The 57,515-nt window shown below is 57.6% G+C and carries 53 protein-coding genes and 1 tRNA gene (1 of these 54 running past the window's edge); 28 read left to right on the forward strand and 26 right to left on the reverse strand.

Annotation, left to right across the window (positions count from 1 at the left end; translation table 11 throughout):
• Nucleotides 1–52: 52 nt before the first annotated feature.
• From ACR0L1_RS20920 to miaA, 4 genes are all read right to left on the reverse strand, one after another.
• On the reverse strand, nt 53–1,516 hold the full coding sequence (locus tag ACR0L1_RS20920) for an ABC transporter permease (RefSeq protein ID WP_170788568.1): 1,464 nt from the start codon (nt 1,514–1,516) through the stop codon (nt 53–55).
• Nucleotides 1,517–1,530: 14 nt separating this feature from the next.
• The gene (locus tag ACR0L1_RS20925; protein WP_170788569.1) at nt 1,531–2,577 is read right to left on the reverse strand and encodes an ABC transporter permease; all 1,047 of its coding nucleotides are present in this window, start codon (nt 2,575–2,577) and stop codon (nt 1,531–1,533) included.
• A 119-nt stretch (nt 2,578–2,696) separates the two neighbouring features.
• Entirely contained in the window at nt 2,697–4,367 is a 1,671-nt protein-coding gene (locus ACR0L1_RS20930; protein ID WP_480860643.1) for an ABC transporter substrate-binding protein, read from the reverse strand.
• 325 nt (nt 4,368–4,692) lie between these two features.
• The gene (gene miaA / locus ACR0L1_RS20935) at nt 4,693–5,586 is read right to left on the reverse strand and encodes a tRNA (adenosine(37)-N6)-dimethylallyltransferase MiaA (RefSeq protein WP_480860645.1); all 894 of its coding nucleotides are present in this window, start codon (nt 5,584–5,586) and stop codon (nt 4,693–4,695) included.
• Between the two features lie 95 nt (nt 5,587–5,681).
• On the opposite strand from miaA, the gene pyrH reads away from it, so the two are divergent.
• From pyrH to ACR0L1_RS20980, 9 genes are all read left to right on the forward strand, one after another.
• Nucleotides 5,682–6,425 (forward strand): UMP kinase, encoded by a 744-nt coding sequence (gene pyrH / locus ACR0L1_RS20940; RefSeq protein WP_170769543.1) that lies wholly within the window; start codon nt 5,682–5,684, stop codon nt 6,423–6,425.
• A 228-nt stretch (nt 6,426–6,653) separates the two neighbouring features.
• On the forward strand, nt 6,654–7,880 hold the full coding sequence (locus ACR0L1_RS20945; protein ID WP_480860647.1) for an aminotransferase class V-fold PLP-dependent enzyme: 1,227 nt from the start codon (nt 6,654–6,656) through the stop codon (nt 7,878–7,880).
• Between the two features lie 48 nt (nt 7,881–7,928).
• The gene (locus ACR0L1_RS20950) at nt 7,929–9,350 is read left to right on the forward strand and encodes a cryptochrome/photolyase family protein (protein WP_480860649.1); all 1,422 of its coding nucleotides are present in this window, start codon (nt 7,929–7,931) and stop codon (nt 9,348–9,350) included.
• A 69-nt stretch (nt 9,351–9,419) separates the two neighbouring features.
• Nucleotides 9,420–10,628, forward strand: coding sequence for a class I SAM-dependent methyltransferase (locus ACR0L1_RS20955; protein ID WP_480860650.1), 1,209 nt, complete (start codon nt 9,420–9,422; stop codon nt 10,626–10,628).
• 16 nt (nt 10,629–10,644) lie between these two features.
• Nucleotides 10,645–11,085, forward strand: coding sequence for a TrgA family protein (locus ACR0L1_RS20960; RefSeq protein WP_170788573.1), 441 nt, complete (start codon nt 10,645–10,647; stop codon nt 11,083–11,085).
• 27 nt (nt 11,086–11,112) lie between these two features.
• The gene (locus ACR0L1_RS20965; RefSeq protein ID WP_480502932.1) at nt 11,113–12,228 is read left to right on the forward strand and encodes an NUDIX domain-containing protein; all 1,116 of its coding nucleotides are present in this window, start codon (nt 11,113–11,115) and stop codon (nt 12,226–12,228) included.
• Between the two features lie 69 nt (nt 12,229–12,297).
• Nucleotides 12,298–13,332, forward strand: a complete 1,035-nt coding sequence (locus ACR0L1_RS20970) for a cysteine synthase A (protein WP_480860652.1) — start codon at nt 12,298–12,300, stop codon at nt 13,330–13,332.
• Nucleotides 13,333–13,334: 2 nt separating this feature from the next.
• Nucleotides 13,335–15,749, forward strand: coding sequence for a DUF3772 domain-containing protein (locus ACR0L1_RS20975; RefSeq protein ID WP_480860653.1), 2,415 nt, complete (start codon nt 13,335–13,337; stop codon nt 15,747–15,749).
• Nucleotides 15,750–15,838: 89 nt separating this feature from the next.
• A tRNA-Ser gene (locus tag ACR0L1_RS20980) sits at nt 15,839–15,928 on the forward strand.
• A gap of 357 nt (nt 15,929–16,285) precedes the next feature.
• Here the strand turns inward: ACR0L1_RS20980 and ACR0L1_RS20985 are convergent.
• From ACR0L1_RS20985 to ACR0L1_RS20995, 3 genes are all read right to left on the reverse strand, one after another.
• On the reverse strand, nt 16,286–16,831 hold the full coding sequence (locus ACR0L1_RS20985) for a c-type cytochrome (protein WP_170411849.1): 546 nt from the start codon (nt 16,829–16,831) through the stop codon (nt 16,286–16,288).
• A gap of 38 nt (nt 16,832–16,869) precedes the next feature.
• A complete protein-coding gene (locus ACR0L1_RS20990) occupies nt 16,870–17,337 on the reverse strand; it encodes a DUF411 domain-containing protein (protein WP_170411846.1) in 468 nt (155 codons plus the stop codon).
• A 74-nt stretch (nt 17,338–17,411) separates the two neighbouring features.
• Nucleotides 17,412–18,041, reverse strand: coding sequence for a cation efflux transmembrane domain-containing protein (locus tag ACR0L1_RS20995; RefSeq protein ID WP_170566628.1), 630 nt, complete (start codon nt 18,039–18,041; stop codon nt 17,412–17,414).
• A gap of 73 nt (nt 18,042–18,114) precedes the next feature.
• Between ACR0L1_RS20995 and ACR0L1_RS21000 the strand changes: the two genes are divergently transcribed.
• On the forward strand, nt 18,115–18,531 hold the full coding sequence (locus ACR0L1_RS21000) for a MerR family transcriptional regulator (protein WP_170566630.1): 417 nt from the start codon (nt 18,115–18,117) through the stop codon (nt 18,529–18,531).
• A 115-nt stretch (nt 18,532–18,646) separates the two neighbouring features.
• Here the strand turns inward: ACR0L1_RS21000 and ACR0L1_RS21005 are convergent, their stop codons facing one another.
• From ACR0L1_RS21005 to ACR0L1_RS21025, 5 genes are all read right to left on the reverse strand, one after another.
• Nucleotides 18,647–19,453, reverse strand: a complete 807-nt coding sequence (locus tag ACR0L1_RS21005; RefSeq protein WP_170620333.1) for a GNAT family N-acetyltransferase — start codon at nt 19,451–19,453, stop codon at nt 18,647–18,649.
• A gap of 226 nt (nt 19,454–19,679) precedes the next feature.
• The gene (locus ACR0L1_RS21010) at nt 19,680–21,179 is read right to left on the reverse strand and encodes a DUF3987 domain-containing protein (RefSeq protein WP_170620334.1); all 1,500 of its coding nucleotides are present in this window, start codon (nt 21,177–21,179) and stop codon (nt 19,680–19,682) included.
• Entirely contained in the window at nt 21,176–22,054 is an 879-nt protein-coding gene (locus ACR0L1_RS21015; protein WP_170620335.1) for a toprim domain-containing protein, read from the reverse strand. The genes ACR0L1_RS21010 and ACR0L1_RS21015 overlap by 4 nt, the downstream gene beginning before the upstream one ends.
• Nucleotides 22,055–22,323: 269 nt before the next feature.
• Nucleotides 22,324–22,509 (reverse strand): helix-turn-helix transcriptional regulator, encoded by a 186-nt coding sequence (locus tag ACR0L1_RS21020; RefSeq protein ID WP_082025026.1) that lies wholly within the window; start codon nt 22,507–22,509, stop codon nt 22,324–22,326.
• 323 nt (nt 22,510–22,832) lie between these two features.
• On the reverse strand, nt 22,833–24,047 hold the full coding sequence (locus ACR0L1_RS21025) for a site-specific integrase (RefSeq protein WP_170566637.1): 1,215 nt from the start codon (nt 24,045–24,047) through the stop codon (nt 22,833–22,835).
• Between the two features lie 561 nt (nt 24,048–24,608).
• Here ACR0L1_RS21025 and ACR0L1_RS21030 point away from each other — a divergent pair.
• The 6 genes from ACR0L1_RS21030 (at nt 24,609) to ACR0L1_RS21055 (ending at nt 29,932) form a co-directional block, all read left to right on the forward strand.
• On the forward strand, nt 24,609–25,568 hold the full coding sequence (locus ACR0L1_RS21030) for a glycosyltransferase family 2 protein (RefSeq protein ID WP_480860657.1): 960 nt from the start codon (nt 24,609–24,611) through the stop codon (nt 25,566–25,568).
• Complete coding sequence (locus tag ACR0L1_RS21035; protein ID WP_480860659.1) at nt 25,565–25,951, forward strand: GtrA family protein; 387 nt, start codon at nt 25,565–25,567, stop codon at nt 25,949–25,951. Before ACR0L1_RS21030 ends, ACR0L1_RS21035 begins: the two co-directional genes overlap by 4 nt.
• 10 nt (nt 25,952–25,961) lie before the next feature.
• Nucleotides 25,962–26,708, forward strand: coding sequence for a methyltransferase domain-containing protein (locus ACR0L1_RS21040; protein ID WP_480502930.1), 747 nt, complete (start codon nt 25,962–25,964; stop codon nt 26,706–26,708).
• Entirely contained in the window at nt 26,708–28,117 is a 1,410-nt protein-coding gene (locus ACR0L1_RS21045) for a hypothetical protein (RefSeq protein WP_480860662.1), read from the forward strand. The genes ACR0L1_RS21040 and ACR0L1_RS21045 overlap by 1 nt, the downstream gene beginning before the upstream one ends.
• Nucleotides 28,118–28,292: 175 nt before the next feature.
• Nucleotides 28,293–28,901: a YrbL family protein gene (locus tag ACR0L1_RS21050; RefSeq protein ID WP_170788580.1), complete on the forward strand. Its 609-nt coding sequence runs from the start codon at nt 28,293–28,295 to the stop codon at nt 28,899–28,901.
• A gap of 26 nt (nt 28,902–28,927) precedes the next feature.
• On the forward strand, nt 28,928–29,932 hold the full coding sequence (locus tag ACR0L1_RS21055) for a GlxA family transcriptional regulator (RefSeq protein ID WP_170769556.1): 1,005 nt from the start codon (nt 28,928–28,930) through the stop codon (nt 29,930–29,932).
• Between the two features lie 5 nt (nt 29,933–29,937).
• Here ACR0L1_RS21055 and ACR0L1_RS21060 read toward each other — a convergent pair whose 3' ends face one another.
• From ACR0L1_RS21060 to ACR0L1_RS21075, 4 genes are read right to left on the reverse strand one after another with little or no spacing between them, the layout of a single operon-like run.
• Entirely contained in the window at nt 29,938–30,498 is a 561-nt protein-coding gene (locus tag ACR0L1_RS21060) for a sarcosine oxidase subunit gamma (protein WP_480860663.1), read from the reverse strand.
• Nucleotides 30,491–33,433 carry a sarcosine oxidase subunit alpha family protein gene (locus ACR0L1_RS21065; RefSeq protein ID WP_480860665.1) on the reverse strand — a complete coding sequence of 981 codons (2,943 nt, stop codon included), beginning with the start codon at nt 33,431–33,433 and terminating at the stop codon, nt 30,491–30,493. Before ACR0L1_RS21065 ends, ACR0L1_RS21060 begins: the two co-directional genes overlap by 8 nt.
• Nucleotides 33,430–33,717: a sarcosine oxidase subunit delta gene (locus ACR0L1_RS21070; protein ID WP_170788584.1), complete on the reverse strand. Its 288-nt coding sequence runs from the start codon at nt 33,715–33,717 to the stop codon at nt 33,430–33,432. Before ACR0L1_RS21070 ends, ACR0L1_RS21065 begins: the two co-directional genes overlap by 4 nt.
• A gap of 15 nt (nt 33,718–33,732) precedes the next feature.
• On the reverse strand, nt 33,733–34,983 hold the full coding sequence (locus ACR0L1_RS21075) for a sarcosine oxidase subunit beta family protein (RefSeq protein WP_170788585.1): 1,251 nt from the start codon (nt 34,981–34,983) through the stop codon (nt 33,733–33,735).
• Between the two features lie 253 nt (nt 34,984–35,236).
• On the opposite strand from ACR0L1_RS21075, the gene ACR0L1_RS21080 reads away from it, so the two are divergent.
• A complete protein-coding gene (locus ACR0L1_RS21080) occupies nt 35,237–36,103 on the forward strand; it encodes an urea carboxylase-associated family protein (protein WP_170788586.1) in 867 nt (288 codons plus the stop codon).
• Here the strand turns inward: ACR0L1_RS21080 and argE are convergent.
• On the reverse strand, nt 36,100–37,296 hold the full coding sequence (argE, locus tag ACR0L1_RS21085) for an acetylornithine deacetylase (protein WP_480860667.1): 1,197 nt from the start codon (nt 37,294–37,296) through the stop codon (nt 36,100–36,102). The two genes, ACR0L1_RS21080 and argE, sit on opposite strands and share 4 nt — an antisense overlap.
• Nucleotides 37,254–38,438 (reverse strand): M24 family metallopeptidase, encoded by a 1,185-nt coding sequence (locus tag ACR0L1_RS21090; protein WP_480860669.1) that lies wholly within the window; start codon nt 38,436–38,438, stop codon nt 37,254–37,256. The genes argE and ACR0L1_RS21090 overlap by 43 nt, the downstream gene beginning before the upstream one ends.
• 86 nt (nt 38,439–38,524) lie before the next feature.
• Between ACR0L1_RS21090 and ACR0L1_RS21095 the strand changes: the two genes are divergently transcribed.
• From ACR0L1_RS21095 to ACR0L1_RS21130, 8 genes are all read left to right on the forward strand, one after another.
• Nucleotides 38,525–39,568 carry a pyridoxal-phosphate dependent enzyme gene (locus ACR0L1_RS21095; RefSeq protein WP_480502923.1) on the forward strand — a complete coding sequence of 348 codons (1,044 nt, stop codon included), beginning with the start codon at nt 38,525–38,527 and terminating at the stop codon, nt 39,566–39,568.
• The gene (locus ACR0L1_RS21100; protein WP_170788589.1) at nt 39,565–40,710 is read left to right on the forward strand and encodes a M24 family metallopeptidase; all 1,146 of its coding nucleotides are present in this window, start codon (nt 39,565–39,567) and stop codon (nt 40,708–40,710) included. Before ACR0L1_RS21095 ends, ACR0L1_RS21100 begins: the two co-directional genes overlap by 4 nt.
• A complete protein-coding gene (locus ACR0L1_RS21105; protein WP_480860672.1) occupies nt 40,707–41,414 on the forward strand; it encodes a maleate cis-trans isomerase family protein in 708 nt (235 codons plus the stop codon). The genes ACR0L1_RS21100 and ACR0L1_RS21105 overlap by 4 nt, the downstream gene beginning before the upstream one ends.
• 148 nt (nt 41,415–41,562) lie before the next feature.
• Nucleotides 41,563–42,654: an ABC transporter ATP-binding protein gene (locus ACR0L1_RS21110; RefSeq protein WP_170784616.1), complete on the forward strand. Its 1,092-nt coding sequence runs from the start codon at nt 41,563–41,565 to the stop codon at nt 42,652–42,654.
• Between the two features lie 98 nt (nt 42,655–42,752).
• Nucleotides 42,753–43,841: an extracellular solute-binding protein gene (locus ACR0L1_RS21115; RefSeq protein ID WP_480860674.1), complete on the forward strand. Its 1,089-nt coding sequence runs from the start codon at nt 42,753–42,755 to the stop codon at nt 43,839–43,841.
• 68 nt (nt 43,842–43,909) lie between these two features.
• Entirely contained in the window at nt 43,910–45,181 is a 1,272-nt protein-coding gene (locus tag ACR0L1_RS21120; RefSeq protein WP_170769568.1) for an ABC transporter permease, read from the forward strand.
• Nucleotides 45,182–45,186: 5 nt separating this feature from the next.
• A complete protein-coding gene (locus ACR0L1_RS21125; RefSeq protein ID WP_480549918.1) occupies nt 45,187–46,398 on the forward strand; it encodes an ABC transporter permease in 1,212 nt (403 codons plus the stop codon).
• A 162-nt stretch (nt 46,399–46,560) separates the two neighbouring features.
• Nucleotides 46,561–47,778 carry an aminopeptidase P family protein gene (locus ACR0L1_RS21130; RefSeq protein ID WP_480502920.1) on the forward strand — a complete coding sequence of 406 codons (1,218 nt, stop codon included), beginning with the start codon at nt 46,561–46,563 and terminating at the stop codon, nt 47,776–47,778.
• Between the two features lie 21 nt (nt 47,779–47,799).
• Here ACR0L1_RS21130 and speB read toward each other — a convergent pair whose 3' ends face one another.
• The gene (gene speB, locus ACR0L1_RS21135; protein ID WP_480860676.1) at nt 47,800–48,774 is read right to left on the reverse strand and encodes an agmatinase; all 975 of its coding nucleotides are present in this window, start codon (nt 48,772–48,774) and stop codon (nt 47,800–47,802) included.
• Between the two features lie 140 nt (nt 48,775–48,914).
• On the opposite strand from speB, the gene ACR0L1_RS21140 reads away from it, so the two are divergent.
• The 3 genes from ACR0L1_RS21140 to ACR0L1_RS21150 all read left to right on the forward strand — a co-directional run bounded on the left by ACR0L1_RS21140 (nt 48,915) and on the right by ACR0L1_RS21150 (nt 51,304).
• Nucleotides 48,915–49,757 carry a glycosyltransferase family 25 protein gene (locus ACR0L1_RS21140; RefSeq protein ID WP_480860678.1) on the forward strand — a complete coding sequence of 281 codons (843 nt, stop codon included), beginning with the start codon at nt 48,915–48,917 and terminating at the stop codon, nt 49,755–49,757.
• 123 nt (nt 49,758–49,880) lie between these two features.
• On the forward strand, nt 49,881–50,249 hold the full coding sequence (locus ACR0L1_RS21145) for a group I truncated hemoglobin (protein WP_170788595.1): 369 nt from the start codon (nt 49,881–49,883) through the stop codon (nt 50,247–50,249).
• The gene (locus ACR0L1_RS21150) at nt 50,246–51,304 is read left to right on the forward strand and encodes an adenylate/guanylate cyclase domain-containing protein (protein ID WP_480860680.1); all 1,059 of its coding nucleotides are present in this window, start codon (nt 50,246–50,248) and stop codon (nt 51,302–51,304) included. Before ACR0L1_RS21145 ends, ACR0L1_RS21150 begins: the two co-directional genes overlap by 4 nt.
• On the opposite strand, the gene ACR0L1_RS21155 is transcribed toward ACR0L1_RS21150, so the two are convergent.
• The 7 genes from ACR0L1_RS21155 to ACR0L1_RS21185 all read right to left on the reverse strand — a co-directional run.
• Complete coding sequence (locus ACR0L1_RS21155) at nt 51,305–51,919, reverse strand: TetR/AcrR family transcriptional regulator (RefSeq protein WP_170769575.1); 615 nt, start codon at nt 51,917–51,919, stop codon at nt 51,305–51,307.
• Nucleotides 51,920–52,014: 95 nt separating this feature from the next.
• Nucleotides 52,015–52,884, reverse strand: a complete 870-nt coding sequence (ppk2, locus tag ACR0L1_RS21160) for a polyphosphate kinase 2 (protein ID WP_170769576.1) — start codon at nt 52,882–52,884, stop codon at nt 52,015–52,017.
• A 49-nt stretch (nt 52,885–52,933) separates the two neighbouring features.
• Nucleotides 52,934–53,887: an alpha/beta fold hydrolase gene (locus ACR0L1_RS21165; RefSeq protein ID WP_237217149.1), complete on the reverse strand. Its 954-nt coding sequence runs from the start codon at nt 53,885–53,887 to the stop codon at nt 52,934–52,936.
• Nucleotides 53,877–54,794 (reverse strand): homoserine O-acetyltransferase MetA, encoded by a 918-nt coding sequence (gene metA, locus ACR0L1_RS21170; protein WP_170788598.1) that lies wholly within the window; start codon nt 54,792–54,794, stop codon nt 53,877–53,879. The genes ACR0L1_RS21165 and metA overlap by 11 nt, the downstream gene beginning before the upstream one ends.
• Nucleotides 54,795–54,833: 39 nt before the next feature.
• The gene (locus tag ACR0L1_RS21175) at nt 54,834–55,706 is read right to left on the reverse strand and encodes an ATPase (protein ID WP_170769579.1); all 873 of its coding nucleotides are present in this window, start codon (nt 55,704–55,706) and stop codon (nt 54,834–54,836) included.
• Nucleotides 55,707–55,755: 49 nt separating this feature from the next.
• Nucleotides 55,756–56,652 (reverse strand): DMT family transporter, encoded by an 897-nt coding sequence (locus ACR0L1_RS21180; protein WP_480860682.1) that lies wholly within the window; start codon nt 56,650–56,652, stop codon nt 55,756–55,758.
• Nucleotides 56,653–56,750: 98 nt separating this feature from the next.
• Nucleotides 56,751–57,515, reverse strand: the 3' portion of a protein-coding gene (locus tag ACR0L1_RS21185) for an OmpP1/FadL family transporter (RefSeq protein ID WP_170788600.1). The gene runs 384 nt beyond the window's last position; 765 of the gene's 1,149 nt are visible here — the last part of the coding sequence; its start codon lies beyond the right edge, outside the window; the stop codon is at nt 56,751–56,753.

Raw genomic sequence — 57,515 nt, forward strand, 5'->3', positions numbered from 1 at the left:
CTAAAAATCTCCCGGGCGGTCCGGGGGGCTGGCCCCCCGGCCTCGATCACCATCAGTCCTTCAGACTTTCTTCGCGCAAACCGTCGGCCAGCAGGTTCAATCCCAGAACCAGTGACAAGAGAGCCAAGGCAGGCGGAAGAGCAGGGTGCAGATAGATCGACAGCAGCTTACGCCCCTCGTTAATCGTTGAACCCCAGTCCGGGCTTTCCGGTGGCAGACCCAATCCAAAGAAACCCAAGGTCCCCAACAGAATGGTCGTGTAGCCAATCCGCAAACAGAAATCGACGATCAGCGGACCACGCGCATTGGGCAGAATCTCCCATAGCATGATGTACCAGGGGCCTTCGCCTCGCGTTTGCGCCGCCGCCACATAGTCGCGGGTTTTGATATCCAGCGCCAGCCCGCGAACGATACGGAACACAGTCGGCGAGTTCACAAAGACCACCGAGACAAACACCACCAAAATACCGCCGGGGATGTCGAACAGGTCCAGATAGGTTGGCAGACCCCAGATGCTATAGCTGTCGGTGCTGACAATGTACCCACCGGTCGAGATCAGCGACAGATACAGCCACAACGCCACCCCAAGCACACCAATCAGCAGCGGCGTACGGAAATTCGGGCGTGTGTAGTAACGAGAGTTCAACAATACGCCCAAAAAGATGATCGGAAAGACAAACAGGACAGCGGCCATATAGTTCGGCACCCCTGTCGCCACGATCTCGGGCGTGACCAGCAGATAGAACAACAGGATCACCGGGAAAGCCAGGATCAGGTTGGCCAGGAAGGACAGCAGTGTGTCCAAACGACCGCCATAGTACCCGGCAGGCAAGCCTAGCGTGATCCCGACCATGAAGGCGAACATCGTTGCCAGCGGGGCGATCTGCACCACGATCCAGGCCCCTTTGACCATGCGGCTGAACACGTCGCGGGCCAAGTTGTCTCCGCCCAGCAGATACCAGGCGTATTGACCCTCTTCCAAACTGGACAAAGGCGTTCCTGGTACTTTGTTCTTCATGCCCGAAATCTGGTCCAGCGGGTCATGGGTGACGATCAGATCCATCGCCCCAAAAATTCCGGTAAACACCCAGAACATCACAAGGCCGAACCCGATCATGCCGATGGGGCTGTCGAACAGCTTGCCATACAGACCCAGCTTGCGCTTGAACGCGATCGACATGGCGTAAAGCAGGATCAGCGACATCCAAACCGGCAGAAACTGCTGGGACATGGCGCCGATGATCCCGGCGTTTGTGCCCATCAGGATGCCAAGGACGATATAGGCAACCGCAAGGCCGACACTGGCCAGAAAACTGTATCGCATCGCGGCTTGGATCATATTTCGCAGCCCCGAACTGGACGTGAGCGTGCCGTCCGGGTTCACGGTCATCTGATCCTCGGGCAGGATGATGCTCGCCAGCATCCAGGCGACAACGGACAGCGCCATCAGTGCCAGCGCCAAGGCGATCAGCGGGTTGAGGAAGGCGATAGAGCCGGTCCAGGTAAGTGGTTCCATGATCTGACCCTCCCTTAAGAAATGCGAATACGCGGGTTGAGGTAGACATAGCCGATATCCGAGATCAGCTGCGTCACCAGCACCACAAAGACCGACACGACCGAAATCGCCAGCAAGAGCTGGATGTCGTTATTCCCCGCCGCCTGCACCAGCGCCCAACCAAAGCCCTTGTAGTTGAACAGGGTCTCGACGATCACCACACCATTCAGCAGCCATGGGAACTGCAACATGATGACGGTAAAGGGGGCGATCAGCGCATTGCGCAGCGCGTGTTTCATGACGATGTTCGAGAAGGACACGCCTTTCAGCCGCGCGGTACGGATATATTGTGCCGTCATTACCTCGGTCATCGAGGCGCGGGTCATCCGAGCGATATAACCCATCCCGTAAAGCGCAATCGTCAGCACGGGCAGGAAGAAATTCTCGAATGTCGGGTTCTCCATAGCCTGCGTGGCCGTGCCCTTGAACCACTTCAATCCGACGGCGGATGAAGTGAAAATTGCGATGAAGATCACACCTGACACATATTCCGGTGTCGCTGTCGTGGTGATGGCAAAGGTGGACAGCGTGCGGTCGGTGGCCGAACCCTCTTTCATGCCCGCCAGAACGCCAAGGATCAGTGCCGAAGGGACCATCAGCAGCATCACCCAGAACATCAGCCGACCGGTTAGGGCGAGACGTGTGCCGACAACTGTTCCGACCTCTTCTTTGAAGACTGTGGAATAGCCCCAATACCCCTGCAAGATACCGCAGAAATTGGGCGATTCCTCGGCGGTTTTACCCGGAAGAATGCATCGGCCCTGAATGGTTCCGTCTTCGTTGGTGTGCCGGTACGACGGCAGAACACCCAGCCATTCGCCATATTTTATGGGCGTTGACTGAAGATAGCCGCCTTTTTCCAGAAAACTCTCGACCTGTTCATCCGACATCCGAAAGTTGCCCTGCGTTTTGGCAAGCTTTTCGAGGTTCGGATACAGGTTGGTGAGGAAAAAGACCAGGAATGTCAGGCACAATGCTGTCAACAGCATGATCCCGACCCGCCTTAGAATGAATAGTCCCATGATAGCCCCTGTTGGTCGGCTGGCGCTGGTTTCAGGCCGTGCGCGTCGCTAGTATTTTTCGCCGGGTCAGCGCCGACGAAAAGGCCGCGCCCTTACGGCGCGGCCCTGTAGGTGTCGGCTTAAGAGACGATGCCGAACTTATACAGCTGCGGCAGGTCCGCGATGTGCTTTTCAACACCAACCATGTTGTCACGGTGGTGACGCATTGCTGTCCGCCAATAAGGCTGGATGGTCACACCCTCTTCGATCATGATCGTTTGCAGCTTGGCCATCACCTCGCGGCGCTTGTCCACATCGGCGATCGAGTTCGCTTCGGCCAGAAGCGCATCGAACTCGGCATTGGCAAAGCCGGACTCGTTCCACGCCACGCCTGACTTATACGCCAAGGCCAGAACCTGCGTGCCCAGCGGGCGGTGGTTCCAGTTGGTCGAGGAAAAGGCGTATTTCGTCCAGTCGTTCCAGAAGGTCGAGCCGGGCAGAACCGTGTGTTTGGCCTTGATGCCCGCATCGTTCAACTGCGCAACCACAGCAGCGGTGGTATTGCGACGCCAGTCATCGTCGATCGACTGAACTTCGTGCTCGAAGTCCGCCATGCCCGCTTCTTCCATCAGGGCCTTGGCACCTGCCGGATCATAGGGAATACGGGTCACCGCCGAGTCATATTCGGGGTGCATCGGACCTACATGGCAGTTCTCGGCAGGGATGCCGTAGCCGGACATACCAAGCTCGAGGCAGACATTGTTGTCCACGGCCATGGCCAGCGCCTGACGCACACGTTTGTCGCCATAGATCTTATTGCCATTGGCGTCTTCGGCCAACTGGTTCGGACGAATGACGATGGTAAAGCCCGAGGGGATTTCCGAGCGGGTCAGGCCGATGCCGTCGAAGATGTCAACAAATTCGCCGACCGATTCCCAGTTCATGTCGATCTCTTCGGCCTCATAGGCGGCCAGGAAGGCTGCCGGGTCGGTGCCGTAGTCGATAAACTCGATCCGGTCGATATAGCCGCCTTTGCCGGCCTCATAGCCCCACCAGTCAAAGCCTTCGTTGCGCACGAGCACACCTTTGACGCCGACCTCGTGGCTTTCGGGGATCATAAAGCCGGTGCCGACAGGGTTGGCCAGCATGTTATTGGCATCAAAGCTACTGTGTACGATGGCGGCCGGATAGTCCGCCATGCCGGGAATGATGGTGATGTCGGGCGCGTTACACGTCAGTTTGACGGTATGGGAATCCACAACTGTAATTGCACCGTCCGCGGCCTTCTGCGTGGCTTCGTCAATCAGCGATGCCATGCGGGATGCCATCGAGTTGCCCTCTAGCCCCGTATCACACCAGCCGGTGATGTTGCGTGCCACGTCTTCGGCGGTGAAGTCGTCGCCATTGTTCCACTTGACGCCTTTGCGGACGTTCAGAGTGTATTCTGTCGCGTCGTCATTGGCCTCCCAGCTTTCCAGCAGCATGGGTTTGAACGAGCCGTCATTGTTGTATTCGACCAAATATTCCAGCCAGCCAGCGGTGTAAGTGGCGATTTGGGTCCAGTCATAGGTGCGCGGATCCTTCAGCGCGCGCACTTCCATCTGATAACGGATGGTGCCGCCACGCTGCGGTTCTTGCGCGGCTGCGGGTGAATTCAGTCCGATCATGCCATAAGCGGCGGGCACGGCAACGCCCAACGCGGTGGCGCGAGCCATGAACTCGCGCCGGCTGAGCTTGCCGTCACGATATTCCTGTGCGTGCATCTCCGCCGCCCAGTGCATCGGTGCTCCGGTCAAGGTTTGCTTTGTCATTTATGTCTCTCCCTGTGACATCAATTTTTGTGATTTGTGAGTGGAACCGCTCAACGCCGAAAGAAGCGTGCAGCGCGTCCGCGGGTACTCGTTGCTGTGATACTGAACATCCCCATGCCTTCATTCGGCACCAGAAATTCTGTTAGGTCAACGTTCGAAATCGTCATTCAGGAGACAAAAGCGACATTGTGGAGGGTCGCAGCCTGGAAATACGGGATCGTGTCCTGGCTCAAGATGCCTGGCGGGTTCCCATTAACACAAGGGATTCGGATCATCGATGGCGCGTAATTCTTGCCGTCTATCGCGGTGGCAAGTTGCGCTAGTATCACTTTGAGAAATCAACGTGAATCCAGTTTTTCATCCGTGCTCGAAACCAGGTGCGTTGTCGTTTGGCGAACTGGCGGGTCGAGATCGTGGCGCGATCTCGGGCGGCATCCAGGGAAAGCTGGCCGTCAAGATATGACATAAGCTCGGGGACACCGATGGCCTTGAAGGCGGGAAGAGAGGGGTCGTAGAGGGATCGCATCGCCTCGACTTCATTCAAAGCGCCTGTATCTAGCATCAGATCGAAACGGCGATTGATCCTATCCAGAAGCCATTGTTTGTCCACGTCAAATACGATCGGCACCGTGTCGTCCGGGCTCAGAATAGGCGGCGGAGTATCAGCTTGCCAGTCCCGCAGGCTGCGTCCGGTGGCGCGCTGCACTTCCCAAGCGCGCTGGACGCGGGCGCGGTTTTGCCGGTCCAACCGGGCCAGAGTTTCGGCATCCACACCCTTGCTCAGCGTTTGCAGGTCAAGCTGGTCGCCCTCGGCACGTATTTCTGGCGGAGTAGCGGGTATTTCAGCCATGCCCTCGGTCAAGGCCGAGAAATACAGCCCCGTGCCCCCAACAATAATCGGGCGTTGTGGGCCGGTCAGCAAGGGTGTGACCTCGCGCAGCCAATGGCCGGTCGAATAATCCTGATCATACGCGACATGACCATAGAGCAGATGCGGTGCGCGGGCCTCATCCTCAGTCGAGGGGCGGGCCGAGATCACCTGCCAGCAGTCATACACCTGACTGGCATCTGCATTGATGATGATGCCGCCAAATTCTTCGGCGATCCGAAGTGCAAGTTCGGATTTACCTGACGCTGTCGGCCCCGCAATCAGTACGGGTTTATCGTCTGGGATAGGGGGCAGGCGGTCCCAAACTGGCGATGTATCTGTTTTGGCCATCGGGGCTGCCTTGTTCCTCATGATCCGCATTGAACCTGTCGCGGTTTTGCTTCATTTTGCGCCGGAATTAAACCCGTGCCAGCCCGGAGCGCAACATGACCCTTTCCCCAGACATCGATACCCCGAAAACCAAATACAGTCGCGTGATGCTGAAGATCTCTGGCGAGGCGCTGATGGGCGACCAGGGGTTTGGCCTGCATCCGCCGACCGTCCAGCGTATCGCGCAAGAGGTCAAATCGGTGCATGATCTGGGTGTTGAGATCTGCATGGTGATCGGCGGCGGCAATATTTTCCGGGGTCTCAGCGGCTCGGCGCAGGGGATGGAGCGGACGACGGCGGACTATATGGGGATGCTGGCCACGGTGATGAACGCGCTGGGGATGCAATCCGCGTTGGAAGAGATCGGGGTGTTCACCCGTGTGATCTCAGCCATTCGCATGGACGAGGTGTGCGAGCCTTATATCCGTCGCCGTGCTGTACGGCACCTTGAGAAAAAGCGAGTCTGCATCTTTGCCGCCGGGACCGGGAACCCTTATTTCACCACCGACACTGCGGCTACTTTGCGAGCAAATGAAATGGCTTGCGAGGCAATCTTCATGGGGAAGAACGGCGTGGACGGTGTCTATGACAAAGACCCCAAAGAACATGCGGACGCGGTGCGCTACGACACAGTCACCTACGATGACGTGCTGGCAAAACGGTTGCGGGTCATGGACGCCTCGGCCATTGCGTTGGCGCGAGACAACAACCTGCCGCTCATCGTGTTTGGTCTGGACGAACCAGGCGGCTTCCGGGGAATCCTTGCCGGTGAAGGGACTTATACCAAGGTTCAGGGCTAAGCCTTCACCCATATGTGACAAAAGCCGGGCCATCGCGCCCGGCTTTTTTTGTTCGGGCGCTTGACGGGATTGGTCGGTCTGGGCAGTTTGGCCGCGTCCTTGCCTGTGCTGGGGCTGTCGTCGCGGCTGCGGCGGCTCGGCTGGAAGACCTGCCATGATGTCCGAAGAGGCCGGAATCATGCCCGGTCCCTTAAAAGATTGACCTGCATGATCAAGGAGTTCCGTGCCATGAGCACTTTGGATATAGACTTTGTCCGCGCGCAGTTTCCCGCCTTTTCCGAACCATCTCTGCAAGGCCAGGCCTTTTTCGAAAACGCCGGTGGGTCTTACACATGCAAGCCCGTGCTGGACCGGCTGTTTCGCTACTATACCGAACGCAAAGTACAACCCTATGCGCCCTATGAGGCCAGTCGTCTAGCGGGCGCCGAGATGGACGAGGCGCGTCGGCGCTTGGCGGCTATTCTGGGCGTCGACACCGATGAGTTAAGCTTTGGCCCTTCGACCACGCAGAACACTTATGTCATGGCGCAGGCATTTCGGCAGTGGATGCAGCCGGGTGAAGCGATCATCGTCACCAATCAGGACCATGAGGCCAATTCCGGCCCGTGGCGGCGCTTGGCCGAGGATGGGATTGAGGTCAGGGAGTGGCAAATCGACCCCGAGACCGGCTCGCTTGACCCGCAGGATCTGGCAAACCTGCTGGACGACAAGGTGCGTCTGGTCTGTTTCCCCCATTGCTCGAACGTAGTTGGTGAGATCAATCCGGTGGCCGAGATCACCGCTATTGCGCATGCAGCGGGTGCGTTTGTCTGTGTTGATGGGGTGTCCTACGCGCCGCACGGCCTTCCGAATGTGGATGAGCTGGGGGCGGATATCTATCTGTTTTCAGCCTATAAAACTTATGGTCCGCATCAAGGATGTATGGTGGTCCGGCGAAAATTGGGGCAGACGCTGCCCAACCAGGCGCATTTTTTCAACGGCGATGTGCTGTATAAGCGGTTCACGCCTGCCGGACCCGATCATGCGCAGATCGCGGCCAGTGCTGGCATGGCGGATTATATCGCCGCACTCAGCGTTCATCACGGTGGTCCCGACGGGTCCGACACTCAGCGTGGAGCGTTCGTGCATGATCTGATGCGTGGGCACGAGGTGTCATTGCTGCAGCCGGTGCTGGATGCGGTGTCAAACCGCAATGCTGTGCGCTTGATTGGCACCGCTGATGCAGAAAAGCGCGCACCCACGGTTGCTTTGGCGTTGAACCGAAATGCGGAAGAGGTGGCGGGTGAATTGGCCACACACGGGATTATGGCGGGTGGCGGCGATTTCTACGCCGGGCGTCCGTTGCAGGCGATGGGGGTCGATCCGGCGCAGGGCGTGTTGCGAGTCAGCTTTACGCACTACACATCGCAACAGGAAATTGATCAATTATTGAATGCACTTGACGCCGTTTTGTGATCCAGTTCCCGTCCACTCCCGTAAAATGGGAAAAACATTTGGGCGGTTATGGAACAGCAATCTGCGATCATCATGTGGTTCCGGCGGGACTTGCGCCTGTCAGATCACCCAGCGCTAAGCGCGGCCGCCGCCACCGGTCGGCCCGTCATCCCGCTGTTCATCTGTGATGATCTGACGGACAAACTGGGCGCTGCGCCGAAATGGCGGCTGGGTCTGGGGATTGAGGCTTTTCAGAGCGCCCTCGGCAAGGCCGGAAGCCGTCTGATCCTGCGCAAGGGCATCGCGTTGCAAGTTTTGCAAGACGTTGTCGCCGAAACTGGGGCCTCGGCCGTCTATTGGTCGCGCGCGTATGACCCAGATGCTATTTCGCGCGATACTCAGGTGAAATCCGTCCTTAAGGACCAAGGGGTTGAAGCCAAATCCTTCCCTGGCCATTTGTTGTTCGAGCCTTGGAACGTGGCCACCAAAACGGGTCAGCCGTTTCGCGTGTTTACTCCAATGTGGCGGGCTGTTCAGGGTCGGGCGGTTCCACAACCGTTGGCCGCGCCGACTCGATTGACGCCTCCGGTGCACTGGCCCGAGTCCGAAGATCTGTCCTCATGGCGTTTGGGTGCAGCGATGAACCGGGGCGCGCAGGTCGTGACTCGCTTCGTGCAGCCGGGCGAAACTGCGGCACTGGCCGTATTGCAAGGGTTCTTGAATCGTCTGCCCGACTATTCCCGAAACCGAGACCTGCTAGCGTCCGAGGGGACCTCAACCCTGTCCGAATACCTGTCGCGGGGAGAGATCAGCCCTCGGCGTATTTGGCACGCGGTACAGAATGCTGCCCTGAACGGGGTGTCGGGCTCGGATGCCTATCTGCGTCAGCTTGTCTGGCGCGAGTTCGCCTATCACCTGATGTTTCACTGGCCGCATATCACATATCAGAACTGGAAGCCCGAATGGGATCAGTTTCCATGGCAAACGCGCACTGACCAACCCGAGGTTCTGGCATGGACGCGGGCCCGAACAGGTATACCAGTGGTGGATGCCGGTCTGCGTGAGATGTATGTGACGGGACGGATGCACAACCGCGCGCGTATGATCGTGGCAAGCTATCTGACCAAGCATCTGATGACACATTGGAAAATCGGGATGCGGTGGTTCGAGGATTGCCTGATTGACTGGGACATCGCCGCCAATGCGATGGGCTGGCAGTGGGTGGCCGGATCGGGGCCGGATGCGTCTCCGTTCTTTAGAGTGTTCAACCCGGTCACGCAGCAAGAAAAGTTTGACCCAGACGGCGAATATGTCCGGCGGTGGATCGCTGAAGGACAAGCCAATCCGCCCGACACCGCGCTTGCCTATTTTGAAGCCATCCCGCGCGCTTGGGGGCTGGCCCCAGATGACGGCTACCCTCAACCCGTTGTCGAATTGGCCGACGGGCGCAGGCGCGCGCTGGCGGCCTATGAACACTACAAGAACCAGTAAGGAACTGAAAACTTGCCAGAAACACAAACTCGGCCTAGCCTACGCCAACAACCGCATAGGGGAGAGCGGATGATCCTGACAACGACAGATGGGCAAGAAAACCTGCCACGATACTTCACACAAGTGACGAAGATGTTGCGAAAGATGGAGTCCGGTCGCCTGGACATTGTGCTGCCTGATGGCCGCGTGTTTCGCACCGAAGGGGCCAAGCCCGGACCAATCGCGCAGGTAGATATCCATAACCCCGACGTTTTTGCCCGACTAGTGCGTGAAGGTGAGCTTGGGTTCTCGGACGCCTATCTGGAAGGTGACTGGAGCACGCCAGACCTGCGCTCTTTTATGGACCTGGTGCATCTGGGCACCGAAACGGTTTACGACGATTTCACCGGCAAGTTTCTGGTGCAGGCTTATGAGCGTTTGCGGTTCTGGCTAAACGGAAACAGCCGCAAGCAGGCCAAGAAGAACATCTCGTATCACTATGATTTGGGTAATGATTTTTACTCCGCATGGCTGGACGATACGATGACTTATTCCAGCGCTTTGTTCGAAACCGGACAGGAAAGCCTGGAGAAGGCGCAGACGGCAAAATATGCCAGCCTTGTCGACGAGATGGGCGCAAAATCCGGCGATCATATCCTTGAAATCGGATGTGGCTGGGGTGGCTTCGCTGAATATGCCGCGAAAGAGCGTGGCTTGCGGGTCACAGGGCTGACCATCAGCCAAGAGCAGTTGAAGTTTGCGCAAGAACGTATTGAGAAAGCTGGTCTTTCTGATCTTGTTGAGTTCAAGTTGCAGGACTACCGGGACGAGCGTGGGCAGTATGATGGCATCGCCTCGATCGAGATGTTCGAAGCGGTGGGTGAGAAATACTGGCCGATTTATTTTGAAACCGTCCGCGAAAGGCTCAAACCAGGCGCGCAGGCCACGTTGCAGATCATCACTGTCGCCGACCATCGCTGGGACGTCTACCGCAATGGTGTTGATTTCATTCAAAAATATATCTTCCCGGGTGGGATGCTGCCCGCGCCGTCCGTGCTAAAGGATCAGGTGACTCAAGCGGGTTTGACCGTGGTCAAATCAAGGGAATTTGGCAAAAGTTACGATCTGACACTGCGACGTTGGTATGACACGTTCAACGATAAATGGGACGATATCGCTCAGATGGGTTTTGATGAGCGTTTTCGCCGCATGTGGAATTATTATTTGACCGCATGTGGCGCGGCCTTTGACACGGGTAATTGCGATGTGACACAGATCACAATAGCAAAACCGAGTTAAACAACGGACCCTTACAATGCCCACCGCGTCTCGTCTTGTCGCTGCAACCTGCTTATTGGTTGTGGCTTTTCTCGTCTCCAGCATGGTGATCGAGAACGGCGAAGAGGGGAAGGATTACGGCTGGTTCACCTATGTCAACATGTTGCTTGGGGTCATCTGTGGCTGGAAAGTCATGGGCAAACGTGCGGGCCGCGGGTGGACAGCCGGTGTGAACAACGGCCTGACCGGGATGGCGGCTCTGGTGTTCTGGGGCCTGTTTGTTCAGGGCTGCAATGAAATGATCCGGCTGGCCATGCGTCACCGCTATGATGGCCCGTTCGAGGCTTTGCTGGCCATTTTTCAGATCAGTGTCGAATTTGGGCAGCAGTTGCTGACCCCAGAAATACTGTGGACGTTGGCGATCGGTGCGTTGGTCGCGGGTCTTGCCACAGAAGAAGCCAGCCGTCGCTGGCGGTAATTCTCGACCGAATACGAGACTTGATCCGTGACTGACCTGTTTTTCTACGGCACGCTGCAACACCTGCCTTTGCTCGAGCTTGTGCTGGATCGCCCCGCATCTGAAATGAAACTGTCCGAGGCCAGACTGCGCGACCACGCGGTTTATGGGGTCAAAGATCAGGCGTTTCCGATGATCCTGTCAGAAAATGGCTCGTATGCGGAAGGATTGCTGGTTCAGAATCTGTCTCAGAACGACCTTGAGCGGCTCAATTTTTATGAGGGTGGATTTGACTACGAACTGCGCCCACTTCGGATTGAGACAGTGGAAGGTGACAGCGTGCAGGCAGACGTGTACTTCCCCGATCCGGGTCTCTGGACCCCGACGGAACTTTGGGAATTGCGAGATTGGGTAGATCGTTGGGGCGATATTTCCGTAACCGCCGCGCATGAGGTGATGGGCTATTTCGGCAAGATCGACGCGGCCACGCTGGCCAGAAACTTTTCGGCACTTCGAACACGGGCATGGGCAAAAATCGCCGCGCGTCAGCGCGGGACAGGGGACCTGCGTGATGTTACCAAGGATGTGGTCTTGCATAACCACCGGTATGCTCATGTGAACTACTTCGGAATGGAAGAGGTCGCGTTGCAACACAGGCAACATGACGGCACGATGGGGCCGGTTCTACAACGTAGCAGCCTGATGCAAGGCAGCGCTGTTGTGGTTCTGCCCTATGACCCGGCGCGCGATGTGGTCTTGCTGGTTGAACAATTTCGCCCGCCGGTTTTCATTATCGACGATCCCGAGCCCTGGATGTGGGAACCCGTCGCAGGGATGATCGACCCGGGTGAAACGCCCGAACACGCCGCCCGCCGCGAAGCGCAAGAGGAAGCGGGCGTGGTCCTGCAGTCGCTGGAGTATGCGGGCGGGGCCTATTCCTCGAGCGGGTCATCGACCGAATACATTCACCTTTACGTGGGTCTGGCGGATCTGGAACTGACAGTTCAAGGCGGTGGGCTGGCCTCGGAAGGAGAAGATATCCGAAGCCAAATCCTGCCATTTGTCGATTTCATGGATCGTGTCGATGCGCATGGGTTCAAAGATTTGCCTTTGCTGGCGCTGGCCCATTGGCTTGCGCGGCACCGAAACCGTTTGCGCGCCTGAGGATCGCCGCTTGTGGTTGGCGCGCGGCAACTGTAAATCTGCCTTGATCCGTAATGAAATGAGGGCGCCATGCGCATTGCGAAAGACCTTGCCGACGCAGTCGGAAAAACACCACTTATCCGATTGAAGCGCATCAGCGAGGAAACCGGGTGCGAAATTCTGGGGAAGGCCGAGTTCATGAACCCCGGCCAGTCGGTCAAAGACCGCGCCGCGCTCTATATCATTCGGGACGCCATCGCGCGGGGTGAATTGAAACCTGGTGGCACGATCGTCGAAGGCACCGCCGGGAACACCGGGATCGGTCTGGCGCTGGTCGGGGCCTCGATGGGGTTCAAGACTGTAATCGTGATCCCGGAAACCCAGTCCGAAGAGAAAAAGGACATGCTGCGTCTGGCCGGTGCGCAACTGGTGCAGGTGCCTGCCGCGCCATATCGCAACCCCAACAACTTCGTGCATTACTCGCGCCGTCTGGCCGAGGAACTGGCGCAGACCGAACCCAATGGCGCCATCTGGGCCAATCAGTTTGACAACGTGGCCAACCGTCAGGCGCATGTGGAAACCACCGGGCCTGAGATCTGGGAACAGACCGGCGGCAAAGTCGATGGCTTTGTCTGCGCCGTGGGTTCCGGCGGGACGCTGGCTGGCGTCGCTGATGCATTGCAGCCAAAGGGCGTTAAAATTGGCCTCGTCGATCCGATGGGTGCGGGGCTTTATTCCTACTACACCACCGGTGAGATCGCGATGGAGGGCAGCTCGATCGCCGAAGGCATCGGTCAGGTGCGCATCACCAAGAACCTCGAGGGGTTCAAGCCCGATTACGCCTATCAGATGACCGATAATAAGGCGCTGCCACTCATCTTCGATCTGCTGCGCGAAGAAGGACTGGTTATGGGCGGTTCGACCGCGATCAACATGGCAGGTGCAGTGCGTCTGGCCAAGGACCTTGGGCCGGGCCATACGATCGTGACGATCTTGTGCGACTACGGCACACGCTATCAGTCCAAACTGTTCAACCCGGAATTCCTGCGCGAAAAAGAACTGCCGGTACCCGATTGGATGACCGAAGCCCCACGCAGCATTCCCGGCGTGTTCGAGGACGTGTGAAGATGCGACAGGTCCGCCTGTTCCTGGCGCTTGTCTCGGTTTGTATAGCGGTTCTGTGTGGCCCAGCGGTCGCGCAGCTTTCGGACAGACAGAGCGAGTATTATCAGGGCTGGGTCAAAACAGCGGACCGAGCCGAGACCGTGATCGAAGCGGATCGCGCCTCGAACGCAGCGCTCGAGAATCTACGTGCGGAAATTCATACGTACCGCGATGACTTCAACCGAGCACGCGGCGCGAATACCGAGCGTATCCAGACGCTTGATGCGCAAATCAAGGCGCTGGGTCCCAAACCCGAAGGTGACGCGACCGAGCCCGAAGACATTGCCGCTCTGCGGGCCCATTTGGAAGAACAGCTGAATACGCTTCAAGTCCCGCAGATCATTTCGGAAGAGGCGTTCAGCCGCGCCAATGGCCTGATTACCGAAATCGACCAGCTCTTGCGGACCCGGCAGACCAAAGAGCTGTTGGAGCGGGGACCGTCGCCGGTCAATCCCGTGTATTGGGGGCCGGCATGGACCGATCTTCGCGAAGCAGGTCAAAACCTCTTTAACGAGGCGCGTCGAAACTTTGGCACGGATGTCGTGCATGAAAATCTGCGCGATCAGGGGCTGGGTATCGCCCTTCTGGTGGCAGTTGCCGGGGTTTTGCTGTTCTTCGGTAAGCACTGGTCCGAGGTGGCCGGAAACTACATGCGGCAGTTCGGCGGGCAGGGCAGTGGGGTGTGGACCTTTCTGACATCGCTGCTGCGCATTCTTTTACCCTGGCTGGGGGTCTGGCTGGTCGTCAAGGCCATTGTCATGTCCGGACTTCCCGGCTTTCGCGGCACATTGCTGCTGCAAAACGTGCCATATTGGGCTGCGATCATTTTCTATTTCGACTGGATCGGGCGGCAGGTCTATGTGCTGCAAGAAGCACAGGGGTTTAAACGTCTGACCGCCAAGCGCGTGGCTGAGTTGCGGGTCTATCTGGCCGTTCTGGCCGTGCTTTTGATCCTGCATGAGCTGGTCGACCTATTCGAGCAGATCGAGAATATCTCGGATGCGACGCGCGCTGTTGTCGGGTTCCCCGTCACCATTGTGACCGCACTGGTCCTGTTACGCGTGCGACAGATCCGAAGCAACGAAGCCCCGCTGGATGCTGATGATGGGTCGCTGGCTCGGGGGACGGGTTTGACCCAGTTGATCGAGTTTCTCCGCCGGGCATTGTTCCTGTTGGGTATAGCCAGCCCAATTCTGGCTGTCATCGGCTATACGAATGCCGCCGAAGCGATTGTCTATCCTGCGGTCAAATCACTGGTCCTGATTGGGGCACTGGTCATCTTCCAACGTTTCCTGACGGCCGTTTATGGCTGGATTTCGGGGCAGGGCGAGGCGGCGAAAGATTCGCTTTTTGCGGTCTTGATCGGGTTCGCGATGGCGATCTTTGCGTTGCCAGTTCTGGCGATCTACTGGGGCGCGCGCGAAACCGACTTACTCGAGGTCTGGTCCCGCATCCTGCTGGGTTTTGACATCGGTGGCGTGACGATTTCACCGAAGAATTTCTTAACCTTCCTGATCGTCTTCCTGATGGGCTTTGGCCTGACCCGAATGCTGCAAGGGGGGCTACGCAGTTCCCTGCTGCCCAAGACCAAGATTGACCCCGGTGGCCAGAACGCGATTGTCGCCGGGACAGGCTATGTCGGAATTTTCCTGGCGGCGCTCTGCGCCATTATGGTGGCTGGGTTCGACTTGTCCTCGCTGGCGATTGTTGCTGGTGCGCTGTCGGTCGGTATCGGCTTTGGCTTGCAGACCATCGTGTCTAACTTTGTCTCGGGTATCATCCTGCTTGTCGAGCGTCCGATCTCGAAAGGCGACTGGATCGATGTTAACGGGATGATGGGCTATGTGCGCGATATCTCGGTCCGTTCGACACGGATCGAGACGTTCGACCGATCCGATGTGATTGTGCCGAACTCGGACCTGATCAGCGGTGTGGTGACGAACTATACGCGCGGCAACACGGTCGGGCGAGTGATCGTGCCGGTCGGGGTCGCTTATGGCACCGATACCCGCCGGGTCGAGTCGATCCTGGGCGAGATTGCCAATGCGCATCCCATGGTTTTGGCTAATCCGGCCCCCAATGTGGTGTTTCAGGGGTTTGGCGCAGACTCGCTGGATTTTGAAATCCGGGCTATCCTTCGAGACGTCAACTGGATGCTGTCCGTGAAGTCGGACATGAACCATGAAATCAACCGCCGGTTTGTCGAAGAAGGTATCGAAATCCCGTTTGCCCAACGCGACGTCTGGCTGCGCAATCCCGAAACCTTGCGTGTGGCGGATCCCGCCCAGGACAGCGCGGCACAAGCGTCTGCGCCCGCATCCACGCCGATCGAGATGACCGAGGTTGACCTGTCAGGCGGGGACGGGGACGAGCCTTGACGGGTTTCGCGACCCTTTCCGCAAAGCGAAAAAAACGCTCTAATCGGGCCTTGCAAATCCCCAAGCGATAGTCCAAATATCGCCCGCACGGAGAGGTGGCCGAGTGGTCGAAGGCGCACGCCTGGAAAGTGTGTAGGCGGGAAACCGTCTCCAGGGTTCGAATCCCTGTCTCTCCGCCACTAATTTGGGACAAGATATTGATTTTAAATATTATACCTGTGTAGGGGTTTTTATATCCCCCATTTAATCCCCCTATATATGGTAAGCCTCACTTTTGAATTTTGGGCAAGTTACAGTTACCGCCCACTCTTTAACTGGGGTGGCCGAATTTTGAGCCTAGCCCCACACCGGACCTTCGTGCAATGCGCGGCTAACGTCGGGTCAGAGCCCTAACCTGCTCGTTCTGCGATTTACATAAATGTCTGCTTCCGTGATGCTTTCTGGAATGGCGCAATGTCAGATTTGTTTCAGCTGAGAATTGGCGTCACAGTATCTTCAGCAAAAATCTCTACAAAAGGCAGCAGGTTAACAACAGATCAAGGGAACCCGGCGCGCATATAAGCAATGATCTTCCAGATTTCTTCTTCACTCAGCGTTTGTTCAAAGGCTGGCATGTCTGTTCCGAAGCGTTCGCCGCCCTCGGAAACCGCCCATAGAAGGTACTCGTCCCCCGACATCGGCATCTGAACGAACCATCTGAGTAGGGCTGGAGAGGGAACGAGCGAACGTCCGGCGTCACCGTCTCCTAAGCCTTCCGCTCCATGGCAACTCGCGCAGTTTTCCCTGTAAAGAGCCTGACCCTCAGCAACATTTTCGGGCGTAGCGCGAATGGTGCTTCTTGCCCCCCGATATTCTACGGGAACTCCCTCGTTCATATACGTCCAGTGTCGTTGCATGCGCTGTTGCTGACCAGGCCCCATATTGCCGTGCCCCCAACCACGCATATGATCGGACCTCATGTGGTTAGATCCCATTGGCCCGTGACCCCACCAACCTCCTCGTTGTTGTTGAGCGCAACCCACTGTAGCAATGGTGATTGACAGGATGCTCAAGGCAAAAACGCGTAATCCAAGCTGTGTCATTTTCTCCTCCTTACTGTTTCCGCTCGATGAATGTCGCCTCAGGCCGCTTCGTAACTCGTAAACACCTCGGTACTACGGTCCCTAAGGATCAAAAACACGTCGTAGGCCTCACGACGATCTTCCGGCCCCATCCCCGGCGAACCGTAGGGCATGCCGGGAACGGCAAGTCCGATAGCATTAGGTCGCTCCTCCAACAGGCGACGAATATCGGCGACCGGCACGTGCCCCTCGATCATATAGCCGTCGATCTCGCCTGTGTGGCAGGAGATCATTTCTTCGGGGATGCCGTTGTCCAGTTTATGCCGGATGAGCTGTGTTCCAAGGCTGCGCTCCTCGGTAACGCGAAAGCCTTCCTGCCGCAGGATATCGATCCAAACCCGGCAACAGCCGCAATTTGGATCCTTCAGAACATGGATGGAAGGTGCGTTTTGCCCAAACGCGGCAAACGGTACTGTGCCGGCAAAGCCTGCAGCGTAAGTCAGAATTTGGCGGCGTTTCAGGTGCATAGCGAGAGTCCTTTGTAAATATTCCTCATTTGAGCCAATTTCGCATCATTCGAGATCGAAAGTCGTGATCTACGTCAAACATGCTGATGTTCGCCAACTTCCCGGCGCTCGGCGACTGCTTGGCGCACAATATGGAAGGCCGAGGAGAGGAACAAAGAGGCCATGACCGCAGCAACAAGCAGGTCAGGCCATCCACTTGCCGTGCCCCAGACGCCTAGAGCGGCAAACATCACCGCCACGTTGCCGATGGCGTCGTTCCTTGAACAGAGCCAAACAGAGCGGACGTTTGCATCACCGTCTTTATAGCTGACAAGCAGCAACACACTGGCAAGGTTCGTCGCCAGAGCCAAAGCTCCGATGATGCCCATGATTTCCGCTTCTGGGACGCCGACATAGAAGACGCGGTACACCGTCGATCCGAATACCCAAAGACCCATCAAGAACAAGCTGATCCCCTTGGCCAAAGCCGCATTCGTGCGCGCGCGAATTGAGGCACCGATCACGGCGAGCGAGATACCATAGGTCAACGCGTCTCCGAGAAAGTCGAGTGCATCAGCCTGAAGCGCTTGAGACTTTGCGTAGTGGCCGGCGGTCATCTCAACGACGAACATCGTCGCGTTCAACGCGATGACGATCCATAGCCGTCGTTTGTAATCATCCGATACGCCGTCGAACTTGGCGTCATGCCCGCAACATCCTGACATTGGAAAGCCCTTTTGAGTCCGCATCAGACATAGTGTAGTGTCTCTAGTGACTAGAGGTTCAAGAGGTATTTTCATGTTTTCTATCGGGGAACTTTCAAAGCGCACGAAGGTCAAAGTTCCGACTATCCGCTACTATGAGGAGATGGGCCTGCTTGCCGCACCAGAACGCACAGAAGGCAACCAACGGCGCTACGACATGGCAGGGCTAGAGCGTCTCAGTTTCATCAAACATTCGCGCGATCTTGGTTTCTCGATTGAAGCAATTTCCGATTTGATCGAGCTTCAAGGCCACCCGGATCGTTCATGCCAAGAAGCGACGGACATCGCCGTCTCACAACTTTCCGACGTTAGGGCAAAAATTAAACGGCTACGCGCTCTCGAAAAAGAGCTGGTTCGGATTTCGAAAGGCTGTGGTGACGAGCGGGTGTCAGAGAACTGCTATGTACTCGCGTCTCTTGCCGATCATAAGCTCTGTCACCAAGATCACTAAACTATGAGCGGACATTGCTTCAGCCGCAGCAAATGACTGTTTTGTCCGCAGTGCGGTTACTCACCACAATTCGACGAACGACCGCACCGAGCCCACAACGGACTACAGGAACTAATTACTTTGTGTGCTGGCTTGAACCCAGAACGCTGGCATCAATGCATTGCGCCATCATCCATTCCGTGTCCACCACACCCAGCTTTTGGCACAGCTTTTGGGATGGAACGTTGTCGCTTCGAACTCCTGTGATGAAACCGCGAGCGCCATTGTTCTCCCACATGTGTACAATCGCCATTGCCCCCAGATAGAGCGCAATCCCTTGGCCACGCCTGTCGGGTCGTGTTGCCAATGCACCCCAGAAAACGTCAGTGCCACGGTCAAAACTTGCCTCGAGCATCTGATGGCTTGATGCGCTGGCTACAGGTAGACCACTTCCGTCAACGGCAGTGAACACAATTCCGGGTATTGAGACGCCTCTCATGATTGAGCCCGGCACTGGCGCGACCCCCTCGTTCTCACACAAAGCAACGACCGATTTAAGCAACTCCTGTGGGGATTTTTCATCAATTCGCATAACTCGAAGGTCTTCTGGCAGCGAGCGATCTTCGAGCAATTGCTTCGCATGTTCGTAAGAAGCCGGACCTCCGCGATAGTGTTCATGCCTGTCAGTTTGAAGGCCTCGCGCTGAGAGGTTCGCGAATAGTTCGCGGTCAAGTTCTTTCGGACAATAGTAACAAATGCCTACGCCTTGAATGCGAGCGAGGGCCGCCATCAATTCGGCGGTATTCTCTACCGGACCATTCAGGCCGATGGCTCGCCCATAATACCGATAATGACCGCTAGATCCGAGTAATTTCCAAAGTTCGGCCGCTTGTCGCAGGGCAGCTATCCTGTCCGGGTTTCCGAAAAAATCATCCTCAGCCATTGATCTTTTCCAGTTGTATTGGCTGCGAATAATTATTGGCAGAAGTCCGTTGTCCCAGCAACCATCAACGGCAGCAAAGTCCGCATCTGTGTCCTTGGAAACGGATGCAGCGAAGGTTCGCAACCCGTCTGACCTGCAAGAACAAGGCCTGACAAAACCGACACAACCGACAAAACCCCTTTGCTTGGCGGTTCTGTCAGTTTTGTCGGTTTTGTCATTGCGCTGTTCACGGTGGTTCCTGATGGATCATCGGATTGACGATGTACAGTCGAGAACGTCGCCCGCCTGCTGCGCCTGACGGTTGTTCCACCAATCGGATAATGTCTCCTTCTTCCAGTGTCTTGAGGGCCGGATTTAACTCACTGGCGGTGGCCAACCCCGACCGGTCCAGGCGCAAGACCTCGCGGGATGTGAAGCGCTCCCAGTCTTGTTCCCGGATTAAAGCCACCAACCGCCGTGCGGCCCGTTCAGTCTTGGACAGCGATGCACTTGCGTAAGCGCGCTGCGCCATCGGCAAAGCGTGGGATGTGACAAACAATGCTGCCCGCTCAAAGTCCGCCTCAGTTACCTGGTGCGCCTCGTCTTCGATCCCCGTTGCCCAGTCCAGATACGACAACACCAGGGCAAGTCGAATAGTCATGCCGGGGAGCTTCCCTATATACGAGAGCAACAAGCCATCTGCTTTTGCCTCCAAGTCCCTTACGTAGCTACGTAACGTATCCAGGCGGTCGCGGGCGCCTTCCGTAAACGAAATGAGCCAAGGCCGCGTGACGTCGAATTCGTCCGTTACCATACGTAGGGATAGGAGCCTGGTGAGCGCCCGATCAATAAACGCATCATCAGGAATGGATTGCGGGCGCTGTATCGGAACGGGATCAGGCCAGATCGGTATGAACCGCGCCAACAAGCCATCATCGTCAGAGTTGATCAGCAACCCGTTCAGCTTGTCCGGCTGGATGCCTCCCACCACGCCAATAGACAGCCGGTCTATGTATACGGGATCACGTCCCATACGTTCGACCGTATACGCACGACCGCCATAAGCTTCGAGCCAGAAGGGTCGATCCGATCCGCCGCCGGAGTAGCGTGTCATGCCTTGCAGCCACCCCGCCAACTCATCCCGTGCCGCCAAAGTCCCGCGCGCCTGCTTTTCCAGGATCACGGCTAGGCGTTCTACGGTGCCGTCAGCTACGCAGAGACGCGGTAGGAACGGTTCTTGACCAGGATTGGCTGCGTCTGGTCGTTCGGGGGGCGTGGACCCGTCCCTAATCGCGGCTTTGGTCGCTTCCTTCCAGGTGTTTTCGGCAATCTTGGCAATCTCTGCCGCCTCGCGCCATTGAGCGAGTTCGTTCTCGGATATTTTCCGGAGTTCCCGCTCAGCTTTGCGAAGTGGTGTCAACACAGCATCCAAACCAGGAGATTTACCGCTGGACGGTAGGCCAATTGCCATCGTCCACAGGATTGGGGGTTCCGACCAACCCGCCCAGGGAGACACCCACCGGGTATTGCCGATCAACGACCCGGCGACTGCCAACAATGCTGCCACGATGTAGTCCGGTGGCGATGACTTTGCCTCAGCTGTAACAGTGATCCATTGCGCCCATTTTGGTCCAAAGACCTCTTCCAAGGGCAGCCTAGGCGCAGCGGAGCGTTCATCCCGCAAGAACCGCGAAGCCGGTTCTGGCCAATCCGGCGTAAAACTCTCTTCTTTTGGATGGACTGTCATTGCGCTTTTGCCTTTCCCGTCAGTACGTCGTTCCAGTCGTAGCCATCAGGGGCAGGCAGCAATGAGATACGCCAACCCAAGGCATAGGCACGATGTGCCAGCACTTGCGCGGCTTCCCGGCCAACGGCGTCGCCATCGGGCGCAATCACCAATTCGCCGGAATGTTCTGGCAAGTGTAAGGATTTTATTCCGCTTGCGCTCAGCGCCGCCCAAACCTCTATGGGTCCGTCCATCAAACCGGAGAGCAGCGACAGCCCGGTTTCGATGCCTTCCGTGACCACCAGCCTACCCGGGGTATGAGTAAGCCGCACCGCACCGCCTTTTGTTGCCCCGAGCATGGCCTTACCCGGGGTATACTCGGATTTGCCCGTGCCTTCTTGATTTAGGTAGGTGCGGTGCACAGCATCCGATCCGCTACCCTCCACATTGCCTACAAGCGCGGGGAGCCTCTTGGCCGCTGGATGCCAGCAATCGCCGTGAAAGCGAAGGCTTGCAGGCAGCGCGCAAGTAATGCCCCGTTTGCGTAGATAGGTTTCCGCCAGGGTGCCTCGTATCGGCTTAGTTTTCCGCCAGAGATTGCGTGCAATTTCTGCACGGCGTTGGTTGTATCGGCGCTCGTTTTCACGATGCTTGTTCAAAACATCGCTGCCGATTGGCGAATTACCGACGATACCGCCTGCCAAACCCATCCCTTTGAGTGCATCCAGAACACTCACAAAGCTGCACCCGGCATGACAAGTCAGCAAAAGCTGACCTGAATGCCCGTTTGCGATGCTCAAGCTCGGCGAGTGGTCTTCATGGGCAGGACAACAAGCCGTCCCAGAACGCCCGGTCCAGCGTCCACCTAGGGCGCGCGTGATGGTTTCAGCATCCATTAATTCCAGCCTCCCGCCTTAAAGCACTCCGGGAGCGCGGCAAGTTCGGGCGATGAGACGCCCAGAAACCTGTGCTGGAACCGCAAAAGGGCGTTTCGGGTGGTGCAGTAGCCCAAGTTGCGCCACCGCGCTCCAGCACAGGTTTTAACCGTCACGCGTTGTTGAAACAGCCATTGGAGGTCATCTTTGCAAACCGCGACGCGATAGCGACCGAGGGTAAACAACACGCGTTTGTAGTTCGTCGATGTTTCGTGATGCTCTGTCATGGATCACGCCGCCTCGTTTGAGCGGCTTTCCAGCCAGGTCAAAACATCAGACTGTCGCCAGCCCACAGCGCGCTTCCCAAGCTTGATCGGCTTTGGGAACGTTCCGTCCGCAATCATGGCGTAGATGGTAGACCGGGAAAGACCCACCAGGGATTCCACGTCCGGCCTGCGATAGATTTTGTCTTGCATTTCAGTGTGCCTCTTCGAGCGCTGCGCCATTTCTTTTGACGCGAACCGTTGTCGGCAGTATCGAGAAAGGCAGGGATTGCTCTAATTCCTAACTTTCCGTCGGTTCCGGTGTTGGCGCATCGGAGCCGACACGAAGCGCTAACTGCCAGTAAGCGCCGCGTAAGTCCGAATAAGCACAGCAAGATTCACCTGCCAACACACCCCCGGAGAGGTTGCAAAACCTATTTATTACAGTGCCTTGCGTAACGACCTGGGGGACTGCGTAGGAAATTCATAGAAAATGCAGGTTTTTTGGACGGAAATCCTAAGTATCTGATTTTACGCTATTCTTTTTTCAAGAATTTTTCCCAGGCAACCATCATCTTACGGCGGCGCTCCAAGGCATCCGTTCTGCGGTAGGCGCGCACAACCATACTGTCTACATTATGCGCAAGTGCCAGTTCCGCCATGTGGTGATCGTAACCTTCCTCAGCCGCCCAATCGCGGAAGGTGGAGCGTAGCCCATGCGGAACGGCAGGTGATCCGCTTTTGGCGTCAAAATAGCCAGGGCCGTCTTTTGCGAGGTCAGCCTTGTGCATCTTCCGCATGACGGAAGACAACGCCATATCTGAAAGCATGCCGCCCTTGGCTCCAAAGAACACGTAGGGCGAGCCTTCGAGCCGAGGAAGCTCTTTCAGCATAGCAATCATGGAAGGGGTTAGCGGAACGCGATGCTGCCGCCGCGCTTTCATACGCGCCGCCGGTATGGTCCAGTGACCCGCCTCAAAGTCGACTTCATCCCAGACCATGCCTCTTACTTCGCCGGATCGCGAGACCGTAAGAGCCGCAAATTGTAGCGCCTTGATCGACATACCGTCCCGGCTTGAAAGGTCAGCCCACCAGCGCCCGATGTCATTCTGCGCTAGCGCAGGGTGGTGCTTCACGGTCGTGACCTTACTTGGCTTAGGCAGGACTTCAGACAAGTTGCCTTTCCACCGCGCCGGATTGTCGCCAAAGCGCAATTCGTTCACGGTTGCCCAGGACAAGACCTTTTCGATGCGCCCGCGTAGGCGGCTGGCGGTTTCAGTCTTCTCTTCCCAGATCGGTTTAAGAACCGAGACAATGTCAGTGACCTCGATAGCTGCCACTGACCTATGGCCGATCACCGGTATCGCGTAGGTGTCCAATGTCGCGCGCCATTGTTTCTTGTGCTTTTCGCTGCGGAATTCCGCGAGTTTGGCTTCCAAGTACTTTTCAACAACGCTGGTAAAGTCCGTGTCCATTTTGGCTTTGCGCTTTTCAGCCAGGGGATCACCACCCAGATAGGCCTTTCGCTTGTTCTCAACCGCTTGTTCTCGCGCCATCGACAATGTGACTAGAGGGTAGTTCCCAAGGCCGATTTCACGGCGCTTACCAGAGATCATCATCCGCTGGACCCAGTACTTGCGACCCTGTTTGTCTATTCTTAGAAACAAGCCATAGCGGCTGTTATCGAAGTATTTCCCTGGCTTGGTGATGTTCTTTACAAAGGCTGCTGTCAGAGGTTTGCCTGCTGCCATGAATCTGCTCGTTCCGTATTTTTGTCCGTCACTTTATCCCCCATTTGATGCTGGATTTCACCGGAACTCACAAGACCTCATTGGATGCTAAAGCGGAAATTAACTGTTTAAAATATTGATCTTATGGGCATCCCGTGGATCACATCGGATCACTGCATGGCTGCCTGTCTCTCCGCCACAATCCCCCAATTCTCGAACCTCAGATATACCCCCAGACTGTTTTGGCCCGAGGCGAATTTCTCCTTGGACCTTAGGTCGCGTGCTTGCTGGTTTGTTGTCTGAACGTCGCATAGTTTGACCGCTTCAGATAAATAACCGCTTTTGTCGCAAGTTGGGCGCAATGCTGCCATATCAGTCGGGCATCGGGACATCGTTGTGTAGTCCGAAACGGCAATGTGACAGATCGGTAACTACAGGCTGAAATCTGGCGTGTTTGCATTAGCGGTCGTTTCGGCTTGAGATATCAAGGGTAAGGACCCGAAAACTAGGAGTTGACCGGCCTCGCATGGCGGGGTTGGGATGTGCATAAAACGAGTAGGGCAATTTGCCTGCGGAGGTTAGATGTTATTGTCTGTTGTTGTCCCTTGCATGAACGAAGAGGACTCTCTTCCCATGTTGGTGGACCGTCTGATCGCTGCGACCAGGGCCTGGGCCTCGGAGGTTGAGATCGTGCTGGTTGATGACGGCTCAACGGACAAGACCTGGGACGGCATTTGCGCACAGGCGGATCGACATTCATGTGTGCGCGGCTTGAAGTTGTCGACCAATCGCGGACATCAGGTAGCACTGACCGCAGGTCTGATGGCAGCCAAAGGCGAGCGGATTTTCATGCTGGACGCGGACTTGCAGGATCCGCCGGAATTGCTGTCGGATATGATGGCGTTGATGGATCGTGGGTATGATGTGGTCTATGGTCGGCGTAGTGAGCGCAAGGGCGAAAGCTGGTTCAAGAAGATGACCGCGCACGGGTTTTACCGCTTACTGAATCGCCTGTCCGATGTTCCGATCCCGAATGATACGGGCGATTTCCGGCTGGTCAGTCGCCGCGCGCTGGATGCGGTTTTGAACATGCCCGAGCGATCTCGGTTCATTCGCGGCATGTTTGCCTGGGTCGGGTTTCGCCAGATTGGCATTGAATACATCCGCGACCCCCGCGTGGCCGGTGAGACTAAATATCCGATGTCCAAAATGATTAGGCTGGCCTTTGACGCTCTGTCCAGCTTTTCGATTAAGCCCCTGCAAATCGCCACGCGCCTTGCGTTTCTGACCCTGATCATTGCGGCCTTGATGGCCGTTTATGTGTTCTGGTCCCTAATCCTGTATAGCACTGTGGCTGGTTGGGCCTCGACCGTTCTGGTGATCAGCTTCTTCTCGGGCATTCAACTGCTGACGCTCGGCATCATCGGTGAGTATCTTGGTCGCCTTTATGTCGAGGCCAAGGGCCGCCCGTTGTATTTTGTCGATGAACATGTCGGGCAATCCACGGATGTCTCGGTTAAGGACGTATCAAAGCAGGCATGACCGATACACGTCGCATATTCCGCTTTGCGGTCGTTGGTACAGGCGTGGCTGTCTACTATTTCCTGACCTATCTGGGGCTGTTGCGGCTTGTCGGCTCACCTTGGATTGCCAATGCGCTGGCTTTTGGAACCGCGATCTTGATCCAGTATATAGGTCAGTCTGTCTGGACCTTCGGCAAGCCCGTCATGGCGCCGGCTCAGTTTGGTCGGTTCTTGTGCATGATCGGCATCGGACTTGTCGTTTCATCAACCATTACATGTGTTTTGGGGCCTCGGTTTGGACTGTCTCAGCCGGTCACCGCCGGACTAGTAGTCATCGTCCTGCCTGTCATAAATTTTGTGATCCTGCGGCTTTGGGTCTACCGCGAAGAAAAGTCACTTTGAAAGAGCAGCTATGTCTCACATCTATTCAAACGAGTTCTTTGATTATATCGACCGCGGAGCCCGCGAATCCGCTGTCCGGCTGATCCGTTGCCTTCAGACATGGGTCAAGCCAGACAGTGTTGTCGATTTCGGCTGTGGCCGAGGTGTCTGGCTGTCGGAATGGTCCGCGGCGGGATGCCCGGATATCGCCGGTGTAGACGGAGACTATGTTGATCGTGAGCGTCTGGCCATTTCACCGGATGCTTTTTTTGGAAAGGACCTAACTCAGCCCGTCGATCTTGGGCGGCGTTTTGGTCTGGCCCAATCTTTAGAAGTCGGTGAGCATCTGCCGCATGAGGCCTCGTCCAGTCTTGTGCAAAGCCTGACAGCCCATAGCGACCTTGTGTTGTTCTCGGCGGCGGTCCCGGGGCAGGGCGGAGAGTTCCATATCAACGAGCAACCTTTATCGTTCTGGCAAGGGCTGTTCGAAACGCAGGGGTACACGGCCTACGATTGCCTGCGCCCAAAACTGTTTTCCGACGGGGCAATCGAGCCCTGGTACCGCTACAACAGTGTGCTTTACGCCAATGCGGCTGCAGCAGCGTCCTTACCGCCAGAGGTTTTGGCAACAAAGGTTGCACCCGGAGCGCTGCGTGAGGTTGGAACCTTCGGTTGGAACTTGCGAAAGATGATTGTCCGGCGACTGCCATTGCGTACGGTCACCGCAATCGCGCAAGCCCGCGCTTCAATTGTCGCACGGTCTCATCGGAGCAACTGATGACCGCACGTTCGGATATAACGCTGGTTTTCTGGCTGACGCTGCTTTGCCTCGGAACTCTGATGGCGACCTATGGGCCAATTCTGAGCGATCCATTTGTCCGTCATGACGACTTTCCCGCCTTGCTGGGCCATTTCGACATGGCTTATAGCAAAGCGCTGGATGAGGGGCGCTGGCTAAATTTCTGGTGGCAGTTTCGACCGTTCCTCTGGCCTGCACCGGTCAATTTTGCATTGTACCTTCTGGGTTGGTCGATCTTTTCTGCATGCACCGCGATCATAGTCCTTGGGCGCTCCATGCCTGCGTGGTTCTTGTGCGTCATGGCATTGTTCGTCGCGTTGTCGCGGCCGGCTTTTCTGATATCGTTCTGGTTCAACACTTTGCTGCCCGGTATCTGGGTACTAGCGTTGTTTTCACTGGCCGTAGTTTTTCTGTCCCATCGGGCGTCAGTTCTGTTGCTGATCGTGGCGGTGCCGCTGTCGTTTATGGCCTACACCACATACCCGTTCATGATGTTGAGCCTTGTTTTGCTGTCCCGAAAGGCGCCGCAAACCTATGTCAGTGCGGGCGTAACACTGGTGGTTTTTTTTGCGAGCCTCGCATTGGCCTTCGGTGTGGTCTACTCGTTGAATTTCCTGCATCACGGAGTGTTCGACATTCCGGTGGCCGAATGGCGCGACCCAACCGAGGTCAAGTCGATAAGCGATCTGGCATTGAACTATCAAAAGCTTAAACTGCACCTGTACGAAAACTTGCATCGCGTCGGCAGCGGGTCTTTGTCCAACGGGGTGTTTTTGATATCGCTCTTCGCGGTTTCGTGGCTTTACCTGCTTCGGCGTCAGCGTTATGTGGCAACGATTGTACTGGTCGCGGTTCTCGCCGGTTGTGGCCCTTTGTTCGCCAAAACGCTGACATCAGGTCTTAAGGTTCCGTTTCGGGCACTTGGTTGGAACTGGATTTTGTTCGGTTACACCCTGACAATGTCGGTGTTTATCCTTACGAACACATCCACCCGGTTGGCCAGCGTCGCGCGCATTGTGATCATGTGTGTTCTGTTGATCGCAACGATCCAATTCGGACGCATCACCTACGGCACCTTTCCTCTGTGGCAAAAAACAACGCGGGCTTTGGCGGATGAGATCCCAGACGGGATGAAGCGAGTGCAGCTTTATGGTAGTTACTACGGATTGGAAGGCGCGCGCGAGGCGTTCATTCAGTTTGATCGCGGATTGCGTCTGCGGTTGGAATATCTGACTGGGGCAGAGGTTGTATCGTGCGACACGACACCAGACGAATGTACGGATGCCAACCCGCCATTTGATCCGCTGGGCTGGACGCATACATCTTTAGTCGAAACGGATGGCACCGTGGCATTTGTCCTGCTGCCGAGTCCGCCGGTCGGGCCATAGTCTGGGCGTGGTTTAGGCAGGTTCGAGATTGCGTTGCGCTGATTCTCTGTCTCTGTCCCGTCGACGGTAAAAAACACATTTGTAACCTCAGGGCGAAGGATTTATGACCCTGACGCAAGGTGCCAGTTTATGCGGCCGTCGGCCATGGCGCGCCCCCTTTAGGTATCGGATCCAAATGATTGACCTGACTGACCACACCCCATTGCGCAAAAGCCGGAATTACTTGATCTTTCAGCACCCCGATCGGCAGGATGCCTTGTTGAAAGTCCGCGCGGATGTTCCTGTACGTGATCATTGGATTCCGCGCTATGCGGAATGGCGCTATGGCAACCTGCGCCAATGGAACCGCGAAGCCAACGAATACCTGGCCGCGCTGCATCGCGGCTGCCCCGAGATTGAACGTCTGGCCCATTTCATGGGGTATGCGCCGACCTCATTGGGGCCAGCGCTTGTTGTCGAGAAAATGACGGGACCAGATGGAGATCTGGCGCCGACAGTCTACAAGGAATGGATGTCGCTCAAAGAGGATCCCGCTGGACGCAAACGCCTTGGGGAAGAGTTCATGGAGTTGCTAGACGACTTGGAACGGGGGCGGATCATCGTCGGCGACATGAGCCACGAAAACATAGTGCGGGCCGAAGAACGCGGCGGCAAATTGGTGGTGATTGATGGTTTGGGCGAACGTGTCTTGTTTCCGCTGGCCTTGTTCAGCGACTGGGCATTTCGCAAGTCCATGCAGCGTCGTCGGGAACGGATGGGCAGCATGTTTGGAATTCGCTCTTAGGGCTGCATTTCTGCAAGGATCCCCGGATGCATGAGGAAAACAGGATCACGATCGGATTTCTGCTGTTTGACGGCTTTCCGATGGCCTGCCTGACCTCCGTCATCGAACCGCTTCGGGCGGCCAATGAAATCGCCGGGAAGCAAGCCTTTGGATGGGTGCTTGTGTCCGAGCGTGGGCAAAAGGTTCAATCCAGTGCGGGTGTGGGGTTTGAAGCCGCGCTAGCCCTGACAGGGTGCAAGGATATCGACATCCTGTTTCTGCTCAGCAGTCCGACATCCGGGTTTGCCGATCCGCGCACTGGAAACGGCGCGTTACGTGGATTTGGTCGGCACGGCACTGTCCTCGGCGGCATTAGCGGAGGCGTATTCCCCCTTGTTCGCTCGGGCGCGATGGTGGATCAGCCGGTCTCGGTTCATTGGTGTTATGAAGCGGCGTTCGAGGCTGAGTTTCCCGACATAGACGCGCGCAGTGAAGTGATTGTGCGCACCGATACGCGCTGGACTGCCGCGGGCGCGGCCGCTGGATTTGATCTGGCGTTGCACTTGATTTCAGACCGTCTTGGCAGCGAGATCGCGCATGAGGTCGCCTGCTGGTTTCAGCACCCGATGATGCGAGGCGCAGGGGTGCGTCAAAAAGTACCGGACACAACTGCACCTGGTTCAGGTGATCAACTGCCCCCGTTGGTTGCGCGTAGCGTTGAGCTATTTGCCGGCCATCTGAGCGAACCGATCTCGATTGCAGAAGTTGCCGGGCAGATGAGGGTCACGCCCCGCCAGATCGAGCGAGCTTTCAAACAGGCGACGGGTCAAAGCCCAAGCCACTACTATCGGTCTATGCGCATGAAAGCCGCGCGCCAGATGGTTATGTATACGAAAGACCCGATTGCACAGATTGCCGCTGCAGTCGGGTACAGCTCGGTCACGCCGTTGGTATCGCACTACAAAGCGGCCTTTGGGCTAAGTCCTGCAGAGGACCGTCGCCGGATCAACCGGTTCCGGGTCGAGGACAACGCGCCGTTGCCTTCGATCTGATTATCTTAATGGGCCGAACGCATGGCCGCCAGAACCGCATGGTGCAGCGATCCGGCCGATGATCTGGGACCATAAAGGCTGACATGGTCGGCGCTGCGGCACAGGATGAAACACCCGACGTGATGAACTGCGCCCCGCGCGACGTGACCGGACTGAAACTGACGTAGGTCCAGTTGGCATAGCAATTCCAGAACCGCGTTGATCCCGTCGCCCTGCAAGTCGAACCGCGCCCAGGCATCCGTCTGCTCAGTGACAGAAGCGACGGTTCCGACGGCGGTCTTGACGTAGGCGGCAAGGTCTTCTTGGGTGGAGAAGGGGGCTTCGATCATCCATTGGTCCGGGCCGGACCAGAAGGCGGTCACAGGGTCTCCGGCAAAACGCTGCACGGTCGGTGTTACGGTTCCGATAAGCCGCGCCACCTCATCCTGCGTTGCAGCCTCGTGCCCCAACCGGGCAGTGACTGAGGCCAACGCCACATCTGGGACTTCAGAACATGTGACCGAACCGACCGTATCCACGCGTGGCGCGGCCCCGCCGAGGGCGGTTATTGCAACAAGATCATGCACGCAGTCGTTCTCCTTCGGGGTCAACGAAATGAGCCGAGACAATTTCGACTTCGACATTCAATTCGGTCAGGGGTGACACAAGGCGCATCTTCTCGCCCATCCGCGCGTCGCCGCGTTTCAGCAGGCCCAGCCCGATATGACTGTTCAGATTGGGCGAATAGGCCGCCGAGGTCACATAGCCCTGATCATGTGCTGCATCGACCGGTCCATCCGCATTCATCAAATGGCCGCCAGCGGTGATCTTGTCCTGCGGATTCACAGGCTTTAGCCCGACCAGTTTCAGCACATCCGGTGCGGTCAACGCTTCACGCTCGGACAGAACAGAACCAATGCTGTCTTTCTTCTTTGACACCATCTTGCCCAGACCAAGGTTCAGCGCCGTGGTGGTGCCGTTCAACTCATTGCCGACCGGGTGGCCCTTTTCGATGCGCATCACGCTCAGCGCTTCGGTGCCATAAGGGGTGACGTCAAACTCTGCGCCCTCTGTCATCAACCGCCGCATCAGCGCATCTCCATAGCGCGACGGGACGGCAATCTCGAACGCCAATTCGCCCGAGAACGAGATACGGAACAGCCGCGCCCGTAATCCACCACAGACGGTGATCTTGCCGCAGGCCATGAAGGGAAACGCCTCGTTCGAAATATCGAATTCCGGGTCCACGATCTTTTGCAGAAGCTTGCGCGAATTTGGTCCCGCCACCGCGTATTGCGCCCAACCATCGGTGGTCGAGATCAGCTGCACATCCATGTCCGGGAACAGGCACTGGCGCACGAATTCCATGTGGCGATAAACACTTGCAGCATTCGCCGTGGTGGTGGTGACAACGAAATGATCCTCGGCCAGCCGTGCGGCGGTGCCGTCATCCATGACCATCCCATCCTCGCGCAGCATCAGCCCATAGCGCGTTTTGCCCACTGCAAGCTTGGCAAAGCCGTTGGCGTAGACGCGGTTGAGGAACTCGGCGGCATCCGTGCCCTGCACGTCGATCTTGCCTAGCGTGGTGCAATCGCACACCCCGACCGAGGCGCGGGTTTGGCGCACCTCACGGTCGACGGAGGCGCGCCAATGCGTCTCACCGGGCAGGGGAAACCACTGCGCACGCAGCCAGTTCCCAGCCTCGACAAACACCGCCCCGCGCTCCTTGGCCCAATGGTGCGATGGGGTCAGGCGGGTCGGGTGGAAGTCCTTGCCCGTCATTCGGCCCGCGAAGGCACCGATGGGCACCGGGGTATAGGGCGGGCGGAAAATGGTTGTGCCGGTTTCGGGGATCGACTTGCCCGCAACCTCGGCCATGATCGCAAGGCCCGTGATGTTCGAAGTCTTGCCCTGATCGGTTGCCATGCCCAGCGTGGTATAGCGTTTCAGATGCTCGACCGAGCGGTAGCCTTCCTGATAGCTGAGCTTCACATCCTTGACCGTCACGTCGTTCTGCTGATCGACCCATGCGCGTTTGCAGCCCTGCACATACCAGAACGGCTTTAGCGCAATGGGCGCGTCCTCGGCTTCTGGCAGGTCGGGCAGGGTGGTCAGGTCCAGCGCGGCAGCGGCCGCTTCGGCTCCCGAGCGCAGTGCGCCATGGGTTGACATGACGCCATTGGCAGAACCCGCGACGGACATGCCAACCGGTAGGTTTTCTCCCGGAACGAAAGCAGCAAGGGCTTCGTTCCAAACAGGGCGTCCGCGTTGGTGGCAGGTCAGGTGGACATTCGGGTTCCAGCCGCCCGACACGCCCAGCGCGCCACAATCCAGTGTCCGGGTCGAACCATCGGGCAAGGCGACCTCGACAAAGCTCAAGCCCAGACGGCCCCTGGTGTTTATGACCTGCGCGCCTTTTAGCACCTCATAGTCATAGCTGAGGGGGGCATCTTCGCGCACATCGACCACGGCGGCGATTTTAACACCCTTGGCGTGTAGGTCATCGGCCGTGCGGTGGCCGTCATCATTGCTGGTAAAGATCGCAACCCGCGGCGAAGCTGTCACCGCAAAGCGATTGACATAAGTCCGCAGCGCGCTGGCGGTCATGATGCCGGGGCGGTCATTGTTTTCAAATGCAATGGGACGCTCGGTTGCTCCGGCACACAGCAGGGCCTTTTGGGTATAGATGCGCCACAGGATCTGGCGCGGTTTGCCAGCAGGCAGCGAGGGCAGATGATCACCCGTCCGCTCGACCGCCCCATAGATTCCATGGTCAAACGCTCCGATCACCGTGGTGCGCGGCATCAGCCGGACGTTCGGCATTGCCAACAGTTCGGCCACGGTTTGTGCCGTCCAGTCGGGGGCGCTGTGGTCGCCGACCGAGAAGGTCTCGCTGTTCAGGCGTCCGCCCAGCGTGAAATCCTCGTCTGCCAGTATGACATCTGCGCCAGCACGCCCGGCGGTCAACGCTGCCATCAGGCCCGCAGGTCCGGCACCGATGATCAGCAGATCGCAGTGACGAAACCCCTTGTCGTATTCATCCGGGTCCGCCTGCATCGACAGTGAGCCAAGGCCAGCAGCGCGGCGTATGATAGGTTCGTACAGTTTCTCCCAAAACGCAGCGGGCCACATGAAGGTTTTGTAGTAGAACCCCGCCGACAGGAAGTTGGAAAACAAGTCATTCACCGCAAGCGCATCGAACCGAAGACTTGGCCAACGGTTTTGCGAGTTTGCGATCAACCCGTCGAACATCTCGATCGTCGTGGCGCGGGTGTTGGGTTCCTTGCGGGCGCCTGCGCGCAGTTCCACCATGCCGTTGGGTTCCTCGGATCCCGCCGTCAGCAGCCCGCGTGGGCGGTGGTATTTGAACGATCGCCCGATCAGTCGCACATTGTTGGCCAGCAGCGCTGAGGCCAGAGTATCTCCGGGGTGCGCGGTATAGCTGCGCCCGTCAAAGTAGAAGTTCAGGGTCTTATTGCGGTCGATCTGCCCGCCGGTCAATCGGTTCGCTTGTGTCATTTCGAACGTCCCCGCGCGCAGGCCACATCGCGGGCCAGTTCAACCTTGGAAATCTCGTGGGTCAGAGTGTTGCGGGTGACAACTAGCCAAGACCGGTCCCCGGCTTCGTGATACCACAGCTCGCGGTGTTCACCGGCGGGGTTGTCGCGCAGATAAGCATAGTCATAGAACGCGTCGGCGGCATTCTCGGCCATTCCGTCGGGCCGGTCGATCAGGGATGCATCGCCCAGATAGGTGAATTCTGAGGCATCCCGGGGCCCAAGCAGAGGGTGGTTGATGATCATATCCCTAGGTCCCCTCTAGTGCAGGTTGGGCTGGTTGCCCGCGCCTTTTTCGTCGATCATCCGGCCAGTGAGGAACCGGTCCAGGCGATAGGCGGTGGCAACGGGGTGTGGTTCGTCTTTTGCCAGCAAATGCGCAAAGCAATAGCCCGAGGCGGGCGTGGCCTTGAACCCGCCGTAGCACCAGCCGCCGTTGAAATAGAGCCCTTGAACCGGAGTGCGGTCGATGATGGGTGAGCCATCCATCGACATGTCCATCACGCCGCCCCACATCCGCAGCAAACGCGCCCGGCCGATCATGGGCATCAGGGCCATGCCGCCCTCGCACACATCCTCGACCACGGGCAAGTTGCCGCGTTGGGCATAGGTGTTATAGCCGTCGATATCGCCGCCAAAGACCAGCCCGCCCTTGTCGGATTGGCTGACATAGAAATGGCCCGCACCAAAGGTGATGACGCTGGGCAGAACGGGCTTCAACCCCTCGGACACAAACGCCTGCAACACATGGCTTTCGATGGGCAGCCGCATCCCGGCCATGCCCATCACGCGGCTCGAGTTTCCAGCGACCGCACAGCCCACTTTGCTGGCTCCGATAAAGCCTTTTGAGGTTTCGACGCCCAAGCAGGTGCCATTTTCAATCCGCAGGCCCGTGACCTCGCAATTCTGGATTATGTCGACCCCGTGCAAATCCGCCGACCGCGCATAACCCCAAGCCACCGCGTCATGGCGGGCCGTGCCCGCGCGGCGCTGGACGAGACCGCCTTTGATGGGAAACCGGGCGTCGTCGAAATTCAAATAGGGATGTTCGGCCCGTACCTGGTCGGCGTCCAGCAGTTCCGCATCAGCACCGTTCAGGATCATCGCATTGCCGCGCCGCGTATAGGCGTCGCGCTGGCTGTCCGTGTGGAACAGGTTGATGATACCGCGCTGGCTCATCATGGCGTTATAGTTGACGTCTTGCTCCAGCCCCTCCCACAGTTTCAGCGAGAATTCGTAGAAGGGCTCATTCCCGTCCAGCATGTAGTTCGAGCGCACGATCGTCGTGTTGCGCCCCACATTGCCGCCCCCGATCCAGCCTTTCTCGACCACTGCCACATTGCGCTGGCCGTAGACCTTGGACAGGTAGTGCGCCGTTGCAAGACCGTGACCGCCGCCGCCAATGATGATGACGTCGTAATGAGGTTTTGGGTCAGGCTCGCGCCAGACCGGTTTCCAGCCCTTATGGCCGGTCAGTGCCTCTTTGATGACTCGAAAGCCGGAATATCGCATGAATCGGACCTTTTTTTCCAGAATTCACTATTTTGGTGCGGTTGGGTATCCTCAGATGCGACATCGATCTGTCTGAATCAGACCCAAGTATCTGAATGATGAACCGATGGTGGGGGGTAACACTCAGGTTGCCTAAGGTTGTTTGCGGCCTCGCCAAACTCTCCGTCCTACTTCGACAGCAATCATAACATAAGTGCAGATAGCGCAGCTGTTGATGATGCGCTAAACCTGTGGAAACACAGGGAGAGCAGGCATGAAACTGAAGGCACCGAATTTCACAGCACCGGTAGATGCGGTCGTCCGTCAGAGCCTGCCTCCGGTCATCTGCTACCCGCCGGATAGTTTGCCGCAACCCGACATCGCCGGGCTGAAGGCTCTTCGACAGGGGGCGAAGAAAACGGCCGAGGCGACGGCGGCCCCGCGCGATGCAGTTTGTGTCGAGGTGCCCGCAGGGGCCTTTCTGCGCGTGCTTTCGGTGGATGGCCCACAGGTGGGCGATCTGAACATGTGGAACAAACATGACCTGACCGAGCGGTTTTATTCGGGTAAAACCCGCGCTTTGCACGGTACGCATTTGTCCACCGGCGACCGTATGTGGTCTAGCTTTCCCAACATGCGCCCGATGGCGACCATCGTCGGAGACACGCTGGACTGGTATGGGTTCGATGCCTACGGAGGATCGGTCCATGACGTGATCGGGACGCGCTGTGATCCTTATACGGGACGGTTGCTGTCGGGGGACGACTATCACTATTGCTGCCATTCGAACCTGACCCGCGCCTTGGCCGATCATTGCGACCTGCCGCTGCACGAGGCCGAGATGCATGTGCATGATGTGCTGAATGTCTTCATGTGTACCGGCTTTACCCGCGACACAGGGCAGTATTTCATGAAGGCCAGCCCGGTGCGCCCCGGCGACTATCTGGAATTCTACGCCGAGATTGACCTGATCGTGGGTCTATCGGCCTGTCCCGGCGGCGATTGTTCATCCGAGCATTCGTCAGACGTGGCCGCCTGCTATCCGCTGGTGATGGAGGTCTATGATCCCGGCGAGGATGTCCGCGCGGCCCATGTTCAGCCCGCGCGGTCCGCCTATGATCGGACGCACGGCACGGGCTAGGCGGTCAGGCGGCGGCCCAGACGGTCCAGCATCCGGCAACACAGGTCCAGCTGCTCGATCTCGACATATTCGTCGGCCTTGTGCGCTTGGGTGATTGAGCCCGGCCCACAGACGATGGCGTGAACGCCAAGCTGCTGGAACAGACCGGCCTCGGTGGCGAAGGCTACAGTGCCTGTGCCGTTGGCGCCGGTCAGTTCGGCCACCAATTTGCGGGCAACGTTGTCCTCCATCGGCTCCAACCCCTGAACTTCGGCGACGACGTCCTGCGTGATGCTGGCTTCGGGGTGAACGGCCTGCATTTCGGGTAGTAGCGTGTGGTTAATGTAGTCGCTGAGCGTCTGGTTAACGAGATCGGCGTCGCTGGCCTGAACCGGGCGCATTTCCCAGCCGATCTCGGCCTTGCTGGCGATCACATTATGCGCGACGCCGCTATTGAAGAACCCGACATTGATCGTGGTCCATGGGGGTTCAAACGCGCTGCCCGCCGGTGCGCGCGATTTCAAAATATGGCGCAGTTCAAGCAACTTGCCCACATAACGCGCGGCGTATTCGGCGGCGTTTACACCGTCATCCGGGGCCGAGCTGTGACCTTCCAGCCCGGTAAAGCGCGTGGTGTATTCAAAGCAACCCTTATGGCCTTCGATCACCCGCATTTCGGTCGGTTCGCCGATGATGGCAATGTCGGGCACGATGCCGCGTTGGGACAGGTCATTGACCAGATTCTGCGCGCCCAGACAGCCGGTTTCCTCGTCGTAGGTAAAGGCGAAATGCAGCGGTTGGGTCAGTTTTTCGACGTCCAAAGCTTCGGCAAAGGCGAGCGATGCCGCGATGAACCCCTTCATATCGCAGGTACCCCGCCCATACAGTCGCCCATCTCGTTCAATCATCTCGAACGGGTCTGAGGTCCAGTCCTGATCGGCCACGGGCACGACATCTGTATGGCCGGACAGCAGGATACCTCCGGGTATGTCAGGCCCGAGTGTTGCAAAGACGTTGGCCTTCTTGCCCGTCGCATCGCGCGTTTCGATACAGCGTGCTCCCAGGGCTTCAAGCCGGTCGGTCAGATAGCGGATAATCTCAAGATTGCTGTCGGCCGAGACCGTCTCAAACGCGATCAGATCGGCTAGAATGTCTTTGGTTCTTTGAAGGGTCATGGTTTCACGAACAGCTTTCTTGGACGGTTGCAGAGACATTCGGCGGGTCCGGTTTCGGTGATCAGGATGGTCTCGGTGATCTCAAGCCCCCAGTCGTCCATCCAAAGGCCGGGCATAAAGTGGAACGTCATGCCGGGTTCCAGCACGGTTTCGTCTTCCGCGCGCAACGATATGGTGCGTTCCCCCCAATCGGGCGGATAGCTGAGGCCCACCGGATAGCCGCAGCGCGCACCGCGCTCGATTCCGGCGCGTTCCAGCGGAGCGGCCAGCGCAAGGGCGATGTCGCGGGCCTTATTGCCCGCACGGGCGGCATTCAAACCTGCCTCAAGTCCCTCCACCAGCGCGGCTTCGGCCCGTTGCAGGTGGTCTGGGGGCTGGCCCAGAAAGACTGACCGGCAGAAAGGTGCGTGATAGCGGCGATAGCAGCCCGAGAGTTCGAAGAAGGTGCATTCCCCGGTTTTGAATGGCGCGCCGTCCCATGTCAGATGCGGGGCGGCGGCATCAGGCCCCGAAGGCAGCAGGGGCACTATGGCGGCATAATCGCCCCAATCCTCACCCACGCCCGAGATCGCATCGTGGTAAATCTGCGCCACCAGTTCGTTCTTGCGCAAGCCGGGTTCGATCCGTTCTATCACCCCATCAATCACATGTTCCGAAATCCGCGCAGCTTTGCGCATCTGGGCGATCTCTTCACCGGATTTCACGGAACGCTGCCAGTTCACCAAAGCGTTGCTATCGACCAACGTGGCCTGAGGCAATTCTGCGGCCAAAGTAAGATGCGCCTTGGCCGAGTAATAGTAATTGTCCAACTCAACCCCGATGCGGGCGCGTTCAAGGCCGCATTCCAAGATCAGGCGGGAAAGGTCTTGCATCGGGTGCCGCTCGGTCGATTGAACATAATTATCTGCATAGCCGTGAATGCAGTCATCGCTCATCCAGACCGTGCGCCGCGCGCCGTTGGCGTCCTGATTGCGGCCCCACCAGATTGGATCAGTATCGTGTAGGACGACGACGCCCTGATGCACGTAAAAGGACCAGCCCTCATACCCGGTCAGCCACGTCATGTTCGACGGGTCCTGTACGAACAGCGCGTCCAATCCGGCGTCAGCCATGGCCGCACGCGTCTTGGCAAGCCTGCGATCGTATTCGGCGCGGGTGAAGGCCGGATTGGCATGGGGCATGAGGCGCTCCTATCGCGATGGAGTTTCCGTTGACAGAACGGGACGAATGCAGTCACGTCAATGGGCAACTCAGGAAAGACACCCCAGTGAAGATCACCCTCAATCCCCATCGCGGCGGGCAGAAACTCGCCGGCTCTGCTCCGTACCCTTCCATAAATGCTGCTCGTGTAGCGGATCTTCTGGCGCAATGTCCGGCGGCGGGGGAAACCGCTTTGGTCGATGCCAAGGGGCTGGCCGATGTGGCGAATCTGTGGGTCAAGGACGAGCGCGGACGCATGAATCTTGGGTCGTTCAAGGCCCTTGGCGCGGCCTATGTGATTGCACGACATGCTGCGGATGTGTCGGATTTGCCTGCCGAAACAACGCTTAGCGGGCGGACCTATGTCACCGCCAGCGCCGGAAACCACGGGATGAGCGTCGCCGCCGGGGCGCGGATATTCGGCGCGGATGCGGTCGTCTATATCGCCGAGACCGTGCCCGAAGGCTTTGCTGACCGCCTGAGGGCGCAAAACGCAACGGTCGTGCGACACGGCGTGGACTATGCCGCCAGCATGCAAGCTGCTAGTCAGGCCGCGCAGGATAACGGCTGGACATTGCTGTCCGACAGCTCGTGGGAGGGGTATTTTGAACTGCCCCACACTCTGATGGAGGGCTATCTTCAAATGGCGGCCGAGGCCGTGCGTCAATGCCCCGAGGTGCCGACGCATATCATGCTGCAGGCCGGTGTTGGCGGTTTGGCGGGGGCGGTCGCCGCCTATGCCCGGAATGTTTGGGGCGATGCGCCCCGGATTATCGTCGTCGAACCCGACGCCGCGCCCGCCCTGCAAGCGAGTATCGAGGCCGGAGCCTGCGTCTTTGCCGACGGCCCGGACAGCATCATGGGGCGATTGGATTGCAAAGAGCCTTCGCTGATTGCTTTGAACGGATTGGCGCGGGACGCCGATGTGTTCCTGACTTTGACGGATGATGAGGTCGCGCAACACCTGCCCGCGATGTCGGAGGCCGGTGTGGCCACAACGGCATCTGGCGGGGCAGGCGTGGCCGCCGTCATGAACCCGGACGTTCGCGCCGAACTGGGTATCGGTCCCGACGCACGGGTCCTCTGTTTCCTGTCCGAGGTCGCGGAATGAGGGGGTTTGACACCGCCGAGTTTCAAGCGCGGCTGACGCGCGCGCAAGACAGGATGGCCGAAGCGGGCCTGTCTGCCTTGCTGCTGACCACTGAGCCCGAGGTTCGGTATTTCACCGGCTACTTGACCCGGTTCTGGGAAAGCCCCACGCGGCCCTGGTTTCTGATCGTCCCGGCCAGCGGGAAACCTATCGCGGTCATCCCCTCGATCGGGGCTGCTTTGATGGGCCAAACCTGGGTCGAAGATATCCGTAGCTGGAGCGCGCCGGACCTGTCGGATGACGGGGTCAGCCTGTTGGCCGAGACTTTGAGTGAGGTCACTCCGGCTGACGCGACAATCGGCGTGCCGGATGGACATGAAACTCATGTCCGGATGCCTATGGCGGACTTGCTGCGGCTTCAGACGCAATTGGGGTCGCGGAAAGTCTCGGGCGATGCTGGGATTCTGCGAACCCTGCGCATGATTAAATCCGAAGCCGAGATATCCAAGATCGAAACCGCCTGTGCCATAGCCGGGCGCGCATTTCAGCGTGTGCCCAAGATTGCCGGGCGCGGGGTCTCGATTGATCAGGTCTTTCGCCAGTTTCAGATGCTGTGCCTTGAGGAAGGCGCGGACTGGGTACCTTACCTTGCGGGCGGGGCCGAGCAGGGTGGCTATATCGACGTCATTTCACCCGCTCCGGAAAGCGAGATGAGTGATGGCGATGTTCTCATGCTGGATACCGGTTTGGTGTGGGATGGGTATTTCTGCGACTACGACCGCAACTGGGCGGTCGGCGCGCCCACGGACGCGGTGCGCAGGGCCTATGCGGCGCTAATCGACGCTTCGGACAACGCATTTCAAATCGCGCGCCCGGGGGCCACTGCGTCGGACCTGTTTCATGCTATGAATGACGTTCTGTCCCGCCACAACGCCGATACCGGGGCCGGAAGGCTGGGGCACGGGCTGGGGATGTCGCTGACCGAATGGCCGTCATTGATCCCGTCCGATCACACGGTGCTTGAACCCGGCATGGTGCTGACGCTTGAACCGGGCATTGCGGTTGGCGGCAAAATCCTAGTGCATGAGGAAAACATCGTCATCAATGACGGTGCGCCGCGCTTCCTCAGCCCACGCGTTGGGTCGGAGTTGCCTGTGATATGAGTTACTTACCTTACGAACTGGAACCAGACGATCCACAGGTCACACCGATGGGTCTGATCGTTCTGCAAACGGATGAAACGATCGAACCCGAGTTCAACGCTTATTTCTCGGACCGTCGCGCGCCGATTTACGTGTCCAGAATTCCCAGCGGTTACGAGGTGACAACCGACACCCTGTCGCAAATGGAGGCCGCATTGCCCGCAGCGGCGGATCTGTTGCCGAAGGCGAGGCCCTACAAAGTGGTTGGCTATGGGTGCACCTCGGCTAGTTCCGTGATTGGCTCGGCTGCCGTTGAGCGAATGGTGCAGAAAACTTGTGCTGCTGCGAGGGTTACGAATCCGCTGCGCGCAGCGTCTGCTTGCGCTGCGGACAGGGGGGTGTCCAAGTTTGCGCTGTTGTCCCCGTATATCGAAGAAGTGAACGAACCGTTACGCACAGCCTTTGCTGAAAACGGGATTGAGATGGGTGTTTTCGGCTCGTTCGGAGAAGCCGAGGAAAGCAAGGTCGTCCGAATCTCACGCGAGTCCGTGGTCGAGGCCGCCGTGCGGTTGGGAGCTGATTCGGCAGTTGAGGCTGTGTTCCTAAGCTGCACGAATCTAAGAACTTTCGATGCGATACCTGAGATCGAAAATCGGCTGGGAAAACCTGTTCTGTCCAGCAATCAAAGCCTTGCGTGGCATATGCGGCACCTGAATTCAGCCTGAATTTCAGGCGGCTGGCGGCGTCATTGACATACTGCTGACATATTTTGGTTGCGCGACCTGTCCTGCTTGTCCTTAAATGGTTGGCGAAAGGTCTTTGAGATCCGGATAAACCGGGCAAGCAAGGACAGACAGGGGAGCCAATTTGGTAATGTCAAATGACGCAGCGTTCGTCGAGTTTCAACGTGTCCAGAAATCTTATGACGGCGAGATCCTTGTCGTAAAGGATCTGAACCTTTCACTTCCAAAAGGTGAGTTTCTGACGATGCTTGGCCCGTCGGGCTCGGGCAAGACCACGTGTCTGATGATGCTCGCCGGGTTCGAGACGGCCACACATGGCGAAATCATGTTGGACGGGCGTCCTATCAACAATATCCCGCCGCATAAGCGGGGCATTGGGATGGTGTTCCAGAACTACGCACTGTTTCCGCACATGACTGTGGCCGAGAACTTGTCCTTCCCGCTGGAAGTTCGCAAGATCGGCAAGTCTGAGCGCGAAGAGAAAGTCAAACGGGCGCTGGATATGGTGCAGATGGGGGCCTTTGGCAGCCGCCGCCCTGCGCAATTGTCCGGTGGTCAGCAGCAGCGGATCGCCTTGGCGCGCGCGCTGGTGTTCGAGCCCGAGCTGGTTTTGATGGATGAACCGCTGGGCGCGCTGGACAAGCAGCTGCGCGAGCATATGCAATTCGAAATCACGCGTCTGGCGCATGAGCTGGGTATTACCACGGTTTACGTGACCCACGACCAAACCGAAGCGTTGACGATGTCAGATCGTGTTGCCGTGTTTGATGACGGGCGCATTCAGCAGCTTGCCCCACCTGATCTTCTGTATGAAGAACCCGAAAACAGTTTTGTGGCGCAATTCATTGGTGAAAACAACACATTGGAGGGCGTTGTTAAATCGATAGACGGCGACTCTTGTGTCGTGACGCTGGATGACGGATCAGAGATTGACGCCAAGCCAGTGAATGTCAGCGCTGCGGGCGAGCGGACCAAGGTCTCGATCCGACCCGAGCGGGTGGAATTCAATAAGGACCGTTTGCACGCGGATGCGCATACGTTGAAGGCCACTGTGAAGGAATTCATCTATATGGGTGACGTGTTCCGATTCCGCCTGTCAGTTGCGGGGAATGATGACTTTATCATCAAAACCCGGAACGCACCGGATGCGGTTCGCCTGTCACCCGGCCAGGAAGTCGAGATTGGCTGGCTGGCTCATGACTGCCGGGCGTTGGACGCCTAAGGCATGAAGACCCCGCACCATCGGGGAAAAGAACAGCCGGATTGCCCCGTGATCCGGTTCTGAAATGCAAAATCAACGGGAATAACAGGGAGTTAATCATGAAAGTTAAAACCACTCTGATGGCAAGTGCGATTGCTGCCGTTGCTGGTGGCGCGATGGCCGAAGAGATGACCATCGTGTCCTGGGGCGGCGCCTATTCCAAATCGCAGCTCAAGGCGTATCACGAACCCTATTCGGAAAAAACGGGCGTCACCATCCTGAACGATGACAGCTCCGCCGAAGCGGTTGCCAAGCTGCGCGCCATGAATGAAGCGGGCAACATTACCTGGGATGTGGTCGACGTTGTGGCTGCGGACGCGATCCGTCTGTGCGACGAAGGTCTGGCGATGGAGATCGACCCCGACGTGCATTTGGCCGCGGCGCCCGACGGGACTTCGGCGGCGGATGACTTCGGTGATCTGCTGGTCAGTGACTGCTTTATCCCGCAGATCGTGTATTCGACCACATTTGGCTATCGCACCGATCTGGTGGGCGACACACCGCCGACCGATGTATGCGCCGTGTTCGATCTGGAAGCTTATCCAGGCAAGCGTTCGTTGGAAAAGCGTCCGATCAACAACATGGAATGGGCATTGATCTGTGACGGCGTTGCCAAAGACGATGTCTATGATGTTCTGGCGACGGCTGAAGGCCAAGATCAGGCGCTGGCCAAGCTGGGCACGATCAAAGACAGCGTCGTCTGGTGGTCTGCCGGCGCTGACACACCGCAGCTTCTGGCCGATGGTGAGGTCATCATGGGTTCGACCTATAACGGTCGTCTGTTCAGCGTGATCGAAGAGCAGAAACAGCCCGTCGCCATGCTTTGGGACGCGCAGGTGTTCGATCTGGACGGCTGGATCATTCCGGCAGGTCTGAGTGAAGAACGCACGCAGCGTGCGCTGGACTACATCATGTTTGCGACCGACACGCAGCGTCTGGCGGATCAGGCCAAGTACATCTCGTATGGTCCGGCCCGTGCCTCGTCGGCTCCGCTGGTTGGTCAGCACGCCGACCTGGGTATCGACATGGCGCCGCATATGCCGACTGACCCGGAAAACGCCAAGAACACGTTCCTGTATAACTACGAGTTCTGGGCAGACTACCGCGACGACATCGACGCGAAATTCCAGGCATGGTTGGCTCAATAAGCCTGTTTTAAGTCATCGGTCGGGGCCGCAATTGGCCCCGACCCACCAAAAAAGACCAAGGGACGCAGATGACTGACGCAACTCAATCCGGTCCGATGCTGGCTGCAGATGGTACGCCGCTGAAGAAATCTCTGGCGCGATCATTGCGCCGCCGCAAGTTGCGGGCGCTGGCCCTGATTGCACCGCTGCTATTGTTCGTTCTGCTCTCTTTCGTGATCCCGATCGTTTCGATGCTGTTCCGATCAGTTGAAAACGGCATTGTGGCCGAGACCCTGCCATTGACCGTGGTCGAGTTGAAAAACTGGGATGCGGAAAGCGGCGAACTACCGGATGAAGCTCTATACGCCGCGTTCACCAAAGATATGGTCGTTGCCATTGACGAGAAGACACACACCCGGCTTGGTTCGCGCCTGAACTATGAGCAGACGGGTATGTCCTCGATGTTCCGTCGCTCGGGTCGTCAGATCAAAAAACTGGACCCGGAAACCGATGGCCCGTTCAAAGACAAGCTGATCGACATTCACGACGGTTGGGGGGATATCGAAACCTGGCGTACCATCAAGACCCACGCTGTTCCGATCACCAACGGATATTTCCTGAACGCCATCGACATGCGCCGCACGCCCGAAGGCGCGCAGGCGCAGCCTGAAGACAAACAAATTCTGATCAAGCTGTTTGGGCGCACTTTGATGATGTCGCTGATAATCACGGCATCCTGTATCCTGCTGGCCTATCCTGTGTCGTATTTGCTGGCGACGCTGCCGATGCGCGTGTCGAACCTGCTTATGATCCTAGTGCTACTACCATTCTGGACGTCACTGCTGGTGCGAACTTCGGCTTGGAAGGTTATGTTGCAGCAGCAAGGCGTTATCAACGAAACTTTAGTGTGGCTTGGGTTAGTGGCCGATGATGCACGGTTGGTGATCATCAATAACCAATTCGGCACGATCATTGCGATGACGCATATCCTGCTGCCGTTCATGATCCTTCCGATGTATTCGGTCATGCAGACCATTCCGCCATCCTACACCCGCGCCGCGAAATCCATGGGCGCGACGAACTGGACGACCTTCTGGCGTATCTATTTCCCGCAATCCATTCCCGGCATCGGAGCGGGGTCGATCCTCGTGTTTATCTTGGCCATCGGCTACTACATCACGCCGGAGATCGTTGGCGGGACCAAGGGTGTCTTCATCTCCAACCGGATTGCGTACCACATCTCATCCTCGCTGAACTGGGGATTGGCTGCTGCGCTCGGGACGATCCTGCTGGCGGTCGTTCTGTTACTCTACTGGTGCTATGACAAGATCGTGGGCATCGACAACGTGAAGCTGGGATAAAGAAGATGGCAGCACTTACACCTATATCCCGCAAACCCATGTCGGTTGTCCTGCCCGCAGTGGCCATTGCCGGAGGTTTCCTGGGCATGTTCGTCGGGGCCGGGCAGGGCAGTGTCTTGCTGGGCATTGTGATCGGCGCGGCTCTTATGGCGGGGCTGGCCTGGGTCTATATCAACGTTCTGGACAATGAACGTATGGCCCGCTGGATCACAATCCTCGGACTGGGCGCGCTTGGTTTGCTGTTTGCTGGCGTGACCGGCCTGATCGTTGGTTTGCTGGCTGGTTGGTTCTTTGCCTTCTTCATCTTCTGGCTTTACGAGGGGCGCTACCGCCAAAAGCTGCTGCCCTATATGACAGGCCAGCAGGTTTTCTGGCACTATGCGTTCCGAGTGATCTGCGGCGCGATCTTCGTATTCCTAATCACTCCGATCCTTGTGGTTCTGCCGCTGTCGTTCAACGCGCAGGATTTCTTTACCTTCACGCCCGAGATGCTGCGGTTGGACCCCGAAGGCTATTCGCTGAAACACTACCGCGACTTCTTCACCAACAATGAATGGCAGCGTAGCTTCAAGAATTCGCTGATCATTGCACCGATTGCTACGATCATCTCGGTCTCGCTGGGGACTCTGGCGGCCATCGGCCTGAGCCAGAGTCACGTTCCGGGGAAACGGGCCATCATGGGTATCCTGATCTCGCCCATGATCGTGCCGCTGATCATTTCGGCCACTGGCATGTTCTTTTTCTACAGCGATATCGGACGGTTCCTTGAGGGCACGCTGGGCATGGACAAGAACTTTGTGGGCTATGTAAAAGTGATCCTTGCGCATGCGGTTCTGGGTATTCCGTTCGTGATCATCACCGTGACCGCAACGCTGGTGGGTTTCGACCAGTCGCTAACGCGGGCCTCTGCGAATATGGGGGCAGGGCCGGTGCGGACCTTCTTCAAGATCCAGATGCCGTTGATCCTGCCAGGCGTGATCTCGGGTGGCTTGTTCGCGTTTATCACGTCGTTTGACGAGGTGGTTGTGGTGTTGTTTGTCGGCTCGGCCAGCCAGAAAACGCTGCCGTGGCAGATGTTCACCGGTCTGCGCGAACAGATCAGCCCGACCATTCTGGCGGTGGCGACGATTCTTGTCGTGATCTCAATTGCGCTGTTGACCACGGTTGAATTGCTGCGCCGCCGGTCCGAGCGTCTGCGGGGTCTTTCCCCCGCTTGACGCGCGCCGCGGCGTGATTTAGCCATTGCGATATGCAGCCCGGTCACGATGGCGTCGTGACATCTCTACGGGCGCATGGCTCTCGGTTCCCGAGGCCGCTTGTCCTGAACGCCGGGACTTGTGGCCGGGCACCTTTCGTCCGGCATTGCAGGAGAGAGCATGATGACAGACCTGACAAACCGCCCCGAGTTCTTCACCAGCCACAATGGCGACAAGGCCCCGTTGCCATTCAGCAAGGCCGAATATGACCGCCGCCTGTCGGGCCTGCGCGCCATGATGGCGGCACGGGATATTCCGGCGGTGTTGCTGACTTCGATGCACAATATCGCCTATTACTCGGGCTTTCTGTATTGCGCCTTTGGCCGTCCTTATGGCTGCGTGGTGACGCAGGACGCATGTACGACGGTGTCGGCGAATATCGACGCAGGCCAGCCGTGGCGACGCTCGGTCGAGGAAAACGTGATCTACACTGACTGGAAACGCGACAATTACTGGCGCGCGGTGGCCAGCCTGATCGGCGGCGCCAAGCGGATCGGGATCGAAGGCGACCACATGACGCTGGCCGCGCGTGATACGGCGCTGGCGATGCTGGGGCAGCCCGAGCTGGTGGATGTGGCCACGGATACGATGGCCGCCCGCATGGTGAAATCCGCAGAAGAGATTGAGTTGATCAAGGGCGGTGCGCGCACGGCGGATGTGGGCGGTGCTGCGATCCACGCCGCGATCCGTGAAGGGGCGACCGAGATCGAGATCGCTATGGCTGGGCGCGACGCGATGGAGGTTGAGATTGCCCGCGCATACCCGGATGCCGAATACCGGGACACCTGGGTCTGGTTCCAGTCGGGCCTGAATACGGACGGTGCGCATAACCCCGTAACCAAGCGGGCGCTGCAAAAGGGTGATATCCTGTCGCTGAACACCTTCCCGATGATCTCGGGCTATTACACCGCGCTGGAACGTACCCTGTTTCTGGGCGAACCCGACGCCGACAGCCTGCGCATCTGGAAGGCCAATGTCGCCGCGCATGAGCTTGGCCTAAGCCTGATTAAACCCGGCGCGACTTGCTCGGGCATCACAGCCGAGATCAATCGGTTCTTCGCAGATGAGGGGCTGCTGCAATATCGCTCGTTTGGGTATGGCCATTCGTTCGGAGTCCTCAGCCATTACTATGGCCGCGAAGCAGGGCTGGAACTGCGTGAAGATATCGATACGGTGTTGGAACCCGGCATGGTCGTGTCAATTGAGCCGATGCTGTGGATTCCCGAAGGCCAGCCCGGTGCGGGTGGCTATCGCGAGCATGACATTCTGGTTGTCGGCGATGATGGGGCCGAGAATATCACCGGGTTCCCCTATGGGCCTGAGCATAACACGATTGTCTGACCGGATAGGCGAGAGGGGCGCTTAGCCCCTCTTTCCACGTTCGTGGAAAATGAAGCCGATGAAATTCAGCAGCACCTGCGCGGCTAGAATTTGCGTGCTTTCGGTGGGATCATAGTTCGGCGCGACCTCGACCAGGTCAATGCCGACCACATCTCCGCGCTGCGCCAACCCCTGCAGGATCTCCAGCACGTCATAGTACAGAAACCCCCCGTGGCTGGGCGTGCCGGTGCCTGACGCAATCGATGGGCAAAAAGCGTCAATATCAATCGTCACATAATACCGCGCGCCTTCGGGGATGCGGGCCAGGACGCCCTCGGTTCCCAGTTTGCGGACCTGTCGCACCGACAGGATATCCGACCCCCGCGCGCGGGCGTCCTCATACCCTTCCTTCGCGGTCGATGACACATTGCGGATGCCCAGCTGGGTCATGCCCGAGACATAGTTTTTCTCAATCGCGCGCCGCATCGGGTTGCCGTGACCAGCGGTGACGCCGTGGCGTTCGTCAACGAAATCAAGATGGGCGTCGATTTGCACCACATGGATCGGACAATTCTCGGCGCAATCCTCGGCAAAGGCGTTTATGCAGGGGATGTTGATTGAGTGATCTCCGCCGATGGTGACGGGCAGGGCACCGGCGTTCAGGATTTTCTCGACCCCGAACTGGATATTGGCGTGGCTTTCGTCGGTCTTGGTGTGGATGATATCGGCGTCCCCGATATCGACCATGCGGACCGAGCTATCCAGATAGGTTGCGTCATCCTCGTGATCATACGCCCCGGCATGGCCAAAGCTGAACAGTGTCGACGCCTCACGCACCGCACGTGGCCCGAACCGAGCGCCGGATCTCCATTGTGTGCCGAAATCGAAGGGTGCGCCCATGATCGCCACATCCGCGTCGATCTGGTCCCAATCCTCGACATATGGCGATTTGCCAAAGGTCGAAATACCGACGAATGGCAGGTTCAGACGGCCACTTGCATACCCATGAGACGACATAGCGCGATTCCCGTTTCTTGTTTGTCCGTTGTAGCTTAGAAGCCTTGTCTTTAGCAGGATAGGTTTCTTTGAGGGGTGGATGGGTTGAATGTCGCCCGCCAAGGGTGTCTATCTGAGCGAAAGGTCTGAAAGGAATTGCCGTGGGACAGCACGAACTGCCACCCGAAACAGGTGTGTTCTATATCAATCTGGACCGCGTCCCCGCCCGTCGGGATTTTATGGAATCGCAGTTCGATCACGCTGGACTATCAGGTGCCACCCGGTTCAGTGCGGTTGACGGGCAGCAACCCGGAGCGTTGCACCAGAACGGCTATCTTCCCGGTTCAGGCAGTCGCTGGGGCTTGAAACAAAGCGAGATCGCCTGTTTCGAAAGCCACCGGGCCGTCTGGCAGGCCGCCGTCGACCAAAACCTGAACACTGTGGCGATATTCGAGGACGATGTCGAGATGTCCGCAGATGCGGGCCGAGTCATTGTGGACGTTCTGAACCATTCGACCGAGTATGATTTCGTCAAGCTGGACTATTCGCCCAGGCCCTTGCGATTTGGGGCAGAACGGGATTTGGGGCAGGTGAAAGTTCGCCCCATGCTGGAAATGGCACCAAGCGCGGCGGCCTATGTGGTGTCGCAAGCGGCCTGTCGCAAGTTGCTGGCATGGTCCACGGCCTATTCCGACCATCTGGACGATTTTGTCTCGCTCCCGCGCGCGGATTGGCGGATGTATCAGTGCTTTCCTGCTGTCGGTGTGCAGATGATCTGGTCTAAGCAGCAGGCGGAAATTGTTGACGAGGTGAAGGTCAGCGAACGCTCGCAGGATCAGAAAACCAACAGCGGGTTGGACAAGGGACCGACATGGTTCCGGCTGCGCCGCGAATTGCTGGCGGCCGGGCGTAAGTTGCGCTGGCGCATGGGGGCCCAAACGCGGCTTTTGAAGCAAGGGGGCTATGTCGGTTTCATCCCATGTGCCGATGATCTGAGCGTTTAGGTGCGCCGGGGTTTTAACCTTTCGAAACCCTGCGTTTAGCAATCCAAACGCATAAGCGTTAACAAAACTGTCAGTTTGATATAATCTTCCAGTGTTGTTTACGGTTAAACAAGGGTCTGGGGGATGAGTCAGTCAATTTACGACCGCTATGGAGGCTTCAAAACGATCAGTCGGATCGTGATGACCTTCTATGAAATGGCGCTGGATTCTGATCAGATCGGCGGTCATTTCGAAGATATCGACATGCCGCGTCTGATTGATCACCAAACCAAGTTTGTGTCTTCTCTGGTTGGTGGACCTGCCTCGTTCAGTGATGACCGGATCGAGGCAGTGCATCGGCATCTGAACATCACGCATGAAGATTTTGACGAGATGGCCGATTTGTTCGGCGAAGCTCTTGCCCAGCACGGCATGGAAGACGCGCATATCAAGATTGCCTTGGGAGCCATTGAATCCAAACGCGCAATCATCGTTACGCGCTCGGCGGCATGAGTATTCAGGCCATCAACGAACAGTTGCTGCGGGCAATTGGCGTTGGTGTTGCCGTCGTGCGTGCCGCGGATCTGAGCTTCGTTTTTCAGAACGGTCCGTTCATAGAATGGTTTGGGACGCCTGAAAAAGGACAAACGCTGCTGGATCTGTTCCCCGATCTGGACGCGCGCGAATTGGAGGACGTCAAGCAATCGGGCCTGCGCTATTCCGTGGAATTGCAGATCAAGCCCAAGCGCCGGACGTTGGTTTTTGCGGTCGCCGTGTCTTTGGCAAGTGGGCTGGACGAGCAGCTTCTCGTGGTCGAATGCCAGAACATCACCCGCATCCGCGAATTGGAAAGCATGATCGACAGCTATTCCTCAATGGTTGAGCGGAACACGCGTGAGTTAGAGCGCGAGAAAGAGCGTGTCGAACGTCTGCTGCTGAACCTGATGCCGCGCGCGGTGTACGAAGAGTTCAAGACATTTGGCGTGGTGACGCCGCAGCTTTATGATGAGGTCTCGGTCGTGATGCTGGACTTTGTCGGCTTCACGGACTTTGCCGCCAAGACGGACCCGACCGTGACCCTGAGCGAGTTGAATGACATTTTCACCGCCTTTGATCGCATCGTCGAACAGTTTGGCTGTGAGCGGATCAAGACCATCGGAGATGCTTATCTTGCGGTATCGGGAATGCCCGATCCAACCCCGGATCACGCAACCGCCGTTGCGCATTGTGCGGTCCGGTTCCTGCGGTATCTGGAGCGGCGCAATGAAAGCCACCCCCACAAATGGCAGGCCCGTGTCGGGTTGGGTATGGGGCCCGCAGTCGGGTCGGTAGTTGGTATACAGAAATACGTCTATGACGTATTTGGCCCGGCGGTGAACCTGGCCTCGCGCCTTCAGGTTTTTGCCAACCCGATGCATATCGTGGCGCCGGATGAGATGAAATATGCGCTGATCGACGCGTTTCAGGTGTCCGATATCGGTCGCGTCGACGTCAAAGGCATGGGTGAGATGGACTTGATCAATGTCACGTCGGGCCTGAGTATGCCGAAGCCCAAAACTGTTTTCTGATCAGTCATCCTGTGGCACAAGCCCCAGCCCCCGCAAATAGATACCGATCCCGGACTCCAGAAGATCCTCGGGCGGGAAAGGCGAACTGGCTCCGGTGTTGCGGGCGAACAGCTCCACCACACCGTGGCTCATGGCCCATATATGCGCGCTGAACATGGATGCCGGAGGCCGCTTTTCGGGCGGAATATGCTGTGACAGATCGGATGCAGCCTTTTCCAAAACCGCTTTTGCTCGGTTGGCGGCAAGGGCCAATTCTGGTGTGCGGTTGATCGAGATACCGCTTTCGAACATCGCGATATAGTGGCCAGGATGTTTGCGGGCGAAAGCCAAGTACGCGCGTCCGGTCGCTTCGAACGCGGCAAGGGCCGAGGGTTGGCCTTTGTCATAGGCGAACTGCATCAGATCCGCGAACATCTCAAACCCCTGACGGGCGGCTTCGGCGATCAGGTCCTCGCGGCCCTGATAGTGGCGATAGACGGCGGCAGGCGTCACGCCTGCGGTCTTGGCAGCTTCGGACAGGGTAAACCCGGTTGGGCCTTTTGCCTCGATCAACGATAGCGCCGCCTCGATCAGCGCCTGTTTCAGATTTCCGTGATGATAGCCGCGTTTGCTCATGCCTGTGTTAAGCGCCTTTTTTGTTTTGGCTCGTTGATCTTATGACATAATGCTGAGATGTCGTTACGTCCAACCGATCATCCGTCGGGCGCGGCCTACGCATCCCAGATATCCGGGCCCCCGCAAATTTTCGGATCGTTTGCGCCAATGGCATCCGCGTCTTTTTCGTCATAATCCACTGCGTGCAGCACGGTCCTGATTGCGGCAAGTCGAGCGCGTTTCTTGTCGTCGGACCGGACAATCGTCCACGGGCAGGTATCCGAGTGGCTGCGGGTCAGCGTCTCGGCTATGGACTGTGAATATTCCTCCCATTTACTCAACCCAGCAACGTCAATTGGGCTGAGTTTCCACTGTTTCAGAGGGTCGGTTTCACGCGCTAGAAAGCGATTAAGCTGTTCGGCCCGACCAACATTCAGCCAAAATTTGAAAAGCTGGATTCCGTCATTGACCAAACCGGTTTCAAGCGGCAGGACTTGGCGAAAGAACCGCTCGCGCTCTTCCGGTTCGCAAAACCCGAACACGTTCTCGACCACACCGCGATTGTACCAGCTGCGGTCGAAGAACACGATCTCACCGGCCGAGGGCAGGTGCGGGATGTAACGCTGGAAATACCATTGGCTGCGTTCTTGATCCGAAGGCTTGCTCAGCGCGACATTGCGCGCCCCGCGTGGATTAAGGTTTTCGCGAAAGCGCTTGATTGTGCCGCCTTTTCCTGCGGCATCTCGGCCTTCGAAGATGATTGCGATACGGCTTTCGGTTTCCTTGACCCAAGACTGCATCTTGACCAGTTCGATCTGCAATGCCTCCATCTGCTTTTCGTAGTCCTTACGCTTCATCCGTTCTTCGTAAGGATAGCTGGAGTTCAGAATATCGTCCTTGTCCGCCTTTTCGATCGCAGAGCGAACGTCTTTGGGCGCATCATTTCGAAAATATTTTTCAATGGAGCCTTTTGAGGATCGGGCCATTAGCTACCTCTCGATAAAATCCATATCCTACTATGGATTAGCGCAAGGCTTAACGCAAACCCGCCCTTTGGGCCGCGCGGTCGATGGCAGCGGCCACCTCGGGTGCAGCGACGACCTGCGGCATATGGCCGATCCCCGGCAGTTCGATCAGTTCCGCGCCGGGGATCTGTTCTATCAACCGGTGGGAATGCCAGCCCAACCCGACCGTGGTGTCGGCGGTGCCATGCACGATCTCGGTGGGAACATCGATATCCTTATAGCGCGGTTGCAGTGCGCGAACCTCTTCTAACAGGTTGGCGCGCTGTTTTGCATTGGCATGCATCGAGGCGCTTCGGATGGTCAGGCCGGGACCGAAGTGGTCTGAATAACCTTCGGGCGCGGTTTGTGGCGAGAAAACACGGTCCAGTGCCTTTTCGACATACCATTCGGGGATAAAGGCGCTGATCAGGGGAAGGGCCAGCGCGTTTCCGGCTGGGGTCGCTGCCATCCTGTTGAACCCGTCTAATGGGGTCTCCCAAGGAATGGCAGCCGGAGCGATCAACACTAGCGCCGAAATGTTTTCGGGGCGTGTCACAGCCCAGGCCAATGACACCGATCCGCCATAGCTTTGTCCGGCGACGATAGGCTTGTCCGCCCCAAGGCGCGCGGCGGCTTCTTGCAAGATTTCCGCTTGCTCGACAATAGTTTCGCCATCGGGGTTAAAGCTGGAGCTGTACCCCAGGCCAGGGCGATCAAAGACGATGACACGAAAATGCTCGGCCAGGATTGGGGCCAACGCAAAGGTCATGTCGCGCGTGTTCCCGCTGGAGCCATGGATCAACACCACATCCGGCCCTTCACCCATGACAACCGCGTGGACAGAAACGCCGTCTACGTCAACAATCTGACCTTCGGGTGGAAAGGCAGCCTCGGATCGCGCCTCATTCTGCGCTGCACGCCAGGTGGTAGTTATGGTCAGCCCGGCAACAAGCAGACCCAGAGTGACAAGCGTTTTAACGGCCAATTTGATCCATCTCGAACGGTGTGGTTTGGTAAATCTGATTGATCCAGTTGCCATAGAGCAGGTGCGCATGGCTGCGCCATCTGTTCTGCGGCGGCTGGCTCGGATCGTCATCAGGGTAATAATTCATCGGCACATTGATTGGCGTGCCATTGGCGATATCGCGATCATATTCTTGTTTCAGCGTGTCGCTGTCATATTCGAAATGATTGAATATATAGATTGCCCGATGCTCGGGGTCCTCAACCAGACAGGGGCCGACCTCGTCGCTGCCCAGAAGAGTCGTCAAGCCTACGGCGCCGTCGATCTCGGGTTGTTTCATCTCGGTCCAGCGGCTGACAGGGATCACGCATTCGTCCGAAAACCCACGCAAAAACGGCGAAGAGGGCACGAGATTGCGTTGTCGGAAACAGCCGAATGCCTTCGCGTCCAGCATATGTTTGCGAACGCCGTGGAAGTGATTGATCATCGCCATCCCACCCCAGCACACGCCGAAGGTCGAGTGCACGTTGGTCTGGGTCCAGTCGAAGACCTCGCTGATCTCCTCCCAATAGGTGACGTCATCGAATTCCAGATGTTCGATCGGCGCGCCGGTGATGATGAGCCCGTCAAACTTCTGGTCCTTGACCTCCTGGAACGGGCGATAGAACTCGGCCATGTGGGCGGCTGCGGTGTTCTTTGTGCGATGTTCCGTCATGCGGATCAGCGAAAGGTCGATTTGTAGCGGCGTCGCGCCGATCAGGCGGGCGAACTGGTTTTCGGTCTGAATCTTCTTGGGCATCAGATTCAGCAACCCGATCCGCAATGGACGGATGTCCTGACGCATAGCCTGATCCTCGGCCATGACCATGACGCCCTCTTGCGAGAGTACGTCAAATGCGGGCAGGTCAGCGGGGATCTTGATAGGCATCAGGTGCAAGCCTTTGGTGTTTCAGTACAGAGGCGGTAATTAAGCGCGGTTGGCGCGGGTCTCAAGGGTGCGTTCGATCAACTCATCGAAATCCGCGGCGTCACGCACATTGTGCATGTCGTTTGCGGTTACTGCCACGCCCCAGTTTTCGGCCATGGCCTGATAGCGCGGTTGGCGATGGGCCAACGCGCGGGCATAGGTCCAGCGGACAAAGGCGTCGGGGTCGACCTCGGCGGCGGTGCAGCCTTGTTCGATCAGATACTCCTCCCAGACCCGCGTCAGGAATTCGGGCTGGTAGGACATCGGTTTGGGGGCCTTGTCGAAACGGCGGATCAGCTCGGCAGTGTGGTCTTCGTCCCCCTTGAGCCAGATCATCAGGGTCTGGCGCGACAGTTCCGACAGAACCTGATCGCGCGGATCATTTGGGTCGACCCATTCACAGATAGAGCCGCCAGTATCGCAGATAAAATGCGGATATTGGTAAAGGCGCTGCGCGCGGTCGATAAAGTATTCGGTGTCCAGCAGGGCGTGGATCTCGGCGAGGCGGAACTGTTCCTGCCTGCGGCGGTATTCCGACAGCTCCAATCCGCCCAATGCCGGGTTGCCGGGTTTGCCGAGATAGGCGGCGACGGGGGTCAGGTTTTCGAACGAGATATTCGAGCCGATATAGATCGAATCCGTTAGAAGAAGATCACGCAGGAACGGGACCTTCATCGCTTCGGCCTTGGCGTTGTCGGTGATGTATTCGCCCATATAGCGGGTACCAATGCGGTAATCGATCGAGTAGTGGAACCAGTCGCCCGAATCCCGCAGCACATTCGACACATAGGTTTTGCCCAGCCCCGACATGCCGAAGAAAAGCACTTTTTTCCGTGCCGCGCCCTGCCAGTCTTTTGCCGAGTTGTAGATCATCGACCGCTATCCCTTTTTCCAACCTTGCTAATTCGGGGCAGCGGCGGCGTCAATCACGTCTGGCCGAGCGGTTAAGGGTCAAGAGCCCGGCCGCCAGAACCGCAAAGCCCAAATAGGCTTGTGGCGGCAGGGCTTCATCCCGCAAAAGGCTGCCTAAAAGGATCGCCACAGGTGGAATGACAAGCGTGACCAGCATCAGATTTCCGGCACCCGCCATGGCGAGAACGCGGTAGTACAGCAGGTATGCGCCGGCGGTGGCGATGAGCGCGTAGTAGGCAATTGCCAGCCACGTTTCGGCGGGCAGGGCAAATGACGGCATCCCGTCTGTCATTAGGGAGAGCGGCAATATCATCATCGTTGATCCCGTCAGCATCCCCGCAGCGGCAACGATTGGCGAAAGATCGGCGAGGGTCGCGCGAGCCCATGCTCCGGCGAGGGCATAGGACAGGGTGCCTGCGACGATGGCCAACTGCGCCAGATTGCGCAGGTCGAAGGTGACTAAATTCTGCCAACCGATGGCGATCGTCACCCCGGTAAAGCCCAACCCAACCCCAACCGCGCGGGTCAGCGTCAAGCGTTCGTCCCGAAAGAACACCGCAGCGACCAGCACGCCGAAAATGGCAGTCGCTGCGTTCAGAATCGAGGTCAGCCCCGTTTCGATATGCAACTGAGCCCACGCCATGAGAGAGAACGGGATCGCATTGTTCAAAAGGCCCATAACCAGAAAGGCTCCCCAAACGCGGCGGTTTGTCGGGATTTTCGACCCCTTGATCCAAAGGACCAGCCATAAAGCTAACATCGCCCAGAAAACCCGGTGCAACACCGAGGTCATGACCGGTACCGTATCCAATGCAATACGAATCGACACGAAGGACGCGCCCCAGATTACGCCCAACAGTAAAAGTTCAGCCCATGCACGGCCTGAAAGGTGTTTTTGATCCATCATGCCGGTATTTCGCACGCTGCGATGATCCAAGGCGACCCGAAAGATGCGAAAAAGGCCCCGCCGATCAGGCAGAGCCTTTCAAGTAATCACTGAATGGATCAGTCCAGCGCGTAAGTCAGCTGCAGACCGGCACTCCAAGCAGAGTTGCCGCTGAATTCACCACCAGTGGTGGTGGTGGCGTCGCCGATGTCTGTATAGCGAATGCCGCCCGAGATCTGAGCTTTCTCAATCGAGTAGGTGCCACCTACGCCAACGCTCCAGAAGCCATTGGTCGGGCCGAGGTTCGACACTTCGGAGCCTGTGTCCTTCTCATAACCGAAGGACAGGGCGCCCGAGAATTCTTCGGAGAACTGGTAGCCGACACCCAGAGCGTAGGTGAAGGTGTCATCCGCGAAGCTTACAAGTGGATCGCTGTTGGGCGGTAGGCCGGTAAAGACCGGCGGTGAAACGTCAGACTGCGGCCAGTCGACCCAACGAATCGAACCGAACACCAGAGTCTTGGGCGCAACTCCGGTCTGGAAGTCCAAGTTGACAGACTGAGGCGAGACGATCTCGGTTTCGGTGTCCTGGGTTATCAAAGGTGCGCCGGGAGCCAGTGCGTTGAACGATTCAGTAGACGATACATCGTGGGTGATTTTCGAACTGTAAACCAGCGACACACGTGCCGCGATTTCAGGGCGTTCCCACGCCACGCCGACCACGTAGCCAAAGTCAATTTCGTCGCTGAAGTCGACTTCATAGCCTAGGACAGCCGGAACTGCGACATTGGCTTCGACGCGCTGAGCGCGGACGCCGCCGATGGCACTAAAGCCTCCGCTGAACTTGTAACGCAGCAGTGCAGTGATAGCGTCAAAATCTGCGTC

It is taken from the genome of Ruegeria sp. J8, from assembly GCF_056531925.1.

Coding starts and splice junctions, on each gene's coding strand:
- ACR0L1_RS21070 (WP_170788584.1), bottom strand. CDS start 33,717: ATGATCATCAACCACCCTCTGCTTGGGCCCCGGGATGCCTCAGAATTC.
- ACR0L1_RS21125 (WP_480549918.1), top strand. CDS start 45,187: ATGGCAGCACTTACACCTATATCCCGCAAACCCATGTCGGTTGTCCTG.
- ACR0L1_RS20975 (WP_480860653.1), top strand. CDS start 13,335: ATGCGACAGGTCCGCCTGTTCCTGGCGCTTGTCTCGGTTTGTATAGCG.
- ACR0L1_RS20995 (WP_170566628.1), bottom strand. CDS start 18,041: ATGTCAGGATGTTGCGGGCATGACGCCAAGTTCGACGGCGTATCGGAT.
- ACR0L1_RS21120 (WP_170769568.1), top strand. CDS start 43,910: ATGACTGACGCAACTCAATCCGGTCCGATGCTGGCTGCAGATGGTACG.
- ACR0L1_RS21130 (WP_480502920.1), top strand. CDS start 46,561: ATGACAGACCTGACAAACCGCCCCGAGTTCTTCACCAGCCACAATGGC.
- metA (WP_170788598.1), bottom strand. CDS start 54,794: ATGCCTATCAAGATCCCCGCTGACCTGCCCGCATTTGACGTACTCTCG.
- ACR0L1_RS21100 (WP_170788589.1), top strand. CDS start 39,565: ATGAGGGGGTTTGACACCGCCGAGTTTCAAGCGCGGCTGACGCGCGCG.
- ACR0L1_RS20955 (WP_480860650.1), top strand. CDS start 9,420: ATGATCCTGACAACGACAGATGGGCAAGAAAACCTGCCACGATACTTC.
- ACR0L1_RS21150 (WP_480860680.1), top strand. CDS start 50,246: ATGAGTATTCAGGCCATCAACGAACAGTTGCTGCGGGCAATTGGCGTT.
- ACR0L1_RS20985 (WP_170411849.1), bottom strand. CDS start 16,831: ATGACACAGCTTGGATTACGCGTTTTTGCCTTGAGCATCCTGTCAATC.
- ACR0L1_RS20960 (WP_170788573.1), top strand. CDS start 10,645: ATGCCCACCGCGTCTCGTCTTGTCGCTGCAACCTGCTTATTGGTTGTG.
- ACR0L1_RS21090 (WP_480860669.1), bottom strand. CDS start 38,438: ATGCCCCATGCCAATCCGGCCTTCACCCGCGCCGAATACGATCGCAGG.
- ACR0L1_RS21020 (WP_082025026.1), bottom strand. CDS start 22,509: ATGCAAGACAAAATCTATCGCAGGCCGGACGTGGAATCCCTGGTGGGT.
- ACR0L1_RS20990 (WP_170411846.1), bottom strand. CDS start 17,337: ATGCACCTGAAACGCCGCCAAATTCTGACTTACGCTGCAGGCTTTGCC.
- ACR0L1_RS21145 (WP_170788595.1), top strand. CDS start 49,881: ATGAGTCAGTCAATTTACGACCGCTATGGAGGCTTCAAAACGATCAGT.
- ACR0L1_RS21115 (WP_480860674.1), top strand. CDS start 42,753: ATGAAAGTTAAAACCACTCTGATGGCAAGTGCGATTGCTGCCGTTGCT.
- ACR0L1_RS21180 (WP_480860682.1), bottom strand. CDS start 56,652: ATGATGGATCAAAAACACCTTTCAGGCCGTGCATGGGCTGAACTTTTA.
- ACR0L1_RS21050 (WP_170788580.1), top strand. CDS start 28,293: ATGATTGACCTGACTGACCACACCCCATTGCGCAAAAGCCGGAATTAC.
- ACR0L1_RS21035 (WP_480860659.1), top strand. CDS start 25,565: ATGACCGATACACGTCGCATATTCCGCTTTGCGGTCGTTGGTACAGGC.
- miaA (WP_480860645.1), bottom strand. CDS start 5,586: ATGGCCAAAACAGATACATCGCCAGTTTGGGACCGCCTGCCCCCTATC.
- ACR0L1_RS21065 (WP_480860665.1), bottom strand. CDS start 33,433: ATGACACAAGCGAACCGATTGACCGGCGGGCAGATCGACCGCAATAAG.
- ACR0L1_RS21040 (WP_480502930.1), top strand. CDS start 25,962: ATGTCTCACATCTATTCAAACGAGTTCTTTGATTATATCGACCGCGGA.
- ACR0L1_RS21110 (WP_170784616.1), top strand. CDS start 41,563: ATGTCAAATGACGCAGCGTTCGTCGAGTTTCAACGTGTCCAGAAATCT.
- ACR0L1_RS21010 (WP_170620334.1), bottom strand. CDS start 21,179: ATGACAGTCCATCCAAAAGAAGAGAGTTTTACGCCGGATTGGCCAGAA.
- ACR0L1_RS21055 (WP_170769556.1), top strand. CDS start 28,928: ATGCATGAGGAAAACAGGATCACGATCGGATTTCTGCTGTTTGACGGC.
- ACR0L1_RS21005 (WP_170620333.1), bottom strand. CDS start 19,453: ATGGCTGAGGATGATTTTTTCGGAAACCCGGACAGGATAGCTGCCCTG.
- ACR0L1_RS21155 (WP_170769575.1), bottom strand. CDS start 51,919: ATGAGCAAACGCGGCTATCATCACGGAAATCTGAAACAGGCGCTGATC.
- speB (WP_480860676.1), bottom strand. CDS start 48,774: ATGTCGTCTCATGGGTATGCAAGTGGCCGTCTGAACCTGCCATTCGTC.
- ACR0L1_RS21000 (WP_170566630.1), top strand. CDS start 18,115: ATGTTTTCTATCGGGGAACTTTCAAAGCGCACGAAGGTCAAAGTTCCG.
- ACR0L1_RS20920 (WP_170788568.1), bottom strand. CDS start 1,516: ATGGAACCACTTACCTGGACCGGCTCTATCGCCTTCCTCAACCCGCTG.
- ppk2 (WP_170769576.1), bottom strand. CDS start 52,884: ATGGCCCGATCCTCAAAAGGCTCCATTGAAAAATATTTTCGAAATGAT.
- ACR0L1_RS20950 (WP_480860649.1), top strand. CDS start 7,929: ATGGAACAGCAATCTGCGATCATCATGTGGTTCCGGCGGGACTTGCGC.
- ACR0L1_RS21075 (WP_170788585.1), bottom strand. CDS start 34,983: ATGCGATATTCCGGCTTTCGAGTCATCAAAGAGGCACTGACCGGCCAT.
- ACR0L1_RS21030 (WP_480860657.1), top strand. CDS start 24,609: ATGTTATTGTCTGTTGTTGTCCCTTGCATGAACGAAGAGGACTCTCTT.
- ACR0L1_RS21045 (WP_480860662.1), top strand. CDS start 26,708: ATGACCGCACGTTCGGATATAACGCTGGTTTTCTGGCTGACGCTGCTT.
- pyrH (WP_170769543.1), top strand. CDS start 5,682: ATGACCCTTTCCCCAGACATCGATACCCCGAAAACCAAATACAGTCGC.
- argE (WP_480860667.1), bottom strand. CDS start 37,296: ATGTCTCTGCAACCGTCCAAGAAAGCTGTTCGTGAAACCATGACCCTT.
- ACR0L1_RS20970 (WP_480860652.1), top strand. CDS start 12,298: ATGCGCATTGCGAAAGACCTTGCCGACGCAGTCGGAAAAACACCACTT.
- ACR0L1_RS20930 (WP_480860643.1), bottom strand. CDS start 4,367: ATGACAAAGCAAACCTTGACCGGAGCACCGATGCACTGGGCGGCGGAG.
- ACR0L1_RS20945 (WP_480860647.1), top strand. CDS start 6,654: ATGAGCACTTTGGATATAGACTTTGTCCGCGCGCAGTTTCCCGCCTTT.
- ACR0L1_RS21025 (WP_170566637.1), bottom strand. CDS start 24,047: ATGGCAGCAGGCAAACCTCTGACAGCAGCCTTTGTAAAGAACATCACC.
- ACR0L1_RS20925 (WP_170788569.1), bottom strand. CDS start 2,577: ATGGGACTATTCATTCTAAGGCGGGTCGGGATCATGCTGTTGACAGCA.
- ACR0L1_RS21015 (WP_170620335.1), bottom strand. CDS start 22,054: ATGGATGCTGAAACCATCACGCGCGCCCTAGGTGGACGCTGGACCGGG.
- ACR0L1_RS21175 (WP_170769579.1), bottom strand. CDS start 55,706: ATGATCTACAACTCGGCAAAAGACTGGCAGGGCGCGGCACGGAAAAAA.
- ACR0L1_RS21080 (WP_170788586.1), top strand. CDS start 35,237: ATGAAACTGAAGGCACCGAATTTCACAGCACCGGTAGATGCGGTCGTC.
- ACR0L1_RS21105 (WP_480860672.1), top strand. CDS start 40,707: ATGAGTTACTTACCTTACGAACTGGAACCAGACGATCCACAGGTCACA.